This window comes from Segatella maculosa DSM 19339 = JCM 15638, from assembly GCF_000382385.1.
GTDB classification, from domain to species: domain Bacteria; phylum Bacteroidota; class Bacteroidia; order Bacteroidales; family Bacteroidaceae; genus Prevotella; species Prevotella maculosa.
In genome coordinates this window covers 1-57,671 of record NZ_KB908319.1, presented here as the reverse complement: position 1 = coordinate 57,671, position 57,671 = coordinate 1, and the positions used below count along the sequence as shown (strand labels likewise).

The window sequence follows — 57,671 nt, the reverse complement described above, 5'->3', positions numbered from 1 at the left end:
TTCATGACAAGTACATCAAAAGGATAGATGACTTGCTTACCGAGAAGCAAAAGGAAATCATGACCGTGTAAATAGTGATTTGAAAGGCTTAGTCATCAAGAACACCGGCAGCTGGTATACCGTCAAAGGTGACGACGGTAAGGTTGTCGAATGCAAGATTAAGGGCAATTTCCGCCTGAAAGGTATCCGCAGCACCAACCCGGTTGCCGTGGGAGACCGGGTGGAAATTGCCCTTAATCAGGCTGAGACAGCATTCATAACCCATATAGAAGATCGTCGCAATTACATTGTCCGGAAGTCGCAAAACCTTAGCAAACAGAGTCATATCCTTGCTGCCAACGTGGACCAAGCACTCCTTATTGTCACTGTGAATTACCCACAAACCGGCACAACCTTCATCGATCGGTTCCTCGCTTCGGCTGAGGCTTACGGCGTACCTGTCGTACTTGTGTTCAATAAATGCGACATATTGTCGGCCGACGAACGGCATTATCAGCGGCAGATGGTACGTCTTTACGAGACCATTGGCTATGAATGCCACGAGGTTTCGGCTGCCACGGGCGAAGGAATTGATATACTTCGGCCTTTGTTGCAGGGCAGAATAACACTCTTAAGCGGTAACAGTGGGGTGGGGAAGAGCACGCTTATCAACCTAATCCTTCCCGAAGCCGATCTCAAAACAGCCGAAATCAGCGACGCACACAACACGGGTATGCACACAACGACGTTCAGTGAGATGCTCGAACTGCCCGAAGGCGGCTATCTGATTGATACACCCGGCATCAAAGGTTTCGGCACTTTCGACATCGAACCCGAAGAGTTGACGAGCTATTTCCGCGAGATTTTCCACTTTTCCAAAGGCTGTCGGTTCAACAATTGTACGCATACGCACGAGCCGGGTTGCGCAGTTTTGAAAGCACTCTCCGAGCATTACATTGCTCAAAGCCGCTATCAAAGTTACTTGGGCATGCTCGAAGACAAAGATGAACGAAAGTATCGGGAGGCCTATTGAAAGCCAAGGCTCGGGTTATTCTATAGCAACTTATCTTAGAAATTGTAATATATTCTGTTTAATCCAATAAAATATCACTAAATCATGCGGTTGTTCTTACGTAAAATAATTGTTTATGTCCTACTTGTTGCTTTCATTGCCATCGGTATCTGGCTGATTTTTGATGTTCAAGTGCATGAGAAATACGGTGTGATACAGCCCATTTGCATCGGTATTCTTACACTTTTATTCTTCGGCTTGGGTAGTTTGGTGATGCTTTACAGGGACATTCGCTCGCTTTTTACCCACGAACAACATCTTCAATTCACGGATGAGGCCTTGGTGATAGCAGGAGATAAGGTAGCATGGAACGACATACAAGGCTTTCAATTGTTGAAGATCAAAGGTTCGGATATTATCGCTGTAGTCTTGAAATCCCCCGAAACGGTTATCAATCGCTGTCAAAAACCATGGAAACGGTGGCTGATGAAGGTGAACTATAAGCATTTCGGTATGGTTTATTCGATAGCAGTGATCAACACAAACTTTACGAAAGACGAACTGTTTGCCTATTGTTGTCGTGAGTTAGACAGGCGACAGACCAATTGATTTGACTTTTCTTTCTTCCCTTTTTCATAGTACAATAAAACCGAAATGCCCGAAAGCATCTTGCCTTTCGGTTTTATTTTTTCATCAATCATCTTTACTTTTGGGTCGTTTCAGCGTCAATAAAGTGAACAGACCCTAAAAAATGGACGAAAAAGCATTTGAAGAGACAGTCCGACATGTGCGGCCCGGCATTGAAAGTATAGCGCGGCGGTTCTTCGTTTCCTTGCAGATGGAGGACGAGATTGACGACGTTGTGCAGGAAGTTCTTATCGTGTTGTGGCGTCATTGCGGCCAAATTGGAGAGCTTAAAAACGTGGAAGCGTGGGTCAATCGCGTTGCACGTAACCAATGTGTTACACGCTTTCGACAACTCAAAAGGCATGAAAGGGTGGCGCTGAACGACCATTTCATGGCAACCGACACTGCTTCGGCCGGCATAGAAGACAAAGAACGGCTACGAACGGTAAGGCTTCTGTTCAACCGTCTGCCTAAGGCTACCCGGCGAATTCTCTATCTCAGGAATGTTGAAGGCATGACGTTAGACGAGATTGCCACGGTGTGCAATCGTCCGAAAACAAGCATCAAATCGTCAATAACAGCGGCGAAACGACAACTTATAACACAATTAAAGAAACAAGATAATGCAGATTGATATTCATAACAAACAACAACGTATGGCATTGCTGCAGCGGTTCCGCGACACGGAGACCACGGTTGCGGAGGAAAGCATGCTTGCCGACTATTTTAAACGGCACGAACCGGACGATGACGAGCGTGACGTGGCCTTGCTGTTGCATACGTTTAGCAACGTTCATGGTTTTGAAACGAGTGCGGAAGAAGACCTTGAAAGCGCGTATGAAGCCGTGGTTAGCAGCCGGCGGAAGGACCATCGGCGGACAATGTGGCTGTGGTTGACGGGCGTTGCAGCCGCTGTTTTGTTGGTGTTTGTGCTTGAACGGCATGCCATGGACATGGAAAATAGGGATGAAATCAAGCCGTTGGCCATGCAGATACGGTCGGTTTCGAACGCGACAACACCGTCATCGCGGGATTCCGTGATGCAACCTATCGCTGAAAAAGACTCGGTTGCGATGCCAATAAGGTCCCGAAAGGCGCGGAAGACCCTACAGGAAAAGGAACAAGAGAAGTGTGAAAAGGCCATCGAACGACACTTGACAACGCCTGAAATGATTGGGCAGATACGCTATTTGGCCGAGATTGCGTTGCAAGATGATGAAAGCATTGAGATAAGACCCATTGGAAAGGCGGCTTTGGTGTCGTCGACGGCCGAACCGGCAGGCCGGATTTACCTCGCGTTTCCGCTTGACGACGAGGGCAATATGGAACTGTTGGCATTTGAAAACGAATAACCCTTAAACACAAAAAATATGAAACGATTGATTTTAACAGCCATTTTTGCTGTCTTATTGGTTTCGGTGGGCAGTGCACAGACGACAAAAACCGCCGATAAATATATTGTTGACGGTAAGGAAGTGACCCATTTCGACGGTTCGCAACTCAAAGGTAAGATAATCTTAAACTACAATTTGGATTCCACACTCACTGGTGTTGTGCATCAAATCAAAACGAGTGACGGGTTGAAAAACGACATTGACAAGGCCCGACATTGGAATTTTTACGTTCAAAAGAAGCCGGGCAAGCAATTCAATGGTAAGTTTCAAATCAAGAATCCCTATGTCGGTACGCCGATATACGTGGTAGATGGTGTCGTGAAAAAAGACGGATTGGTGGGCATCAGCCCTGATCATATCGTATCGGTAACGGTGCATAAGCCCGGTTCAAAGGTGGCATTGGACTACGGAAACGATGGAAAGAACACTGTGGTTGTTGTCACTACGGGAGAGAAAGCAGTCCCCGTTTATGTTGTGGCCGGCAAGATGATGTCGGAAGAAGAGGCAAAAAAACTTTCATCCGACCGCATTAAAAATATCGTAGTCGCTAAGAAAGGCTCAAAAGAAGCCGTAAAACTGGGCGGTGAAAAGCAAGGAAATCAGCATGATTATATTTCCATAGAATTAAAATAAAGTGCATGGTAGTGACCATGACGTGCGCCTTGCGGGTTTTTAGTCTTCCCGCAAGGCGTTTTGTTTGGCTGAGATTGAAAAGCACAATAGTTTGATTTGAAAGCGAAGCGAATAGGAGCAAAAACGGAAAACAATGCCTTCAGATTGCATTTTATAAGCAATAAATTCGTCATCAAGCGGTATTTTTTATAAATTTGCACCATATATATTGGAGAGTTATGGCCAGAAGGCTGTCGGTGAGCACGTTATCAAGGAATAATCATCGGCAGATACGGCGGAAAGAGATGCCGGTTTGGCAGTCGGTCTTGCCCGAACCTCCTTCAAACTTTCGCAAGGTTGAACCTATTGAGACAAGATAAATTTATGAAAAGAACGCTCTTTTGTTTGCTTTTCTCCATGATTTCGCTCGGCAGTTTTGCCCAAATGACAGACAGCCAAGTGATGCAATTCTATCAGAGAGAACACAAAGCAGGGACCTCCAACGGTCAGATTGTGACCAAACTCATGCAGCGTGGCGTGCAGATAGACCAGATACGGCGCATCAGAAACCAATACCAAAGCCAAAATCAAACAATAGCTGGTAATACAACTCAGACTTCTTCGACCGGTGTTTTGCGCAATAATAACAGCACAAACAAGCAGGATTTGACGTCGGGGAACATGGCATTGGACAAGACTTCGCAGGAAACGACACAGCAACAATACGTGGAAGTGCAGCCCAACATTGATGGACGTGCTGAGGAGGTGCTCTCTCCCGGAGGCAAGAAAGTGTTCGGTCGCGATATATTCAACAACAAACTGCTGAGCTTTGAGCCCAATATGAACATCGCAACTCCCACGAATTACACCATAGGGGCAGGCGATCAGGTGGTCATCGAGATTTATGGTGCCTCGCAAAAGACCGAGACATTGACCGTTTCGCCAGAAGGAACGGTGACCGTTCCGGGCTATGGTCCGATTGCTATCAGCGGCATGTCGGTGGCAGCGGCCAATGAAAAGATACGGCGAACGCTTGGTTCTCGCTACAATAGTAGCCGCATCAAGGCCTCGGTAGGACAGACACGGACCATCATTGTCAATGTGATGGGGGAGGTGAAAGTGCCGGGTACCTACACGGTTAGTGCGTTTGCGAGTGTCTTCCACGCCCTTTATATGGCTGGAGGCATCAATGGTTTGGGCACGTTGCGCAACATCAAGGTGTTCCGTAGTGGCCGTTTGGCGACGGTGGTTGATGTGTATGACTACATTCTCAACGGCAGATTGACGGGTAATATCCGCCTGCAAGACAACGATGTTATCGTGGTTGGGCCTTACGATTGCCTTGTAGATGTGAGCGGTTCTGTGAAGCGTCCGATGACATATGAGATGAGAAAGAACGAGAGTGTGGCTTCTGTTATCCGCTATGCTGGTGGATTTGCGGGTAATGCTTACAAGAAATCGGTACGCTTGTTGCGCTCAACGGGTCGCGAAAAGTCGGTATATAACATCGGAGAATTCGACATGAACAACTTCCATGTGGCCGATGGTGATGTGCTTTCTGTGGACTCTATACTCGACCGTTACGCCAATATGGTGGAGGTGAAAGGGGCCGTTTTCCGTCCGGGATTATATCAATTGGGTAGAGAGATCAACAGTGTTCGGTCGCTGATTCAGCACGCCGAGGGGGTCACGGAAGATGCTTTTACTGCTCATGCTGTGCTGCATCGCTTGAAAAAAGACCGCACATTGGAGGTCATTGCCGTTGACATTGCGGGCATCATGAACGGCACCGTGGCCGATATTCCATTGCAAAATGAGGATGTACTCTTTGTTCCTACGCAGAGCGATCGCACCATTTCGCGTACCATTACCATTCATGGAGAGGTGCAATATCCTGGGATTTATCAGTTTGCAGACAACGAAACGATTGAGGATTTCATTATGCAAGCGGGCGGATTGACCGATGCCGCGTCTACGGTAAAGGTGGATGTGGCTCGTCGTATCATTGATCCTGCGGCCACAACTTCGCCGAAAGAGATTGCAAAAACGTTCAGTTTCACGTTGAAAGAAGGCTTCGTTATTGACGGAAGTGCAGGGTTTAAGCTCCAGCCTTATGATGAAGTTTATGTCAGAAGAAGCCCTGGCTATAAGCCACAACGCAATGTTTCGGTTGTCGGAGAGGTCGTTTTCGGAGGCTCTTATACCTTAAATAATAAGAACATGCGGCTGAGTGCACTTGTCAAGATGGCCGGAGGCCTATCACCTGAAGCCTATGTTCGCGGGGCAAGAATAGAACGCCGGATCAACGACGAGGAGCGTATTCGCATGAAATCCGTCATGCGCGTGGTCAACAATCAAGGTGAAAAAGATTCTATAAATACGGCGCTTCTCGACTCGGCAGAGACCTATTACGTGGGCATAGAACTGGATAAAGCGTTACAAAATCCCGGTTCCAATTATGATATTGTGCTGCGTGAAGGTGACAAACTAATAGTTCCTGAATATAATGGAACCGTGAAAATCAGTGGCGATGTCATGTATCCTAACACGGTAGCTTACGAAGATGGCAGGTCATATAAGTATTATATCAATCAAGCGGGAGGCTTCGGAACACGCGCAAAGAAGTCAAAAGCTTTCGTTGTTTACCAGAACGGAACCGTCAGTATGGCCGGGAAGCGTAAGATAGAGCCCGGCTGTGAGATTATCGTCCCAAGTAAACCGAAGTCTACGGGTAATGGTCTTGCCGGCGTTCTCGGCATCGGGACGAGCCTTGCTTCATTGGCAACGATGATTGCTACGATAGGAAATCTTATAAAATAAGCTGCGATTACACTTTTATATTATAAAAACACAAAGCATGAACGAAGAAAATCGTCTACAAGATAATCCACTGACCGACGCGGAAGAGGCTTCCATCGACTTCAAAGCTATGTTTGGAGCCCTGAAAAAGCATTGGAAAAGTTATGCGATAGGGCTACCTGTGGCTCTCATTATCGGCGTGGTCTATGCGAAGTCGTTGCCTGCATACTACGAATGTCAGGTGACATTGGCCCCCGAACTGTCCTCGGCCGGGAGTTCAAGTGGCTCGTTAAACTCGCTTGCTTCCTCGTTCGGAGTGAAGATTGGCAGCAGCTCGGGGAAGGACATGGACGCAATTACGCCCAACTTATATCCCGATTTGATGAACTCAGTCGACTTCAAAGGCAGTCTGTTCGACATCAAAGTGCACCGCAAAAACAGCAATAAAGTGATGACTTATTACGACTATCTGCGCTATTATCAGCAGACACCGTGGTGGAATAGACTGTTTGCAGGCACGGATACTATCAGGGCAGAGAAGCTTAATACGTTCATGTTGACCAAGCAACAGGCGGCCGTCATGAGGGCTATCCAGCAGAATGTGACTTGCGATGTGGACAGTAAGACGGGAGTAATCAGCATCAGTGTGACCGACCAAGACCCGTTGATAGCAGCCACTATGGCTGATTCCGTGCAGTCACGCTTGCAGGAATTCATCACGAAATACCGCACGAACAAGGCACGACATGACTTGGAAAGCACCAAAAGACTCTGTATGGAGGCCAAGCAACGCTATGAGAAAGCGCGCCAACTTTACGGGGCTTTCAGCGACAGTAATCAGGATTTGATACTTGAAAGCGTGCGCAGCAAGCAGCAAGATTTGGAGAACGACATGCAATTACAGTTCAATGCTTACAACTCTTTGGCTGCCAATTTGCAGTCGGCCTACGCGAAAGTGCAGGAGGTAACGCCTGCCTTCACGACGCTTCAGAGCGCGACCGTGCCTCTGAAGAAGTCTGGTCCGCATGGCAGTCGCATCGTTCTGGCATTTCTCTTTGTTGCTTTCCTCGGCGTAACCATACATGCGTTGTGGAAAGAAAAGCAGCTGAAAGCACTGTTTGGTTTATAATATCATCGCAACAAGACATTAATCACTCAATAGGAAATGCATTCTACGGAAATATTCTTTTTGGTCGGCTTCATCATCTTCATTGCCGCCATTCTCATTCTCGACATGTTGGTCATCGACCGCAAGGCCCATGCCGTGTCTATCAAGGAAGCCGGTACGTGGACGGCAGTCTGGATAACCCTCGCTTTGGCCTTTTCTGCTTTCCTTTGGTACTATGGCGATATGGTACACGGCATTCACAATTTCGCCGATTTGCAGGAAGTCGCCTCGCGATATGCCGCCCATCTCAAGCTCGACCCCAATGATTTCGAGGGCAGTTTAGAGCGTTATCGCCACTATATGACCATTGCCTATATCTCCGGTTACCTGATAGAAAAGACGCTTTCCGTAGACAATCTCTTCGTGATGATGATGATATTCACTTCCTTCGGCGTCAAGAATACAGAGTATCAGCACGTGTTGAACTGGGGCATTTTGGGCGCCATCGTGCTGCGATTTGTCTTTATCTTTGCCGGAGCTGCCATCATCAACCGCTTCGATTGGGTGCTGATTGTCTTCGGAGTCGTGTTGATTTACAGTGCGTATAAGATGTTCCGCGACCGCAATAAGCAAGAGGAAATCGACGTGCAGCAGCACCCGATGGTGCGCTTCCTCTCGAAACATTTCCGCGTTTACCCCCATTTTGCGGGCGACAACTTCTTTGTTCGCGCCATCAAGAGAGGCAACGACTATACCTTGGTGGGCAAAGGAACAAAGGGATTGCTTTGCATGACGCCGCTGTTTGTCACGGTGCTCGTAATAGAATTCAGCGATTTGATATTCGCATTTGACAGTATCCCCGCCGTATTCTCAGTGACGCTCGACCCCTACGTAGTCTTCTTCTCCAACATTTTCGCCATTCTCGGCTTGCGGGCCATGTTCTTTCTGCTGGCTGCCATAGCCGACAAGTTCCGCTATCTGAAGCCCGGCGTCAGCGTGTTACTGCTCTTCATCGGCGTGAAATTGCTCATTCACGACTACATAGAGATTGATGCCGTGTGGTCGCTCGGCGTCATCGTGGCCGTACTCGCTGTCAGCATTGCCGCCTCACTGCTCATCAAGGAGAAGAAAGCTTAGCAAATCCCCATTCCAATACACCTTTTTTCGTTACAGAACAAGTGTGCAGCGAACTCCGCCGCACACGATAATGTCTTTATTCTGTACAGATAAACAGTTTTTCTATACGTGAGAAACACTCATTCTATACACAGTAATCAGAGTTCCAACGCTTGGAACGCACAGTTCCACCGCTTGGAATTCACAGTTTCAACGTTTGGAACGCACAGTTCCAAAGCCTGGAATTCACAGTTTCATCGTTTGGAACACACAGTTCCAACGCTTGGAACGCACAGTTCCAAAGCATGGAATTCACAGTTCCAAAGCTTGGAACGCACAGTTCCAACGCTTGAAACGCTAATTAGAAACGCTTGGGAGTAATTAGAATTCAAGGACTTTTGTCTCTCGAGCCTTGAGTTTTAATGTCTTATCGAGCCTTACTTTGCAATCCGTGATAACGTCTTTGGCCTCTTGGTGGCTTCCAATTACCTCGGTATAACGGTCGAGAGGAAGTTCTACGGGTGTGCGCTTGCCGTTCAAGATGGTGAGGACGGTCTTGTTATCCAATTGACGAGCGATGACGTAAACACCTTTATAAGGTATGAACTGCACCTGACGCCCACGGCTGATAACGGTATTATTGCGACGCCAATGCAGTAGTTTGCTCAGCCAATCGAACATGGATTGCTCGGCTTTCGTACGGCCTTCGGCTGTGAAAGCATCGTGGGTATCGCCGGCAAAACCGCCGGGAAAGTCACGTCGAACGTCTCCATCGGTCTTTGTTTTCGTACCATTCATCAGCACTTCCGTACCGTAATAGAGTTGCGGAATGCGGTTGATAGTGAGCAAAAGTGCCAAGGCTTGTTTCAATGCAAGGGTGTCTTTACCCTCGCCCAAGAAGCGGTCGGTGTCGTGATTTTCAATGAAAGCCATCACGCTTGACGGGTCTTCGTAGAGGTAATCATAGCAAAGACTGTTGTAAATGCGGTTCAATCCCTTCCACCAATCATCGGTTTCCTCGTTCTTGGCAAGGTTGATCTTGTCGTAAAAGCTAAAGTCCATGACAGTCTTAAGATAGCTGTTGACAGTTGAAAGTCGCGAGTCTTTCTGCCATGCTGCGGTGTAGGCAGGCTCCGTAACCCATATTTCTCCGACGGTATTGAAGTTGGGATATTCCTCATCAAGGGCTTTCATCCACTGCGACATGGCCTTTCTGTCGGCATAAGGATATGTGTCCATGCGGATGCCGTCAATGCCAACGGTCTCTATCCACCATATACTGTTCTGGACAAGATAGGTCATCACGTGAGGATTTCGCTGGTTCAAATCGGGTTTGGTCTTTACAAACCAACCGTCAACGGTCTCTCTTTTATCCACTTCCGAGGCATAGGGGTCGAGCACAGGCGTGAGTTTGTAACTCGTTTGCAGATAGGTTCCGCCCGTTTTCAGCCACTCCGGCGCATTAAACCAATCCTTCGATGGCATGTTTTTCACCCAAGGATGGTCGAAACCACAATGATTAAAAATCATATCCATGACCACTTTCAGTCCCTTGGCGTGCGCTTCTTCGATGAGACGACGATACTCTTCGTTCGTTCCGAAGCGCGGATCAACGCGATAATAGTCTGTGGTATCATAGCCATGATAGTTGTTGTAATCATTAATATCGGGCGCATCGTTCTCCAAAATGGGCGTAAACCACAGGGCTGTGACGCCGAGTTGCGTAAAATAATCAAGGTGTTGACGAATGCCTTCAAGGTCTCCACCATGACGAAGGCTCGGCTTTGAACGGTCTACGACATAGGGGTTCATGCCCTTCAAAGGTTTCGTGATGCCACGCCCCGAGGCAAAACGGTCGGGCATGAGCATGTAGAGCACATCAGCATTGGTGAACCCCATACGCTTATCGCCGCTCATTTCGCGTGCTTTCAAGGGATATTTTATCTTCTTTCCATCAAAGTTAAGCATCATTTCTCCGGGCTTTGCTCCGCCAATATTCAGATAAACGAGCAGATAGTCGGGCGAATCGAGGCGCACAAGAGAGTCGATTTTCACTCCGGGATAGTCTACACTGACACGCGAATTGCGGATATTCTTGCCATAAACCATCAGCTGAAGCGAGCTGTTTTTCATGCCCACAAACCAGTTGGCAGGCTCTATGCGGTCAATTTTTGTTGCAGCCTGTATCATCATCGCCACCAAAAGTAAACCTAAGACAAAAGCTGTTTTCTTCATGTTACATGACATTTTAATCGTGAAGGATAAGTGCACTCTGCGCATCAACGGTCACCATGCCGCCCTGCATCTGTCCCAATCCCTGCTCATCAATCCTCTCGTCACAGACCACTACGGTATAGTTGCCTGCCGGAATGGCTACTTCACGCGGTTCACGGTTGGCATTCAAAATGACGATAATATTGTTCCATGTATCGCCACCCGCATGATTTTTAAGCACGAAACCCACGAGACAGGGCTTCACGGGCAGGAAATGAAGATGCTTTCTGGCGAGCGCGGCATCGCCAAGTCGGAATGCAGGGTGGTTCTTGCGTAGCCGAATCAGTTTCTGATAATAAGCAAACACCTGCGGATATTCCTTGAGTTGTGCCCAATTCAGGGCGTTGATGTCTATCGGGGAGTTAAAACTGTTGTGCACACCTTGCTTATTACGCAGCATTTCTTCACCGCTCAAGATGAACGGGACACCTTGCGAAGTGAACACTGCAGTCTCTGCAAGCAAGTCGAGACGAATGAGTTCATTGTCTTGAATGCTGGGGATAGAGGTGCGAAGACGGTCAACCAAGCACATATCATCATGACAGCTGACATAGCTAATCTGTTGGGTAGGCTGTACGGCCCACGGCTCCTTGCTATAGTTTACCTTTGACATATCGACATCAGGGTGGGCAATTGCGCCTACAATGCCAAACTTCAAACTCTCTTCTTCACCGGGAACACCTGCAAGAAAAGCCCCTTTCCTATCATCGCTGAAAGGGCCGCGGAGGGCATCCCGCATGTCATCACTGAAAGCAGCAATACCATGTAATTGAGCCGTATGCGCCTTGACAGCCAATTTCTCCAAAGGATAAGCACAGCTACCTGCACTCCATCCCTCACCATAGATATAGATGGTGGGATCTATTTTGTTGACTTCGGCACGGATTTCATTCATGGTTTCGATATCATGAATGCCCATTAAGTCGAAGCGAAAGCCGTCGATGTGATACTCGTTTATCCAATATTTCACACTTTCGAGCATGAACTTGCGCATCAATGGCTTTTCAGAAGCCGTTTCATTGCCACAGCCCGAACCGTTGGAAAAAGTTCCATCGGCATTCTTGCGATAGTAGTAATCGGGATAAGTCAACTGGAAATTGCTGTGTTCGATATCAAAAGTGTGATTATAAACCACATCGAGAACCACGCGTATTCCTGCCTTATGAAGCGCTTGGACCATTTGTTTGAACTCACGAATGCGCACGTCCGGGCGATAAGGATCAGTGGAATAGCTGCCTTCAGGCACGTTATAGTTTTTCGGGTCATAGCCCCAATTGTAAGGTGGATTATGCTGTATCGTTTCGTCAACAGAGGCATAATCGAACGAAGGGAGCAAGTGGACAGCGGTCACACCAAGCCGTTTCAAATAGTCTGTTGACCCTGGTTCGCCCACGCCCAAGAACTTATCGGGATGGGATATACCGGGAGCTGAATGCGTGAAATCACGCACGTGCATCTCGTAAATCACTTGATCGGCAGCCGAATGCAAAGCGGGCCGACGGTCGTTCTGCCAGCCTTCGGGGTCTGTGGAGCGTAGATTGATGACAGCACCTCTATTTCCATTCACCCCAACGGCCTTGGCAAAGACGCCCGGCGTCTCGCCCTTTCCGAGGTCGAAAGTATAGAACTTGCCACGCAAATCACCTTTTACATATAATGTCCAAAGGTCTTTTCCCACGCGTTTCATTTTCTGTGTCTTCACAGCCTTACCTTTCATGCCGTCGTTATACAGCCGAACGACAGGGCATGTTGGGGCATTCAGTTTGAAAACGGTTTGCTTGGGACTGTAAGACATCTCGTTGAAGACATCCTGTGCCCGAACAGTTTGTATCATAGCGGCTGCTAATGCAGTCATACAGAACATTCTGATTTTCATTGTTTAGGTGTGCAGTTAAATCAAAATTACTTATTTCTTGATGAGTGACATGGCAAAACCACCACCACGTGCCTCGTCAATCTTCAACACATCGCCTTTCTTCACAGTGCGCTTAGTGATGATGTAAGCCTTGGGGTTCGTCTTATAATCGGCCCCTTTTGCATCGGCATAAAGCGTACACTCGTATTTAGCGCCCTTGTCGAGAAAGTCAAGACGCACTACACTTTGATGCCCGTTCTCATCGCACTTGCCTCCAACAAACCAATTATCTGTACCTTTTGCCTTGCGCGCCACGGTGATATAATCGCCCGGTTCAGCATCTATATAGCGTGAGTCGTCCCAGTCTACGGCCACATCCTTGATGAATTGGAAAGCATCGGCATACTTCTGATAGTTCTCCGGCAGGTCGGCTGCCATCTGGATTGGGCCCCACATGACGAGATAAAGCGCCAACTGGCCAGCCAAAGTGGTGTGAACATAGCTCGTGTTATCGCTCCAATTCTTCAATTGAGTCTCTAAAATTCCAGGCGTATAGTCCATAGGTCCGCCCTGAAGACGGGTGAAAGGAAGCACTACAGTGTGGTCGGGATTGCTGCCACCGAAAGCTTCATATTCCGTACCTCGGGCGCTTTCATTGCCGATAAGGTTAGGATAAGTGCGGCAAAGTCCCGTCGGACGCGTTGCTTCATGTGCATTCACCATGATATGACGTTTGGCTGCTTCCTTAATAACATAAAGGTAATGATTGTTCATTGCCTGTGAGAAATGGTGGTCACCACGTGGGATAATATCGCCTACGTAACCGCCTTTCACAGCGTCATATCCATATTTTTTCATCAAATCAAAAGCCTTGTCAAGGTGGCGTTCGTAGTTGATGACGCTTGAAGAAGTTTCATGGTGCATCATCAGTTTCACGCCCTTGCTGTGCGCATAGGCATTCAAAGCCTTGATATCAAAGTCGGGATAGGGCGTAACGAAATCGAAAACATCCCATTTCCACATATTCGCCCAGTCTTCCCAACCTACGTTCCAGCCCTCAATGAGTACCTGCTGGAGTCCGTTGGCAGCTGCGAAATCAATGTATTTCTTCACGTGTTCGGTGTTGGCAGCATGGCGACCGTTGGGTTTTGCCTTGCTCCAATCCATCTCATCCAACTTCACCGAGGGATATTCATCGGTGTAGTTCCAACTGCTCTTGCCTACGATCATCTCCCACCAAACGCCACAATACTTCACCGGATGTATCCAACTGGTGTCTTCAAGCTTGCAAGGTTCGTTGAGATTGAGTATCAAACTTGATGCTAACATGTCGCGGGCATCATCGCTTACCATGACTGTTCGCCACGGTGTTGAACATGGAGTCTGCATGCATCCCTTTAATCCTGTGGCATCAGGAGTGAGCCATGACTCGAAAACAAAGTTCTTGTCGTCGAGGTTCAAGTGCATGGTGGCATAGTCGATACAGGCTGCTTCATGGATATTCAGATAGAGACCGTCTTGCGTCTTCAACTGTAAAGCCGTCTGAACACCCGTCGGTGAGAACACAGATACGGAAGAGTTATTCCAATTGACCGCTTTCTTGAAACGCTCACGGATTTCAGACAGTTTCGTTTCCTGTGTTTCCTGTTCCTGTGTGTCATAGTCACCCGGCAGCCACCAAGCCGTATGATCGCCTGTCATGGCAAACTGAGTGTGCTCTTCCTTGATGAGGAAATAGTTGAGAGACTGTTGTTGTGGGAACTCATAACGCAAGCCCATGCCGTCATCATAGACACGGAACCGAATGATGATATTGCGATCTGACGATGCTTGATGCAGCGAAACAGCCAACTCATTGTAATGGTTTCTAATCTTTTTGAACTGTCCCCATACCGGCGTCCACGTTTCATCAAACGTTGAAGTCTTGGTATCGGTAATCTTGAAACCATCCATCAAGTCGGTTTCTTTCAATCCTTTGGAGGCATGTTTGTCTTTTGCCAACTCCAGACCGAGGTGTGATGGTTTCACCACTTGCTTATTCTTGAATGTCATCTCATAGGTAGGTTGCCCAGTTGCTGACAGTGAAAACGTCACAGCAACCTTGCCATTAGGCGACTTTACCGTCTGTGCCACGGCCACAAAAGGCAACATCAACAACGCAAAAAATAGCTTGAAATGTCTCATTATAAATTGTTTATTTTGGTTTTCAGAATGTAGTTCTCTTTTCAAAATAAAAAGGTCATCATGTAAACCTCAAGGCAGTGAGAGCCAACTCGTGTCAGACTCTCACCGTCGATATCGTAGGATTACCATTCAAAAGGCCTATTCCCTGCCCGACTGACACACAAGTTCGGTCACATTCTCGCGGAAATCAGTATTCTGCATGAGGTCTTCAATGCTCACATGCATGCGATAACGCCAGTAATGTTTAGGGTTTGCAGGGATGTTAATGCGCTCCGCATTCTGGTCGGCAAGGCGCAGTTTCTCGTCAATTGCCAACCAATCCTGCACGGAAAGGATGCAAAGCATGCTCGGAGACATCAGGTGACGGCCGACAATATCACGTGCCAACCAGCCCGGAAGTGGGTGAGGAGCTGCCCCACCCCGATAGAGCATGCTGTTGTAATAAGCCTGTGTACGCTCGAAATCCTCGTCCCACCACTGACGCAGTGTAGGCATGTCATGGCTTGAAATGGTGCATACCGAACGATAAGGATTGCTGCCCAAGTAACCAAATCTCACATGAGGATCCTTCGGCATACTCTGCAGCTCGAGGCTCAATATCTTGAGATTGTTCATCACCCATGGCACACAATCGGGCACCATACCAAGGTCTTCAGCACACACAAGCATGCGCGTTGCCTGCACAAGCTTAGGCAATTTCTTCATGGCCTCACGATACCAGAACTGGTTATTGCGACGATAATAGTAGTCATTATATATGCGGTTGAAGACTGCCTTATCGCTGTCATAGAGTGCTTCATACGTGAAGTCGAACTGCGCACTGATGCGTGGGTGGAACTTATTCGGGTCTTTACGGTCGCGCACGAAGAGCACATTGCTGATCAAGGCATAAAGACCGTCGCGCAACCAGATATCGGCATCCGAGGTCTTTCCCTCAAAGGCAGCTTCCACTTTGCGTTGGGTGCTGAACTCGGGCTTCAGCTCATAGATGTCGTCATGTGTGTGGTTGAGGAACCGCTGCTTCACTTCTGCAGCGCGTTCATGGAATACACGGTCAATAATCCAATCGCTGATAAACGGCTTGGTGAACTGATCTTCAAGGAAATGCAGGCCATAACCTTCGATTTCTTCACGCGACATGCCAAGCGATGGGGCAAACTGTCCGAGCAAACCATGCACGGCATCAGACGGAATTTCCCATATACGGAAGAAGCCAAGCACATGGTCTATGCGGTAAGCATCAAAGTACTTATTCATGTTCTGGAAGCGACGTACCCACCACTTACAGCCGTCTTTCACCATTTCATCCCAGTTATACGTGGGAAATCCCCAGTTTTGTCCGTTCACAGAGAAGTCATCAGGCGGTGCACCGGCCTGTCCGTTGAGGTTGAAATACTTCGGTTCCATCCACACATCGCAGCCATTTCGATTGACGCCAATAGGGATATCGCCCTTCAGAATGACGCCTTTCTCACGCGCATAGGCATGAACAGCCTCCATTTGCTGGTTCAAAACAAACTGCACGAAATAGAAGAATTCCACTTCTTTATATTCTTTTGACGACGGCGTGGAGAGCTGTTTGCGTTCTTTTTCGTTCCACACTTGGTGGTCAGGCCACGTTGAAAAGTCGGCCTTACCGTATTTATCTCGCAAATAACAATACTGCGCATAGGGCACAAGCCACTGCTCGCTGTCGGCAAAGAACTGTTTGAAAGCCCTGCTCTTGAGCATCTCTTTACCCTCCTGCTGATAGATTTCATGCAGATATTTCTGCTTGGCATCGTTCACACGCTCATAATCTATCTGCTTCAAAGCATTGAGTTCCTGGCGTAAAGCCTCAAAATCATTGCTTTTCTTTCCGTCTTTCAATGGTGGCAGCTGCCTCAGATCTGCATACTGCGGATGCAGAGCAAAGATGCTGATACAGCTGTATGGATAGGAATCTGTCCATGTATGTGTGGTCGTTGTGTCGTTGATAGGCAACACCTGGAGCACGCGTTGATGGGTCACAGCCACCCAATCTATCATCTGTTTCAGGTCGCCAAAGTCGCCGATACCATAGCTTGTCTTTGAACGAAGTGAGAAGACAGGCACTAACGTTCCGGCCAATTTGCGATTGCAGATATCGAAGAAAGCCTGCGAAAGTTCGTAGACAACCACCTCACCATTCTTGATTTCGGGCAGATGTATCTCTCGGTTCATGCCTGTTTCCCACAGTGGATGTTGTTTGTCTGCCGTGTTGAGCGCAGCAAACTTGAATTCAAGAACCTCGCCATCCAAGGTTTCAACGTTGAGATCTACAATCCACTCATTGTAATTATGCTCATACATGGGCAGTGCCTTGAACACATCCCATGCACCCATTGACTTGGGTTTACCGACCACAGCAAGCTGTTCGAATGTGCGAAGCTGCGGTGCACGCACGATGAGGCGCACCGTCTTGTCGTAAGCCGAAGGGCGAATGGAAGGCAAAGGACGGCGATTTACACACTCCGTAAAAGCCGAACTGTAGAGATAGGAATCCTCGGGAACGTCGGCCCAATGGTCGTAAACAGTATATTCCCTGCCCTTAACGGCACTGAGTTCCAAGCGATGTGTCTCGGTAAGCCACTCGTGACGGCTGTCTGCCCAATCGCAGTCGACGCTGTAATAATAGTCGAGCGAGGTGTTGAGGGGCGCCTCTTTGCGGTTCAACTCATACCACCAGTGCTTGCCATCGCGGTTATTCATTCTGAACTGGGAGGTCTTCTTTGTTCCTTTACTGTCAGTCTCTACGATATTCAGCAATACTTCTTCGCCGAATACAGTGTCGTAGTTTATATTAAAAGTCAGTTTCATACGGTGTTTAGTTATTCCCGGTAAAGATAGCAATTTAGTAGTAAGTTGGTTCCCACGAATATGATAAAAACACGAAATAATGATGCAAACGTTTGCGCAAAGAGCAGTCTTTAGCTTACAGCTGATGAAAGCGTTAGTTCCTTCTGCAGTCTCCTTGAGGAAGAAGACCTGGGAGAAGCAGTTACTTCCATTCTTTTGTAGGGGCGGAGAGCGCGTTAGGGGATGAGGGGGAGCAACTTTTTTTTCACCAATACCGACGCACCTTCTTTCTCTATGCTATAGCCATGGCAAATCATGATAGGTTTGCCTTTGACCGTGTAGACGGCACAATGCCCCACGGCCTCATACGTTTTTTTGTCGCCTTCGAGCACAATGTCGCCACCACCTTTGAGCATATCACGCCCACTACGGTCGAGATAAGGCCCTATGGTTTGCCGACTTCGGCCCACGGCAATGCGATAGGTGCTCTTCATACCTTGACAACAATAATCCCAACTCACGAAAAGATAATACCAACCCCGATGATAATAGATGAAAGGGGCCTCGATAGCGTTCGGTCCGGCATCGCGTGAAGTAGGATTATCTGCGACATTTTGGTCGGTTGGAGCATAGCGGCGAGCAATCGTGAATGGACGTGCTCCATGAGCAACATGGAGTGAACTATCAAGGCGAACGAGCTGAATGCCATCCCAAAAGGAACCGAACGCGAGCCAAGGCCTGCTCTGCTCGTCTATAACGATATTGGGATCGATGGCGTTCCAATTGTCGCGGCCCACGCGAGATGCGATGACGCAGCCTTCATCGCGCCACGGTTCATCGGCGGCGAGCAATGACTTAGAGAGCAACCCGATAGCCGACGTGTTCTTTCCGAATGTGGAGCACGAATAAGTCATGTACCAACGGCCGTTGAACTGGATGATATCGGGAGCCCAAACGTGCTGCGTAAAGCCGGGAACGGAGTCGCGTGTCCACTGCGGAATAACTGTCATCACACCGCTACGGTAGCCCGTCCAGTGCTTAAAATCACGAGAAGTGTACCGGCTGATGCCGTTCCCTGTGCCGTAAAGGTAGTAGATTCCGTCCTCGACGGCCATCACGGGGTCGTGCACAAACGGTGTATCAACGGTAAAAACATCAGGAGACTGCTGCCCGAAGGCCACTGTAGAATAAAGCAATATGCAGGCCCGAAACAGCGTTCCGAGCCTTGCGGTTGCGATAGCAAACATGTGTTTCGTCCGGATTTCCATTCCGTCAGACTTTCTTTCCCCAATAGGTGGCCTTTCCATTCGAACTCAGTCCCACATACACGATGGTCGCCTTGCGCGGATTAGCCTCCCAGTCGAGTTCGCGCCGCAGGTAGAATTGTTCATTGTCTATTGTCAGCACATTCTTTGAAGCATCAAAACGCCATGCCTTGCCGGTCTTCCAACCCGATTTCACCGTATGATTGGCAGCCAAAGTCATACTGACGGAAGCGTCTTGCCGCTTGTAATTGTAAACCAGATTGATGTGCTGCCAATCGCCAAGGAGCTCACTCTCGGTGATTGTCTTCTGTGCGATACCGGCATAACGCTCCGGAAGTACAAGCGGCCAACCGTCGGGCGTCCACACGATGGCACGCACGCCGCCTACCATTAAGGCGTTGCTACCCGCATTGCCCTTATAGTTTTCGGGGAACCGCTGCTGTGAAGCATAATACCAGTTGCCCTTGCCATCGTTGAACACGGTGCAGTGACTGATGCCTACCCAGCCGTGGTCGCTGCCGAACCGATACGGATGTGTCAGAATGGGATAGGCGTCTCCGCCCCTATTAGTGACGTCTCGCCCCGTGATATCATAGTAAGGACCATCGATATTCCGTGAACGCACCACCCGAGTATTATAGGCCACGGATAACTCATCGTAGGCCATGAAGAGATAATAGTAGCCCTCGTGCCAGACCACCTCGGGTGCTTCGCTTGCCTGCCAGCGGTCTCCAAACTTACGCGTATAAATCAATTTGCCATAAGCCGTCTCATTCTCCGTGCCCCAAGGGTTGCCCAAAGCATGCAAGGGCTTGCCCGTTGCGGGATTGAGCTGCAGGGCTGCGAAGCCGCTGTGCCACGAACCGTAGATCAGCCAATGCTCGCCTTTCTCGTTGATGAGCAGCGACGGATCGATGGCATTATACTTGAAATAACACCGAGCATAGTCGGTTGCATTGACTTTAAAGTCGAGCCCGCGGTCGGAATAGTTCGTGATGACGTAGCCTTTGTCTGTCCACGTGTCGATGTCGGCAGGATTTGACGTCTCCATCAGGCCAATAAAGCAACGCTCGCTCCATGTTCCTGCGCCATTGATTGTCCCGGGAAGCGTCACGACATAGTACATGCGATAGAGGTCTCGGCGGATGCGGCGCACGCAAGGTGCCCAGAAGCCGAACTGCGTTTGGTTGTGGAAATCTATCGAAGAAGGCGCAAGTCCCATGTCTTTCCGTATCTTATTGAGTTTCGACTTCACCCAGGTCGGAACGCCATGCAGCGTCGGTCCCATGAACTCCCAATTGATAAGATCCTTCGAGCGGCGGCAGTAGAAGTGACCGCGCGACTGCCCTTCGCCTGCATGAGCATTGCCATAGCTGGCATCAGTCTGATACATGTAATAATAACCATCGTCGGCCCGCACCACGCTCGGGTCGTGCACGTTGGCCAAGTTCCACCTGAAGCGGTTGCCCCAGTCGGCAATCGGCGTGTAGTCGTCGGCCATATTCTGCCCGTCGGTCACGGTGACGTCGGTCTGGACCTTGCTGCCGGGGTTTTCATACTCGATGTTGTCGTCTTCCTTGCAGCCTGCGAAAGCCATGGCCGCGAGGAAGGAAATCCATACCATGCTGTTTGTTTTCATATTTTTTCCTGTTATGTGATGATTGTGCGGAGCACCTGCGCCACGTCCGTCACGTATTGCTTTTCGTTCCGTGCCGCTTCTCGCAAAATTCCGTGCCGTGTCGGAAATCGTTCCGTGCCGCCTCGAAAATCGTTCCGTGCCGCCTCGGAATTTGTTCCGAGCTATGTCGAAATTTATTGAGTGCCGCCTCGGAATTCTGTGAGACCCGGGTCTTACGTCGCTGAGACCCGGGTCTCGCACTCGTGACATCCCCCTCTCATTTTAACGAGACCCGCCTCTGATTAAAAAGAGAGCTATGTCTCTTTTTAAAAACATCCTGATCTTTTTTCAGAAAGATGGGGATGTTTCTGAAATCAGTGGGGGACGCGAGGGGTAGCACAACTGCTCCGGCTTAAGTTTCGATTTAATTGAACACCAAGTGACAACTGTCAATCGTGAAACCGAAGTTGAGGTCGGAAGGGTTCACGGTGTTCACGCCGAAGTAGTATTGCGTGTAGGTTTTCCCATCGGTTCCTCGCATCACGGCCTGCACGTCGGCCGTGCCGTTGTTGACATTGGTCACATAGACCGTGACGCGCGCTCCGTCCATCGCAGTCCGCCATGTAGTCCAATCACCCTGCGTTCCCTCGTGAGCACAAGCGGCATAGCCATTTCCCCAGCCGTAGTTGTCGGAACGGAGCACGGCATATTCGGAATTGTCACTTGCGCGAAGCACAATGACGAAGTTATTCCAATTATTGGCCTTGCTGCTGTGATTGGTGAAGGTGGCCATGCGCGTTTGGCCCACGCCGACGTTCACCTTGTCGGTGTGCACCGACCACCATGCGCCGGAGTTGTCTGTGGCGCCGAGTACGGCGGGCGTAATGGCGGTAGCAGTGGGCATGGCGGCCGAGACACGAATGACCACGGTGGCCGTCTTACCATTGTCTGTCTTGATGGTCACGGTGTGGCTACCTACCTTTGCGGGAATGGCCGAGAATGTCAGTTTGTCGTTGGCCATAACGGCCGTCCGCCCGTTACCATAAGTGGCCGTAACCTCGAGGCCGGTTTTGTCGAAAGCCAGCGTGCGGGTGGCAAGACCGCTGATGTCGGGTACATTGTAGAAGTAGTAGTGCGTGCGCGTCGGCTGCCGGGTCACAGTGATGGCGTTGACCTTTTCAACTACATTGAACTTTGCGTTGGCGACGATGGGCCGTGCGGCATTCTCGCCTTTGAGAGTCTTGTTGTAAATCGCGACGAGTTGCTTCTCGCCGAGTGTCGTCATGTCGGGAATAGCTGAGAAATAGAGTTCGGAAGCCGGCACAACCTTGGTCACGCCTTCCTCATACGTCACCGTGGCCGAAACGTTGGCCATGGCGGCATTGAGTGTCGTTCCCTCGTCAACCTCGTCGGGCACGTTCTGCAATGTCATCGAAAGGGGTGCCTTATCCTTGGCAGAAGTCAAGCCACCGATAGGAACGACATTCGTTTGTAGGAAGTCGATATAAGAGCCTTCAGGACACAAGAAGCACCGTATGTTATGATTAGAGGCATCAGCATTGCGATTAGCCAATTTGTAAGGCTGGGTGAATGTCTTCGTGACGGTGCCGTTGGTGAGCTTCACCAAGAACGTGTCGGGGCGTGAACGGTCTACTGTCAGCGTAATCTTTCCACCTAATTGCTGTACTTTCTCGTCTTTGTTGTCAACGGGCGAAAGCAGTAGCGTGCTCTTGGTGTACTTGAAATAGAGTCCGCCCCACTGCGAGTTGAACTTAGCCGAGTCGCCCGTGGCATCGAAGCGAATGGCACCATACTCCGAATAGCCTGTTCCTCCGCGGTCAACATCATTTGTGATGATCAAAGCGAAGTTCTTGTAATAGGTATTGTCATTAGGGTTTATGTTCAAATTAAACACAGCGTTCCACTTCGTATTTTCGGGTATAACATAATACTTTGAGAACTGTTGCCAAAAGCCCGAAGTGAAGTCTTTTGCCCCAATAGAATACACATCTTCCTGCATTCCAACGAGTACTTCCTCTCCCGTGTTCTGCTTAGACTTATTGATAGAATCTATTTTCTGGGAAATCCAATCGGGTGCATTAACATTATAAAGGTCGCCACCCTCGCAACCTGTCAATGTCAGCAAGCCCATAACAGCCAGAAATATGACTGACTTTATTTGATGAATATATTTCATACGTTTGGTTTTTTGAAATGAATGAATAGCTAACAACTTAATGGCCAAGACTTACAACAGGACGAACTGTCCAGCCCTTTCCCTGGAAATAAGTGGCGTTATTACTGCCATAATTGGCCGAATTACCATCCAAATTTGGATTCTTATTTGTCAATGACTGAACTATTGGCAAGAACTCATGCCCTTGAGCATAGGTATCGTAAGAGCTTTTCAGTTCTGGATCAATGCCCACTTGCGTATAACTGACGGCATCTTTAGCATGATGAACGGAGCGACGGAACGTGCCGTGTTCTTTCAATTGCAGTAATCTGTCTGCGCTATAGAAGAAGCCCCAGCGTATCAAATCAAAGCCACGACCGAACTCACAGCCGAATTCTTTCGGGCGTTCTACGTTGGCAATCTGCTCAAACAACTTATCCGCTGTGGGGAAATCGGCTAATTTCAGACCTACTAATCCTACACGTTGACGTACTTGGTTAATCCAATCAATCGCCTGTTGCGTAGGTCCATTCACCTCGTTCTCACATTCGGCAGCACGCAAGAGCACATCAGAATAGCGCATCAAGCGTAAGTTAATACCATCGTGCAAGCCAGTCACAACCTTATCATAAAGCCCTGTACGCATATTGGTATTCTTTGCGATTGGCAGTCCACCATTATTATTATTGGTCACCACTGTATCTGTTGCAGTCATTGGTTTGGTATAGCCTACATTGCCATTCTCAAATCCTTCCCAATCAGTTTCATACGTTCCGATAGTCCAATAAAGGCGAGGATCAAGCTTACCCTTGATTGTTCGCTCCTGCTTAAACAGTTGATAGAGCCAAGGTGAGGCCGAAACATCTGCCCAACCACCATAAACACCAGGAGCAAAGTTGCTTTCTATCGCTGAGCCTTGTGTGGCATTGACACTCGTATTAACAGGCGTCCACTCATCATCCGTTCCCTGTGAGTCTTTATCCAAGAACTGAACTTCAAACAAACTCTCGGCATTGTTCTCATATTGCGAGCCTTCCCGGAAATTATCTCCATAGTTGGGCATCAGCTTGTAAGTGCCATATTTCCTACCAATGATATCTTTCAGCACCGCAAGAGCCTCGCTATACTTATGGCGTTGCATCAAAGTGCGGGCGTAATATCCGGCTGCTGCACCACTCGTAGCACGTCCACCGGCCCACTCTCCACCGGCATCACGTGACGGAAGTAAAGTCATAGCCTCTTGGAAATCCTTTTCCACTTGGTCCAAGACCTCGTCATACGAACTGTTCTTTCCATAAAGACCATCCAACGTAGAATAGCCGGCATAGTCGGTAATCAACGGTGGATTCTGATAATATCCGACAAGGTTGTAATAAGACAATGCACGAAGGAAAAGTATCTGCCCCTTGATACGGCGCATTCTCTCACTTAAAACCGCATCATTATCCCCACAACGCGAGATGCCGAAATTACACACATTAATGGTGTAATACCATTCACGCCAAGGCCAAAACGAAATGTCATGCGTCACTGGTGCATTCAAATCGTCGAATGGAAGATACCAAACCTGTGATGAGTTCCATGCCTCATCACCTCGGCATACATCAATCATATATCCCACACGAGCATAAGAGCCTTCCATACGAATATGGTTATAAGCCGCTATGACGCTCTCTTCCAAGTCGTCTGCATTAAAGCCAAAGGTTCCCGTTGTCTGCTGATTGGGGTTCACCAACTCTAATTTATCGCCACAAGAAGCAAGCATGCCAAGCCCCAACACAAGGGCAAGAGATAGTTTATATAGTTTCATTTTGTATAATCTATTAATGTTTTACATGATGAATTGGATATATCTGCAAGCCATTAGAATGTAAAGTGAAGGCCAAACATCACACTGCGTGCACTTGGGAAAGAACAGAAATTATAGCCTGGAGTAAAGGTTCCACCTGCATAGTCAACGTTATAACCATGGTATTTGGTGAAAGTATAGAGGTTTTGTGCCGAGATATAGGCACGCACACCACTGACAAGACCACCAAACCACTTATTAGGGAAATTGTAACCCAACTCTACATTAGCAATCTTCCAATAGGCTGCATTCTGTATTTTGCGCGAACTGAAGAGGTCGTTCCACCCCAAAGTTGCATTATTAGTCACATAGGTGCGGGGCACATCCGACAGATAGGTTGCCCCATCTTCCGAATAACGGTTGGCATCAAGCATGTCCACCGATTTGTTTCCCCAGCCATAGCATGAGTTCAGACTATTGTAGATATCATCAGACACATGATAGTTGAGCGCACCATAGGTAGAAATATTCAAGTCAAAGTTCTTGTATTCCAACCTAACATTCACACCAAAGTTCACCTTGGGAAGTCCGCTTCCCAAAACCACTTGGTCGTTTTCATCAATCTTACCGTCAGGAACTCCGTTCGGCCCACTTACATCTTTATACAGGCAATCACCAATATTGGCTCCTTGCTGCGTAGCATGATTGTCTAAATCTGCCTGCGTACGGGCAATACCTTCATATACCCAACCATAGAATTTGCCAATTTCGCGTCCCACATATGTAGCATATGCGCCCGTGATATACTTATTTCCAAATCCCAAAGAAGTGACCTTATTCTTCAATGTGCTCAAGTTGGCACCGATTTCATACTTCAACGCGTGGTCGCGATTTCGGTAAGTAGCCGAGAATTCAAAGCCACTGTTATCCATAGAAGCCGCATTCATCGTCACCGACGTATTGGAAACGCCAGCTTGTTCGGGTACAGGAACACCATAGAGCAAGTCTTCCGAGCGGTTCTTATACCATTCGGCAGTGAACTCCAAGCGGTTGTTGAACATGGCAACATCAATTCCAACGTTCGTCGTTTTCTTCTTTTCCCAAGCTATGTTCTGATTGACAAAGGTTGAAACTGCCGAACCCGACACCGGTTTATTATTGAAACTGTAGGTCATATTGTTGCGTGCCATGGTTGCCATGTATTGATATTCGCCGATATTCTCATTGCCAAGCACACCATAACTGGCACGAACCTTGAACATATTGACCACATCTCGACTGATAGGAAAGAACTTTTCCTTGTCGAAACGCCAACCTAATGACACTGAAGGGAACGTCCCCCAACGGATAGCATGCGTCAGACGAGAGCTGCCGTCACGTCGAACGACCAATGAAAGCAGATATTTCTCATCGTAGTTGTAGTTCAAGCGACCAATGAAAGAACTCAACGCATGGGTAAATTCAAAGGACTCGGCATATTGTTTCTTACTGTTTTGCAGCTGTAGGAAATAGGGCTCGTTCATATTAATGCCCTGCCCTGTCAACAAATCGGTATGCTCTTCCTCGTAGGTCTGACCCAACACGAGGTTGATGTTGTGCTTACCGACATGCCCATCATAAGTCAGTGTGTTCTCAATCAAGGCATCTGTATAGTCACGACTGCCTTTCGTAAGTCGCTCATTGCTCTTATCCAAGTACACACGGTTGCTTTGTGCCCATGCCGAAATCCACGTAAAATCCTTCGCATGCGTCTTACTGTAAGAGAGGTTCAGATTGTAATGCAAGCTGTGGTTCTTGTTGTTAAGGCCCAACATCTTGAACAAATCAACGTCAGCAGAGCCATTCCCCACGAACCGGTCTACCAAAGTGTTGCGCTGCAAGAGGTGATTTACGAGCAAAGGATTGGAAGCCGAGATGTCACCATGAATGTTATCATAATATACTCCATAACCGTATGCATCGTATTTATAACCATTTGCCAAGCCCACTTTGTCGTCAAGCACCCACGTTGAAGGGTCGTATGCCTTGATTGTAGGCTGCATCAACAGCGTTCCACGCAACACATTGCTCACATCTCCATAAAGTCCCTGCACATATTCAGAGGCATTAGAGAGCCCCATGTTGTCTTGATCAGAATGCGAATAGACGAAACTCGTGCGGAACTTGATGAACTTCGTTTCCATAGTGTTGTTCACACGAGCCGTATAACGCTTGTAGTTGGGACCTGCACCCTCAAGAGTTCCTTTCTGTTGGAAATAGTCAAGCGCAATATTATAGGTGTTGTGTGCACCACCACCGCTGAGGTTTACATTGTGGTTCTGCCTTATACCTGTCTTAAACACCTCGTTAAACCAATCTGTATTGGTGTTATCCATAAACTGGTAACGTCCAGTTTCGGGGTTCAACTTATAGCCCCTGGGGATAGGAGTGCCCGAGTTTACACATGCCTGTCCCACATATTGACTATATTGGTCAGCATTCATCACATCGTAAACACCACTCGAGATTTTATCAATACCCATGTAACCAGAATAATCAACCTTCAAAGGTTGGTCTTTCTGACCGTTCTTTGTCGTGATGATAATCACGCCGTTAGCAGCTCTCGAACCATAGATTGCACCAGCTGCAGCGTCTTTCAACACTTGAATGGAGGCTATATCATTAGGTGAGAAATCGCGAATCGTCGTGCCAACGGGCACACCATCAACCACATATAGAGGTGCAGTGCTGCCAAAAGAACCGATGCCTCGAATTCTAACCATAGGGTCGGCACCCGGTTGTCCGTCTGTAGTGATTTGCACTCCAGGCACTTTTCCCTCAAGCATTGTTGATATATTCGAATTAGAAACCTTTTTCAAATCCTCGGCATTCACAATAGACACCGAGCCCGTAAGGTCGGCTTTCTTCTGCGTTCCATAGCCCACTACGACCACTTGGTCGAGCATTCTGTTGTCGGGCTCCAGCTGAATGGCTTCTATCACAGCGCGTCCGCGAACAGCAACCTCACGCGTTTTGTAGCCCACATAGCTCACGACAAGCGTAGCATTGGCGGGTGCTTCTACATGAAAGTTACCGTCAAGGTCTGTCACCGAACCACCTTTCAATCCCTTCAATGCCACATTCACACCGATAAGAGGTTCACCTTGCTCGTCAACCACCTTACCTTGGACTTTGATTGTCTGTGACTGCGTAACCGAAGCAAGCAATGTTGTCGGGTAGACAGCAAGCCCACCCACTGCGCTCAGGCATAGCATCACAGAGAATAATTGTTTTCTCATCTTTAGTTATATTTAGGTTATGAATAAAGTTCTATGCTGTTCTCGTGTTCTCACGGGAAGATGACTGTCGTTGGTTTTTAGTTAAACTGCTGTGCGCAAATTTAAGGATTGTCAGCTGACGTAAGGTGGACAAAAGAAATTATTAGGTGGACAAAAGAGGAATATGGAGAAGATAAGCATATATATAAACGAGTGAGGGGAGTTTTTTTATGATAAGTTTGGCAGTTCCAAAAGAAAGCCTTACCTTTGCACGCGATGATAAAAAGTAATCATATATATAAAGGTGTGAAGCCGATGCAAAGAAACTTTGATTTCTCTGCATCTTTTAACGCTTATTATTTGGTTAATCCAAATAATTTGCTAACACACACACACACACACACACACACACACACTTAGCGCACCTGGCGTTTAAACGTCTTCACGTACGCGCGCGCGAAGCGCGTGTAACACTAATAAACAAAGGGCTTCTCGGAGTTCCCTTTGTTCGAATATTCGTGTCCCTTTATGAGCAAAAAATGAACGAAATAACGTCGCAAAATATGCGGACGCACGAACCGTGCGTCCCTACATACATTCGCAAACAAAAAGACGCAAAAGGAAGCAAACGAAAAGACGCAAGAGCATGTAGGGACGCACGGCTCGTGCGTCCATTCGCCACGGTTGACGAGTTGGCAGTTAGCGGGCCATTGGAACGGACGCACGAGCCGTGCGTCCCTACATGCACCATGCGTGCAACGAGACAAGGAGAGCAAAACAATATTCACCCTATAAATTAGAGATTATGAACAGAGAACAGAAAGAAAGACTACTTTACGTTACCCCTCGGTGCACCGTCGTACCCGTGGAGGAGGAAGGTTTCATCTGTGTGTCGCCACGGTTCGACCCTGCGGGCTCGACCACAGAGACCAACTACGACGACAAGGGCGAACACGACATGGGAAGCGTGTACTTCGGAGACGAGAGCACCGTCGCGCCGGCGAAGAAGAACAATAGCTTGTGGGAGGAAGAAGAAGAGTAGAGCCTCCCCCGGCCCCTCCAAAGGAGGGGAGAAAGCCCACCCCCAACCCCTCCCGAAGGGAGGGTGCCCACGCTTGAGAAAGACTCCCAGAAAGCCCACACGTTAGGGCTCCCTCCCTTTGGGAGGGCCGGGGTGGGTGTTAGGTTTATTATTAACTATAAAGATTTAGAAGAAATGAAAAGAAAGACATTGATAAGAACGGGACTGCTGTTCATGGCGGCAGTGCTCTTGACCGCTTGCAGCAGCAACGATGACAACAAAGAGAACAACGGAACGGACGACGGCAAGAAAGTGAACATCGCAAAGGCCGTGACGTTCAAGGTGGACTTTGCCGACTATAACGCCGAGCAGGAAGTAGGCGTGACGCGTGCCGGCAACCAAGAAGAGAAGATAGGTCGGCAGGTCATAGGCCTTGGCAACGGCATCTTGGCGCAGTGCACACTGCAGCGCGACACGACGAAGCAGCTGAAGACCATCGCCACGCGTGCCCTGCCCGACGACACCTACACCATGCTGGCCTACGACGTCGCCACCCACACGCTCCGAGGCGAGCTCATCGGCAACGTCGTGGGCGGCGTGTTCCGCTATTCGAGCTTCGGTGCGATAGAAATCCCCGCGGGCACCTACGACTTCGTGCTCTTCAACAGCAAGGTCAGCCGCAGCGGCAACCTGCTCACCGTGACGCGGGCCAACGCCGGCGACGCACTCATCGGGCGCACCACGGGGAAAGTGATCCCTTCCTCGCCCTACAACCAATTGGTGACTTTCACCATGAAGCACGTCGCCGCCAAGGTGAAAGTGCAGCTCACGGGCTACATGCGCTTCTCTGCCGGAATCGCTGCTACACTCGCTTCGGTGAACGCTACCGACGTACCTTCTACCTCGATTTATGATGCTTCAACGGGCACATGGTCACTCGGCACAGGCGCAGCCACGACAGACAATCTTACCTACGGTTCAAGTCAGCCCGGCGCCATAACACCCGGCCTCGGACGCACTTCATTCATAGCTGCAAGTAGTGAAGACGCTTTCTTCATGCCCTCCACAGATGTGTCGAAGCTGAAGCTTACTTTTACTGCCGGCACCATCTACAATCAGAACATGACAGGGGCAAACCTGACCTTCGCGCCAAAAACACCGCTACAGTTAGACCAGAACGGCTCCTACGTGCTCAACGTCGACCTGATGTATCGCTTCCTCTACCTCATGAGCGACGGAACCAGAGGGTTCATCGACAAGACCACCTTCGGTGGCGGAACGAAGACCCCCATCGCTGTGGTGGTGAGCCAAAGCAGGCACATGGCCGTGGCCTTGGAGAATGCAGGAGGGGCCAATGCAACATACGTATGGACATCCATACCTCATCAAACGTCATATGGCACTTGGCCGAGCATTACGCAGCTTTGGGATCTTCACAATAAGACGGTAATCAATCATGACTACGATATATCGTTTTATGTTTTAGAAAATGGGAATTCTGTTACTTGGGATGCCGCGGAGAGTACGAACAATACCACCATCAAAGGTAATGATACCCGTTTCCCCGCCTTTTATGCGGCCGGGCACTATACGCCGACACTCCCTACGGGTGTCAACCTAACGGGGAAGATGGTGGGTAAGAAATGGTATCTCGCAGCCCTTGGCGAATGGAAATATGTGTGTTCGGCCTTAGGATTCGGGGAAACAGCCGACCTGCTAACGAAAAAAAATATGTGCAGATGGCAAGGTACCTTGGCTCACGCAGCCTTTACTCAAGTGGGCGGCACATCTATAATAGCTAAAAAGATTTACTGGTCAAGTACGGAACTGAGATACCTCCCAAAACCGACTTGTTGTTGGGGAGCCACCGTTTTAGATCTTTCAAAACCCACTGCATTGTTGGGCTATTTTGGCAGAGGCCGTTACGAAGCGGTGAAAGAACTTAATCAAGGTTATACCGTCCGCCCGTTCATCATCTATGACGAATGAGAAAGGGTACGGCGTACCGACAGAGAAAGGTGTACCGTACCGACCAAGATGGGTACGGTACACCTACGACAAGAGGTACGGTACACCTACGGAGGTCGGTACGGCGTACCGATGGTGGTCGGTACGGTACACCGATGGTAAAGGGTACGATACACCCATGAAAACGACTATTTTTTTTATTCACTAAACATATTTATTAACTTAAAAGAAAGGAAACGATTATGATCGAGTTTGAAATCAAATCGAAGAAACAGACCGTGGGTCCGTTGAAAGGAAAAACAGTGTATTACGCCATGGCGAAGAACAAGAACTACATGACGCTCGACATGGTGTGCCAACAAATCGTAGACGAGACGTCGCTCTCCTACGGCGACGTGATGAACGCGCTCATCACGCTGGGGCGCCTCGTGTGCCGCGGGCTGAAGATGGGCTTCAACGTCGACTTGGGCGACCTCGGCTCCTTCCGCGTCTACTTCCCCTCGAAGATGAGCGAGAAGGAAACCGACGTGACGGCCGCCTCGCTCAAGACTCCGAAGGTTGTGTTCACGCCGAAAGCCAAGATGCGCGAGGCTGCCAAGACGGCCGAGGTGAGCGTGAATAACCCGAAGCGGAAGGAAGAAAAGAAGAAGAAGAAAAAAGAGGAAGGGGGAATAGGGCAGCACGGGAATTAGAGCCCACAAACCCACCCCTGACACCCACCCCCGGCCCCTCCCGAAGGGAGGGGAGGAGAGCCTCCCCCCAACCCCCTCCGAAGGAGGGGGAGCTGCGAGCTTGCGAGGAATTAGTTTGCACGCTGTTTGTGCTCCCCTCCTTCGGAGGGGTCGGGGGAGGTTTCCGGGGGTTGGGGGAGGTTATTGGGGAGGGCGCACGACTTACCTGTATTTAATCAAAATCAAAATTCACCTTATGATTAACTCGCTTGTCTGTGTGCCCTCCCCGTTTTAATACACACCCAAAAAGCCTCTCCCAAAAGCCTCCCCCGGCCCCTCCAAAGGAGGGGAGACCGAGCTTGCAGGCAATGATGAATAATACATGATAAACAAAATAGACCTTGTGAACTAAAGTGTTCGCAAGGTTTATTTGCATATTTTCCCCTCCCTCGGGAGGGGGTAGGGGTGGGCTTCTCCCCTCTCCTTGGGAGAGGGGCTGGGGGAGAGGCTTTTGGGGGAGGCTTCTACAATAGCGCTTTGAACTTTTCTTCGATAGTCGCCTTGCTTGCCGCACCGACGAACTTATCGACCAGTTCACCATTCTTAAAGAACAGAATGGTGGGAATGTTGCGCACGCCGTAGTCGGCTGCCACGTCGTCGTTCTCTTCTACATCGCACTTGCCGACGACGATTTTGCCGTCGTACTCCTCGGCAAGCTCCGAAATGATGGGGCCCACCATGCGGCACGGACCGCACCATGTTGCCCAAAGGTCTACTACCAATGGCAATTCGCCATTCTTGTAACGCTCGATGTTCTCAGTTGTGATTTCTACTTCCATTTTTATTTTCTTTTGTTAATAATCTTGTTTGCGTCTGCAAAGGTAATGAATTGGTTTCATAACGGCAAATGCCGAGCCTACAAAACGCGTTTAATTGATGTGATAGGACATGGCGGGGTGGGCATCGACATAGTTCAGGAGCTCGTTGGTGACGTCGACGGTGTGGCTGCGCGAGCGCAACATCAGGCTGACATTATGGACGCTGTCGACCACCTGCACGTAGAGCTGCACCTTGCCCGGGGCCTTTTCGACCAGCGTACTGAGGTCCGTGACCACGGCTTCCGTCAGCTCCGTGCTGTCAATCGATAGGGTTATCTTCTCTAAACGCGTGTCTTTGATGGTCTGCATGTACTGAATGTCTTGCACGCGGAGTTCGTAGTAGTCACTGTCGCGATGGCGTTTCTGGCATTTGGCCATGATATACACGATGCAACCCTCGGTCAGCATGCCGCGCCAACGCCCCCATTCCTCGCCGAAGAATGCCATTTCTCCGCTGCCTTCGAAGTCTTCGATGGTGACGAAGCCGCAGGGCTTGCCGGTCTTGGTGAACTTGGACTTCACGCTCGTGACGATGCCTCCGATGATGATTTCCTCTTTCTTTGCAAGTTCTTCTTTCTTTTCTATCTCCACACAGTGCGTGTTGCACATCGACTTCAAGATGACGCCGTACTCGTCGAGCGGGTGGGCACTGAGATAGATGCCCACCAAGTCGCGCTCGTGGTTGAGCCTTTCTATCGTGCTCCATTCCTCGGCTTTCGCCGGAACGGGGCGTGCAATCTCCACCGCACTGTCGCCTCCGAAGAGTGAGTTACGGGCTTCCTGTTGCTCTTGCTGGTAGAGCTGACCGTAGCGGACCAGCGTGTCGAGGAACATGTCGCCCTTCGGACCGACAGCAAAATACTGTTCGCGACGGAACTCAAAGCCGTCGAACCCGCCGCTTAATGCCAGCGACTCGAAAGCCTTTCGGTTGACGCTACCGAAGTCGATGCGCTCTGCAAAGTCGTAGATGCTTTGATAGGGTCCGTTTGCTTCGCGCTCTTTCACGATGGCCAAGGCCGCGGCTTCGCCCATGCCTTTGATGGCCGAGAGTCCGAAACGTATCTCTCCTTTCTTGTTGACACCGAATTCCGAGTAGCTTTCATTGACGTCGGGGCCGAGCGTGGCAATCTTCATGCTTTGGCATTCTTCCATCAGCTTGGTGATTTCGGTTATCTGGCTGAAGCGTCGGGTCATCAAGGCAGCCATGTATTCGGCAGGGTAGTGCGCCTTCATATAGGCTGTCTGGTAAGCCACCCATGAGTAGCAGGTGGCGTGTGACTTATTGAACGCATAAGAGGCAAACTTCTCCCAGTCGCCCCAAATCTTCTCCAACACCTTTGGGTCGTGGCCGTTTTCTTGTCCCTGCTTGATGAACTTCGGCTTCATGGCATCTACGATGGCTTTCTTCTTTTTACCCATTGCCTTGCGAAGGGCATCGCTTTCGCCGCGCGTAAAACCGGCCAATTGGCGCGAAAGTAACATCACCTGCTCTTGATAAACCGTGATGCCATAGGTGTCTTTGAGATATTTCTCCATGCAAGGTATGTCGTATGACACCTGCGAGGGGTCGTTCTTGCGCTTGATGAAGTCGGGAATATAGTCCATAGGTCCGGGCCTATAGAGCGCATTCATGGCGATAAGGTCTTCGAAAACCGTAGGGTGAAGCTCGCGAAGATGCTTCTGCATGCCGGGCGATTCAAACTGGAACGTACCGATGGTGCGGCCTTGTTGAAAGAGTTGATAGGTCAGTTCGTCATCGAGCGGGATATGGTCAAGGTCGACGACATCGCCGGTTGTCTGCTTCACAACCTTGCAGGCTTCCTTCAACTCCGATAGGGTCTTCAGACCGAGGAAGTCCATCTTGATGAGTCCGGTTGACTCAATGACGTGCCCATCGTATTGGGTCACGGCAGTTTTCAGACCGGGAAAGTCGGGGTCATCGGCCGTTGAGACCGGCACCCAATCGCTGATCGGGTTGCGGCAGATAATGAAACCGCAGGCATGGATACCCGTTCCACGCACCGTACCCTCAAGCATCTTGGCATATTTGATGGTGTTTCGCTCGCGCGGGTCTTGCGACACTTCGGCCTCACGGAGCTCAGGTGTGCACTTGATGGCATTCGTGAGGTTCATCTTCAAGCCTTCGGGGAGCCGGTCGGGAATGGCCTTACAGAGTGCGTTCGACTTATCCAAAGGAAGCCTTTCCACGCGGGCAACGTCCTTGAGCGAGTTCTTTGTAGCCATACTGGCATAGGTAATGATGTGTGCACAGTTCTCATGTCCGTACTTATCCATCACCCATCGTAACACTTTTCCGCGTCCGTCGTCGTCGAAATCAGTATCGATATCGGGGAGATTCACGCGGTCTGGGTTCAGAAAACGCTCAAACAGGAGGTCGTATTTCAAGGGGTCTATCTGTGTAATTCCCAAGCAGTAGGCTACCACAGAGCCTGCTGCCGAACCACGACCAGGCCCCACCATGACGCCCAACTCGGTGCGGGCGGCATTGATAAAGTCCTGAACGATGAGGAAATATCCCGGAAAACCCATCGTCTTCATCACGTGAAGCTCGAAGTTGATCCGCTCTTTCACCTCCTCCGACAGTTCACCATAGACTTTCTTTGCGCCGTCATAAGCCAATTTCGCCAAGTAATCGGCCTCGAATTTGATGCGGTAAATCTTGTTATATCCGCCCAATCGGTCGATAACTTTCTGCCCTTCTTCCTGCGAGAGTTGGTTTTCTCCGTTCTCGTCTGACGTGAATTCTTTGTAAAGGTCGGCCTCACTGAACTTCTTCCGCCATTTTTCTTCCGTGCCGAACTCCTCGGGTATGGGGAAGAAAGGCATGATCGGGCCATGCTCGATGCTGTAGGTTTCGACCTTATCCAATATCTCGAGCGTATTCGCCAAGGCTTCGGGAATGTCCGAAAACACCTCATTCATCTCCTCTCGTGTCTTGAACCATTCCTGCTTACTGTATCGCATTCGGTTTGGATCGTCAAGGTCCTTACCCGTAGAAAGGCAGAGCAAGTGGTCGTGAGCCTCGGCCGTTTCCTTGTCTTCAAAGTGCACGTCGTTGGTACAGATGACCTTGATGCCATATTCTTTGGCAAATTCCAACAGCACTTTATTGGCTTTCTGCTGCAAAGGATAGGCTTCACGGTTGGCCAAAATCGTCGGGTCTTTCACCTCATGACGCTGCAATTCCAAGTAATAATCATCGCCGAAGACACGATGATACCACTCGCATGCCTCGCGTGCTCCGGCCAAATCACCATGTAGAATCTTTGAAGGCACTTCGCCGGCAATACAAGCCGAGCACACAATCAGGTCTTCATGATATTTCTCAAGCTCCACCCTGTCTGTGCGAGGACGGTAATAATAGCCGTCCACCCACGACTTACTGACCAGCTTTATCAGGTTTTTATAACCGTTATAGTTCTTGGCCAACACGATAAGGTGGTAGCCCGAGTTGTCACCGTTCTCCTTTATCTTGTCCTGCAAGCGGTGATGTGCCACATACATCTCGCAGCCGAGGATAGGTTTGAAAGGCTCTTTTCCCTCGGCTTTCCGCCTTTTGTTGATACCTGCACAATAGTCGGCAAACTCCTTGATGCCGAACATCACGCCGTGATCTGTTATCGCCATGCCACGCATTCCATTGGCAATGGCTTTGTCCACCAAGTTAGATATCTTGGATTGCCCATCAAGAATGGAATAAAAAGTGTGAACATGAAGGTGAATAAAGTCTTGCATACTCAATGATTTTGGACCGCTAAGTTACGGCAAAAAAAGAGAAAAGCAAAATAAAACATGGTTTTTTATTTTATATATTTGCTCATGCAACAAAAAATAATTACCTTTGTCTGCGATTAGCACCTATCCTATTGACTATGATTAAAAATATTCAAAAGTTCAAAGATATACGTATACACCGCGAAGGAACCCGCACATTGGTTTACGGTTTCATGATTTATGCAGTAATAGCCTTACTCTTGTTCCGATTTGAAAACAAGCTTTATTTTTGGTTATTTACGCTCTTTTGCGGCACGATATACGGCATCGTAGTCAATTTTTACCGCTGTCCTGCCCGCCGATTCTCCGGTACCGATGATACCGAAAAGGTGGTCGTAGCACCAGCCGACGGCAAGATTGTCGTCATTGAAGAGGTCGAAGAGAACGAATATTTCCACGATCGTCGCCTGATGATCAGCATCTTCATGAGCCTTTTCAATGTCCATGCCAACTGGTTCCCTGTTGAAGGCAAGGTGAAATTCGTGCGCCATCAAAACGGAAACTTCCATAAAGCATGGCTGCCCAAGGCAAGTGAGGAGAACGAACGGGCCGATACGATGATTACAACGCCCGATGGCAGGGACATACTTTGCCGACAAATCGCCGGAGCCATGGCACGTCGCATCGTCACTTACGCCAAGGAAGGAGAAGACTGCTATATCGATGAGCATCTTGGGTTCATCAAATTGGGAAGCCGTGTAGACGTTTTCCTGCCCGTTGACAGCGAGGTTTGCGTGAAAATGGGGCAGGCAACGACCGGTGACCAGACGATTATTGCAAAGCTGAAATAATGATAAAGAAACATATTCCCAATAGCATCACCTGCTGTAACCTTGTTTCCGGCTGCATAGCTACAGCTTTTGCATTCGCTGGAGACGCTGAATTGGCACTCATTTGGATTATCATTGGGGCCGTATTCGACTTCTTTGACGGCATGAGTGCACGTTTGCTTGGGGTGTCATCTCCCATAGGTAAGGAACTCGATTCCTTGGCCGATGTCGTCACATTCGGCGTAGCTCCGGCCACAATCTTGTTCTCCGAGCTGTCCGTTTTGGAGTATCCTGCCTTCTTAGAGCCCTTGCGTAACTATCTTCCTTACGCTGCTTTCCTCGTCTCAGCCTTTTCAGCTTTGCGCTTAGCAAAGTTCAATCTCGACGAAAGACAGGCCACTTCGTTCATCGGTTTGCCCACTCCAGCCAACGCTTTGTTCTGGGCTTCGCTCATCGTTTGCAATCCTTCGTGGCTCGAAAGTTCAGCATATTCCGTCTTCATCGTGCTTCTATTGCTTGGCTTGAGCTGTGCGCTATTGGTGTCGGAACTGCCGATGTTCGCTCTGAAATTCAAGCATTGGGGGTGGAAAGGCAATGAAGTGAAATACGGTTTTGCCGCACTTTCCGTTGCATGTCTCGCCTTTTTAGGACCATTGAATGCTTGGTGGGTCATCATTACGCTCTATCTGTTGGGCTCTGTTTTGCTTTGGTTGAGGGCCAAAGCGTGACATGTGGCCACGCATTCTAAGTCACCTATATAAATAAGGAGAACCAAAAATGGTTTTATTGAAGTTCATTTTCCTGCTATTCATCGCACTCTTCATATTCATTCTGCTGATGGCGTTCCGCTTCATCAGCACGTTCCGCGACAACATCAATAAATTCAACCGCCGTTCTGGAGATTTCGGCCGGCAACAATGGGGGCAACACCGTCGCACTTACGGTGACGATGAGCGCGTAATCGACACGCGTGACCCTGAAGAAGCGGGCAAAAAGATTTTTAAAAAGGACGAGGGCGAATACGTAGACTACGAAGAAGAGCCATAAACGAACGTCGTTGCGGCCCGCTTCTTACGCCAAGATGACGGCCAAAATGGCCAAAAGATTAATCAACGTAAACAAGGACGGCGGCACAAGTGCCCAACGCTTATGCCCTTTCCGATAGAGTCTGCAAGCCAAAAATGCCCCTACATAAATCAATAAAGGATAGGTATTGACCGATATAAACAAGGCCAAAGGTTGCCAAGAATAGCCGGGTGCATCAAAGAAAAAGATGCTCATGAACATCAGCCACGGTGCCATCAGCAGCGGACTCAACGCAAACAACTTCAGCCAAGCAGGCGTATCTCCATTACGTTTCAGGAAGATACAAATGAAAATCATATGCAATAAAAGGATAATTGTCATTCTTTTTTCTTTAATCAGACCAATAATAATGTTGCAAAGTTAGCAAAAAAGTGCGAAAACAACCACGCTTGCACTGCATATAACAAGGAGAAATGTAAACCATACGCTATACTTTCCTTGAAAATCCAGCCGAGAAAAATCCTTGAAAAAAGTCGATAGATTTTACAAAAAGAGTTGGTCTGACAAGCAAGATAGATTGTTCTAAAAGTCGGTTAGCCTCATTTTGCAATCTGAAATCAGTCTTTTAAACGGGTGAACTCAGTCACTTTACATCGCAAAATGACTGTGATTAAAGTGTGATTTCAGTCTTTTTACACGCTGATTTCATCTATATTGCCTGCCTGTTCAAATCAAACAACAAAAAAGGGAAAGCCGCTTCATGCTTTCCCCGACACAAAAATACAACATTTTCCGGCCGATTGCAAATCAAATTTGAAATAAATTGACAAAAGAAATAGCGCTTCCTGAAAATCAATTTCACGCCGATTCTTTTTCATCTTCGTCATATCAAGCAGCAAAACGCCCCATCCACGGGCTTAACTTCGCCCTATGGGTGGAATTTCTTCAGCCCTGTGATGCCCCCAAACGACGTATATCCGTTTTCATCTTGCTCATTTCGGAGTTCATACGCCAGCGAATCAATCTGTTGTTCGTAGTCTTTTGTGCAAAAATATACCGTTCCGCGCTGTTCAAGATAGTCTTCCGAATTGTGCGTTAGCTCTGCCATGACGTCCACATCAAACCGATATTTCCCCACAACCTTTGCGGGCAAGAGGCTCAACGGGGCTTCGCGGAGCAATTGTTTGGCAAAGCTCGGCGTGCAATATCGGTTGGCCACCATTTGAAGTGAAGCCTTATCGATGGGTTTCTGCCTGCATTCGTTCAGCCAAGCCCTATAAAATGATGCCACATTGTCAGCCTCCGACATTTCTATTATAAACGGTCTGACGCTCAACCGACCGTTTTTGTCGAACAAAAGCGAGAAAAGCCAGCCGTCATCTGTTTCAGGATAGAAGGTTGCCACATCGATATAGACCGTTGTTCGCGTGATGAGTTCAATGTAACCCGGCGTGAGTTGCAGTTCGGGACGGGGCTTTCCATGCAGCTTTTCGGTTGAAATTTCCTTCTTGTCGAACAGCAATCGGCCGTCTTTATAGAGTGTAATCAAGAAGAGTTTGTCGTAGTACTTCTCGCCTTTTACCTTGGTTGGGCCGTCTGCCGAGGCAAGAATGACGCGCCAACCGGCACAGGTGGTGTCGCCAATAAGCCGCAGGTTCTTGTAGGTTTTAGTAGGTTTCTGCGGTTGGGGCAGCGGTTTCGAGGGCTTGGTCGAGGCAGTTTGCGTGGCATGTTGGGTCTTTGTGCAGGCTGTCGGCATCAAACCAAGAGCCGAAATCGCGAGCATTGCCATGCAGCATGATTGAAACAGGCGTCTGTTCATAGCGGTTTTTTGCTGATTTTTGGCAAAGATAGCAAAATAAACAGACTGCGCCAATCATTTATATGACTTTTTTAACAACCCGACTTGTATGATTCTCGGGCTTTTTCCTTATCTTTGCCGACAGGGAAAGCCTTGAGGCCGAGCCCGAAACAAACGCTGTGACAATCTATTTAAATACCTATCAAACGCTAATCTGACTAAAACATGAACAAAATCCTTTGCGCCTTGCTCTTGATGTGCACCGTTCCGGCGGCCGGACAATACCGTTCTAAGGTGTGGTGTGCCGACAATGGCGACGGAACTTACGTCAATCCGGTGCTCAATGCGGATTATAGCGACCCCGATGTCGTGGCTGTTGGCGATGATTACTACCTCACTTCAAGTTCGTTTAACTGCGTTCCCGGCCTGCCAATCCTGCATTCTCGCGACTTGGTTAACTGGGAACTCATCGGTCATGCGCTTGATCGCGTGTGGCCCGATAGCTTGTTTTCGGGAGCTCCTGCGCATGGAAAAGGAGTCTGGGCACCCAGTATCAGGTATCATAAAGGCGAATATCGCATCTATTGGGGCGACCCCGACCAAGGTGTTTTCATGGTAAGAGCAAAAGACCCACGCGGACCTTGGGAGCCACCTGTGCTTGTTATTCGCGGGAAAGGCATTATAGATACCACCCCGTTATGGGACGATGACGGCCGTTGTTACATGGTAAACGGATGGGCAAACAGCCGAAGTCGCTTCGCAAGTGTCATCACTGTGCGCGAAATGAATGCCGATGGAACGCGTGCTATCAGCGATCCTGTCATCGTGTTCGACGGAAACGGCACGGAAAACCGAACCTGCGAAGGTCCTAAATTCTACAAACGAGACGGCTGGTATTGGATATGGTGTCCCGCAGGAGGCGTGGCTACAGGGTTTCAACTGGCGCTTCGAGCACGCTCACCTTACGGTCCTTACGAGGCAAAAAAGGTGTTGGCGCAGGGCAATACGACTGTAAACGGCCCGCATCAAGGCGCATGGGTGCACACAAAATACGGCGAAGATTGGTTCTTGCACTTTCAGGATAAGGGCGCGTATGGGCGAGTTGTTCATCTGCAACCGGTCACTTGGAAGGATAATTGGCCCGTGATTGGACGTGTGCCTCGGCAGGGTTATTGCGGCGAACCTTATCTTTCGTATCGCAAACCGAAGTCTGTAAGCAGTCAAATCGTGACACCTGAAGAGAGTGATGCGTTCGATTTACCGCGTTTAGGACTGCAGTGGCAGTGGCAATCCAACTATGAACCATGGTTCGGAATGCCCACTTCACTGGGCTTCTTCCGCCTTTTTACCTTCAAAGGTAACGACAACTTTTGGTTTACCCCCAACCTTTTATTGCAGAAAACGCCATCAGATAGTTTCACAGCTACGGCCAAATTAAAGCTTATAAGTAAGAAAAATAACCAGTTAGGTGGCCTCATTATGATGGGAAAAGACTATACGGCTTTGGTCGTAAAAAGGGTAGGTGAAGGGTTTGTTTTGCAGCAAATGACCTGCAAAGATGCCGATAAAGGCCACGCAGCTACCGTCACTTTGTTGGCTGATTTGCCCAAAACAGGTCAGGATGATAACGATTATCAGTTTGCTATTCACGAAGAAATATATCTCAGAATGAGGGTAGATAAGGGCATTGTTCGGTTCGCTTTCAGTCGTAACGGCAAGCAATTCACCGAGACAGGAACGCCTTTTACCATGCGCGAAGGCAAGTGGATAGGAGCCAAGATAGGCTTTGTTGCACAGGAACCTCAAGGAAATTCCAATCGCGGGTGGCTGGATATCGACCGCTTTGACATAACGAATAATCCATAAACAAATCACTTTAAAACCTATGAACAAATTATCTGTATTGCTTTTAGCGCTGTTCTTCCCGTTGCTTTCGCTGGCCGACGGTTGGAACGAGGCTGAATATCGGGCGATAGAACGCTCGATTGAGTCGCCGAAGATAGCCAATCGCTCGGTTGTCATTACGAAATTCGGTGCCAAGACTTCTGCTTCTGCGGCCCAAAATCAAAAGGCCATTCTTCGTGCCATAGCCGTTTTGGCCAAACAAGGCGGTGGAAAAGTCATCGTGCCTGCAGGGAAATGGAACACCGGAGCACTGAGATTGCAGTCCGGGATCGAGCTTGTTGTGAGCAAAGATGCCCATCTTCAATTCGTATTCGACCGTGACCTTTACCCCTTGGTAAAGACATCTTGGGAGGGAATGATGTGCTGGAATTACAGTCCATGCATCTATTCTTATGAGGCAAATGACGTTGTTGTGTCGGGAGAAGGCACGATTGACGGAGGCGGTTCCAATGAAACTTGGTGGCCGATGAACGGAAAAGCCAACTTCGGATACGTGAAAGGCGTCACCAAAGAGGCACAAGTTCTGGGCTCACGCGCACGACTTCAGAAGATGGCCGAAGCCGATGTGCCATGGGATGAGCGCCGTTTTGGCAAGGGATATGGCTTGCGTCCGCAGCTCATCAACTTCGTTAAAGGAAACAGAATACGCATTTCGGGCGTCACATTACTGCTTTCTCCCTTCTGGGTTATCCATCCTTTGCTGTGTAAAAACGTCACGGTTGATGGGGTAAAGATATGGAATGAGGGGCCAAACGGAGACGGTTGCGACCCTGAAGGCTGTGAAAAAGTATTGATACAAAACACGCTTTTCCATACCGGAGACGATTGTATTGCCATCAAAAGCGGCCGAAACAACGACGGACGTTTCTGGAATCAACCCTCAAAAAATATCATTATTCGCAACTGTGTGATGGAAGATGGACACGGAGGTGTGGTCATCGGGAGTGAGATTTCGGGGGGATGTCAGAACGTATATGCCGAAGATTGTGAGATGGATTCACCCGAATTGGATCGCGTTTTACGCATAAAAACCAACAATTGTCGCGGCGGTTTGATCGAAAATATCAACATGCGACGCGTCAAAGTGGGTCAATGTAAGGAGTCCGTAGTGAAGATTAACCTCGATTACGAGCCCAAAGAGCCTTGCTATCGCGGCTTTGAACCGGTGGTGAGAAACGTGAATGTGGAGGACGTTACGTGCCAGAAGAGTGCTTACGGCGTGCTTATTGTGGGACGAGACAGCGTGGAGAACGTGACAGACATACGTTTGAAGAACTGCAGTTTCAATGGTATCAGCAAGGAAAACGTCAAGATTACGGGCAAGACACGTCATATCACTTTCGACAACGTGAAGATGGACGGCCAACTCGTGCTTGCTCCCGAAGAACTTCCCTTCAAAAGCATGGCACAATGGATGACTTTTTCAGAAATGAAACGCACCCCGCAGCCCTATCTGCTCGACTTTGCACCGAAACCCCGCTGGAGTTATGTCATGGGCATAGAACTTGAGGGTATGCTCGACACTTATCAAGCCTACGGAGGCGATGGTATTCTGAATTATCTGAAGGCTTATCCGCGCAAGATGATTGATGACAGCGGCGAAGTAACAGGATATGACTACAAAGCATTCAATCTTGACAACGTCCGCACGGCCAAATTCATTCTCAGAATGCAGCAAATCGACCCGCGAACAGGCAATGATAAGGCCTTGGCCACAATGATGAAGCAGCTACATCACCAACCTCGCACGCATGAAGGCGTGTTTTGGCATAAGGCAATCTATGCAAATCAGGTGTGGCTTGATGGTATTTTCATGGGACTTCCATTCTATTGTGCCTATGCGATGGGCCATTATCCGGCAAAAAAAGCACGCCGTGTGCTCGATGATGCAGTGGATCAAATCGTCAAAACCGATAAACGAACCTATGACGAAGCCTCAGGTTTATGGAAACATGCATGGGATGAAACCCGTTCACAGTTCTGGGCTGACCCGCAAACCGGCCGAAGTAAGCACACATGGGCACGCGCATTGGGCTGGTATGTCATGGCGATGGCAGAGTGTCTCGACGTAATGCCCGATGACTATGCCCGGAAATCGGAGCTAAAAGCACTGTTGCAAAAAGCCATGAAAGCCGTTGTGCGCTATCAAGACAAGCAGTCGGGCGTGTGGTATGATGTGATGGACGTGAAAAATCCCAAGAATTATCTTGAGAGCACGGCCTCCTGCATGTTTGCCTACGTGTTGTTGAAAGGTGCACGCATGGGATGGCTCGATGAATCTTATGCCATTGCCGGCCGAAAAGCCTATGATGGTATCTTGAAACGCTTCATTCGCGTGAATGATGACCGTACCATCTCGTTAACCGACTGTTGTGTGGTGAGCGGACTTGGTCCCGGAAAAAGTAAATACGTTAAACCGGGCAAGGAAAATTACCGTCGTGACGGCAGTTTTGAATACTATATGAGCGAGCCGATACGTGATAATGACCCCAAAGGTATAGGTCCTTTCCTTTGGGCTTCGCTCGAAATGGAGCGTAATTGACACGAAATTAAAACGAAATAAAAGATGGTTGATTTCTCACATTTCAATGCTTCGGGTACCTATCGGCGTGATGAACTCATCAGAACGATTGAACATGCCGTGGAACAACTGACACAAGGCGAACTCGAAGCCTTATATTACGATATGCTGACCAAGGGACTCATCAGCGAATAGGCCGATAGTCTCTTTCGATAGCAAGGAGGCTGGCTGACGACTTGGGCATAACCGAGTATTTGGTAGGCTGGAATGCCTGAATAAATTCTACGTTTAATTTGAAAAGACAAGTTGTTCCGGCAGGTGATGTGAATTGTCTTGAAAGTCAGTTAGCCTCATTTTACGGTCTGAAATCACTCTTTTAGGCCTGTAAAATCAGTCACTTTGCCAACTAAAAACAATAGGATTCCATCAATCTATCTTTTCCAAAATCTTCTTTATCTCGTTATCTGCCTTGGTGAGCTTGTCTTTACAGAGTTTGATGAGCTTTTGTGCCTGCTTCAACTGTTCACCCATGACATCAATATCCAGCTCATCATTCTCCATCTGCTTTACAATACGTTCCAACCGATCGAGGGCTTCTTCGTACTTTATTTCTTCTTTTGCCATAATCCTTATTTTATGATTGATGAAACACTACCTTTTTCGAGTCTCGTCACAATCTCGTCGCCCGCCTTCAACGCTGCGGCATCTCTCACGATCTTGCCACCGAGCGTTGTCATACTGTAACCCCGCCTCAGCAACAAGGCCGGGTCTGCTGCCTTAGCACGCTGTGCAAGCAGGTCTACCCGATGGTTTTCGCAAAGCAAACGACGCGCCATGGCAGGTTGCATGCGCCGTGACAGGTCGGCAAGACGACGGTTCTCCCGTTCCAAACGGACCCCGATGGCCGTCGAAACATGATTGAGCATGCGGTCGAGGCGGGCTTCCTGACGGTCTTTAAACAGCGAAAAGAGCATCGGAACCTTCTCGCCCAACCGCTGAAGGCGTGCTTTTTCCATCTCAATCCGATGTCGGACACCCGTCAAAATCTCGTTTTCTGCGTCCAAAACGCGCTCATACACCCGTTCCAAATGGTCCACGAGGAAGGCCGCAGCGGCCGTGGGAGTCTTCACACGCATGTGGGAAACCATGTCAAGGATAGACTCGTCGCGGTCGTGTCCGATGCCCGTTATGATGGGAAGTGGGAAGTTTGCCACGTTCTCGGCAAGCAAAAGTGTATCGAAACCGGTCATGTCGCTCGTTGCACCTCCGCCACGTATGATGACAACCACATCGAAATCGTCGGCTTGGATATTGATTTTATCCAACGCAGCAACAATGCTTTTCTCAACTTCTTCACCTTGCATGACGGCCGAAAAGAGCCGAGGATAGAACTTCAACCCGCTGGGATTGTCGCCCAACTGTCGACAGAAGTCACCGTAGCCTGCCGCATTTTCACTCGAAATCACAGCGATGCGCTGGGCGAAAAGCGGCAGCGTGAGTTCCTTTTGCAAGTCGAAAACGCCCTCCATCTTCAGACGGTTGATAATTTCCATGCGCTTTCGGGCCATGTCGCCCATGGTGAATTCGGGGTTGATATCGGTCACAATCCACGAGAACCCGTAGGCTTCATGGAAGTCGGGATAGACCTTCAGCAACACCTTCAAACCCGCTTTGAAGCTTTGTCCCGTTACGCTTTCAAACTTGGGGCATAGCCGTTGCCACTTGGTTTTCCAGCATTTGGCCGATGCTTTGGCCACGGGCGTGTTACCGAACAGTTCTTTTTGTATCAGTTCCATGTAGCAATGGCCGCGCACTTCGCGCACTTCCGACAGCTCGGCCTCCACCCAATACTCGTCGGTAAGCGTGACCGAGATGGCCTCTCTGACCAGATTGTTCAGTTCGAAGAGCGAGAGTGTATTCATTTCCGGCCTGCATTATAGGCTTTCCAAAAGTCGGGGACGCCGTAACCATATATATTATTAGGTGTAGCCACATTATTTCCGCTCGCTATGACAAGGTCGATTAGCTCGCTTGCCGACTTGTTTGGCAATGCCTGCCACAGGCAGGCAACAAGCCCGGCCACTAAAGGTGCCGAGAAGGAAGTGCCCATTTCGTCGACGATAGTGCCCCGTCCTGAGATGACAGATGTGGGACTTCCGTAGGCCATCACATCGGGTTTGATGCGTCCGTCCTGCGTAGGTCCGACGCCACAAAAGGCTGCATTGACACCCATAGGGGTGACCGAGCCCACCGTGATGATACGTTTTGCATCGGCAGGAAAGTTGATTTTCTTCCAAGTTCCCATGCCGTCGTTGCCCGCACTGTTCACCAATACGATGCCTTTTCCTGCTAACATGGAGGCCGTATGGGAGATAAGCGTCGATTCTCCGTCCATGTCGGCATAGCGATGGTTGGTGGATTTGTCGTCGAAATCATGGTAACCGAGCGACGAATTGATGACATCGACGCCCATGGAGTCGGCATATTCCACCGCTTCGGCCCAATAATCCTCCTCTGCAACGCTCTCCGTTTGCCGGTCTTCACAGCGTATCAACAGGTAAGAAGCATCGGGGGCAGTTCCTATAAACACTCCGGGAAGGTCGGTAGCCATGGAAGAAAGCACCATTGTTCCATGCTCCATCTCGGAGAAAATGCTCTTGGCTTTGGGTACAACGAAGTCGTTCTGACCCGCAATCCTGATGCTCTGAAGACACGGAATGCGGTCTACATTCATAAAACCAGCGTCGAGCACGGCAATCATCTTGCCCTTTCCGCGATACCCCGCAGCATGCATTCGGATGCCATTCAACTGGGCTATCTGGTCTTTGGCAACGCCATAACGGTTATCTTCCGACAAGGTGTCCCAACGATTAAACTCTTTTTTAAAGTTCACTCTGGCCGACCCGCTGATGGAATCCGGTGAAGAAAAGACTTTGAAGACGCTCTTCACAAAAGGTAGTTTCAGCAGATTAAAGACCTTACCTACATTACTACATCTCACTAAAAGCGTGTTGTTCCACTTGCTTTTACCCACAATCCGAACGTCTTTCAAGGCTTGAATGGCTTCTATATAGGTCTCGTTGATGGGCAAATCGGTAGAATCGATGGCGATATGTTGCCGCTTTCGACGTTCAATGGCACGTTGGGAAAGATATTCAGATGGGGCATTCAGGGAATAGCGAGAGTGTTTCTTATCCTTCAATGTCACGCGGAACATATAGCATTTTCCGCCGGGATAGGAAATCATCTCGGTGCTGTTTACACCCGCGACGGCCAAAGCCGGACAAGAGAGCAGTGTTATGATGAACAGTATCAGTTGCTTGTTCATTGCTATCCATTTGGTTTCAGACTTACAAAAGTAATATTTTATCTTGGAAAATCGAAAAAATTAAACTTAAATCAAACTTTCCTTCATTTTCCGGGTAGATGAAAGAACAACGAAAGAAAATTTTACTTATCTTTGTGAAGCTATTGTCTTTATATCGTAGGCGGACCACTTTCGCACGAAAAACGGCCCACTTGTACATGACAAACCACACGTTTATACACAACAAACGACATGAATAACTACAAAAAACCGATTTGTCAACTGGCCGGAATATTATTTCTTGCCTTGTTTTCCACGGCAACCCATGCCCAGAAATGGGACGACAAAATCCTCATTCAGCAATGCAACGACCGCTATTCGCTGATGTTCGACCACGAAAAGCCCGTTGTCAAGAACACGAAGAAAATCACTTATGAGTCGAATTCAAGCGTTACGGTCTATCCCGAAACGGATGTTCTCTACGGTGAATACATCTCCTTGGACGATGTTTCGGGCCGGGGTGCCAAGCAATATAAGAACATCACGCCCGAAAACGTGTTCTATGATGACACCAAAGCCTGCATTCTTAGGGGTTATATCGACAAGAAAGGTAAGACTTGCACGGCTGCTTTCGAACGTACATTCAAAGACCCGAAGTACTTCACCCGTATTTATTTGCTCGAAGACTATTTTATCCGCAACAAGACTTTGACCATTACAATCCCCAAGGAAATGTCAGGTTATCGCATCAAAGAAATGAACTTCAAGGGCTATCCTATTCAATCCAAGCACGAAACGACGGCCGGCGGCGAAACATATACCTACCAAATTACCCAAGCAGACCGCATGACGGAAGACAAACATATGCCTCCTGCGTCGAATGTCTACCCCTATTTGCTCATCACGGGAGCGTTCCAAGATGTCAATGCGCTTTATACTTGGTCGAAGGAAATGGCAAACGTGGACTGCACGATACCCGATTTGAAAGCCTTGTTGCAGGAAATCAATGCACAAAGCAAAACAGATGAAGACCGCATCAGCAACACCTTCCGCTGGGTTCAAGACCATATTCGCTACGTAGCCTTTGAGGCCGGCATCGCAGGGCACAGGCCCGATACACCCAAAGAGGTGCTCCGCAAACGCTATGGTGACTGTAAAGGCATGGCTTTGTTGCTGAAAACGCTGCTCAAGGCACAAGGTTTTGACGCACGATTGGCCGATATCGGCACCGACGAAATACCCTTTAAGATGAGTGAAGTCCCGTCACTTGCGAGTGCGAACCACGTCGTCTGCGCCCTCTTTCTCAATGGGAAAATACGCTATTTAGACGCAACTTGCAACCATATTCCATATACTTATGCACCACAACATATACAAGGTTCGGAGGCAATGATAGAAAACGGAGACCGTCCGCTCCTGAAGATTGTGCCCCGATTGAAGGCAGATGCGTCGATAGACAGCCTTGCCTATCAATACAAACTGCAGGATAATGCGCTCGTGGGGCAGGCAACTTACCACATCAGGGGCGACATGAAAGAATGGTTCATGGGCATGGCCGACGATGCAGGCAATAAGAAACAGGACGACATTCTGGGCAACAATCTCAACTCGGATGCCCACAGTATGACTGTCACCAACGTGAAATGGACAGACAAGGACGCCCGACATGAATGGGCACGCTTTGGAGGTAACGTCGTCAACAAGGCCGCCGTGCAGCAAGCTGACCGCGAGATTTACATAGAACTGAACCCACACAACAACCTTTTCGACGGCAGAATCGATACCACACAGCGCACTCACGACTTCTATTTCCCCGTGCGTTGTAACGTTGTCCGCCAGGCCTCGCTCACCATTCCGGCTGGTTACAGGGTGGATTATCTGCCACCTTCGGCCACATTCTCTACGCCCGAAGGCACGCTGACCTGCCGTTTCAGTAGGCAAGGCAACACGGTTCTCTTTCATCAGAAGATGCAAATCAACCGCCGCCGCATTCCTCTTGCCAACATTCCGAAATGGAATGAGGCGGTCAGCAAGTGGAAAGACGCCTGCAACGAGCAGGTGGTGCTGAAGAAATAGCATAGAGAATGCAAAATAAGAAACACTAACAAATAAACAAACCTACATTTATGAAGAAACTATTTACAATGCTGCTGTTGGCCGTTATAGCACTCCCGACATTGGCTTTTGACGACAACGATTATCAAAAGTTCGTCAAAGAAGTGAAGCAAGACGTATGGGGAAGGAATCTTCCGCAGTTCAACAACCGTAAGGTCTCGGCTCAATACAAGGACGAATCGGCCGTCATTCTGGCACGCTACGAGGAACTAACCGTCGATTTAAGCAAGAAGTTCAATATCTTCGCCTTTGGAAACCTCAAGCAAAACACGGCTACTCATCTCAAACGCAATCTCATCAAAATCAACGACAAGGCTGCCCTTGATAAGTTTTCCACCTTTGATTTCCGCACATATGACCGCTCGTTCAACGAACTTATGCTGCGCGAAGACCACCGGACCGTGCTTGGTGTGAAGGTCATTAAGCCCGACGGGACGGTCAAAGAAGTGAGCACCGACGACTATCAAGACGCAAACGAGGGGAAGAAAGGACAGGAGAAGCGTACTAAATTGGCTGTGCCCGACCTGCAAGTCGGCGATTTGATAGACTACTTTATCTATGACTTTGACGTGATTAAAGAGGACAATCTCGATCCTACGCTGTTCATTTTCTGTGCTGACTACCCGATACTTGACTATCAAATTCATTGTGCCATTGACAAGAATCTCTGTACGCAATACCGCACAATGAACGGTGCACCCGACTTCAAGTCGGGGAAGAGTGGCGATAACATCACCTTGGATGCCCACGTGAAAAGCATTAACAAGACGTTGCCTGATTACGCTTTCAATGCCATCGCACAGGCCCCTTTCACGCTGTTATATGTGACGAACACCAACGTCGGACTGTACTATACGCCCGAGAGTGCAAAGCAGAAAGGACTGCAGGCCAACCCTGATGCCAAGGTCATTCAAAAAGATGCATGGCAGCCTTGGTCTGACTATAAGCTGAAATGGACACTCTACAAGAAGATGACCAAAATGGTAAAAGATGCCAAGAAGCTTAAAACTGATGAGGAGAAAGCTGACTATGTATATAACTATATGGTGATGCAGACGTTGCTTTTCAAGCAGCCTTACGAAAACGCCTATAACTTCTCAACGCTCTTCCCGAGCATTCTTGACCGTCTGAAAGTGGAATATGGACGCGGCATCACAACCAGTTTGTACAATGAACCGCTTGATCAGCTCATCAATTACAGCGATGCAACGCGTTTCATCATACTCAAGAACGGCAAGTGTTACTTCCCCTTGAAGCGGGCTGTAGGCGCGAATATCATTCCGTCGATCTATCAGAACCGAGATGCCATACGCACCGATAAGCCTAAAAAGTTTGCAAAAGGACCGTTCACATCATTCAAAATTGCCGGCAGCGATGCTTCAGACAACATAGAAACGGTAGACATAGACGCGGTAATCGACGGTGGAATGATGAATATCCGACGCCAGAACACAATGTCGGGCTGCAGGAAAGAAGGTGTCATTCCTGTATATACTACGGCCGAAGAACTCATCAAGGCGTGGGGCAAGCCCTATGAATATACAACCTTTGCCGACGCTTACAACTATAAGGAAAGCGAGGCAAAAGCGCGGGCTGCAGAGCGGGCAGAGCGAGACAAGAAAGATATTCCGGAGAACTTCGCCAAGGAAGTCAAGGCCTATCATGACAAGGCTCCCGTGAAAATCAACAGTACGAAAGTGCTTAACTTCGGTGAGAACAACTTGCCTTTCTCCTACACTGTGAACTATCAAATGGACGGCCTTGTGAAGAAAGCCGGGCGAAACCTCGTCGTCTCCGTTGGTCAGCTGTTTGGCCAGCAGACCCATATCGAGGGCAAAGAGCGCAAGCGCAGCGACGCCATCTTCTTTGACTATCCGCGCACCTACGCCGTAACGCTCGCTCTAACCATTCCCTCGGGCTATTCCGTCTCGCCCGAAAGCCTGCAGAAGCTCAATGAAAGCGTCGACAACGATGCCGTTTCTTTCATGACAAGAGCCGAGGTCAGCAACGGGAAACTGGTCATCGACTTCAAAAAGATATACAAGCATCAGCAGGAACCTCTGGTCAATTGGAACAAAGTCCTCGATATGCTCGACCGCGCTTATGCGTTCACGAGCCGCCAAGTGATACTGAAAAAGAATTAAACGTGCGTCAGATGCAGGAAAAAGGGGAGCAAAACGTTGGGAACGACGTGCCTTTCGTGCCTTAACCTCTATTCTATTGCACACGACAAAGGGCAGCCCCGCTTCGGGCTGCCCTTTTTGTCTGGCTGAACCTGCAGACTTGCCACAGGCCGACAAGGCTGGTGTTATTTCCTTGTATAAACGATCTCTTTTAGGGTGAGCTTCTTTCCATCGACTCTTCCCGTAAGTTTTTCCGTTTTCTTTGTCTTTTCATCCGTAAGGGTAAAGTGTACGAAAGGAGGCTCGAAAGTGTAAGTGCCCTTTTCGACAGTTTGTCCTTTCTCGGTTCCGCGCGTGGTGTAATAAAAGTCCTTTTCGGTGGTGAAGTTCAGCATCTTCGTGATATCTTTCTCGTCGTTATTCACCCATTCGGTGCCTTTCAACGAAGTCAGCGGTGCGTCGTCATCGTCAGACGAACAACTCAGGAAGGAGAACGTGATGCCCGCAACGACGAGCATGAGTAGCAGATGTTTTTTCATAACTCTTGTATTTTATGGTTTTACGTTGCAAAAGTAAGCAATAAATCCCACGCCTGCAACTATTCGGCTTGTTTTTTCATCTGCCTTCGTCTGGTTATAGGTGTGCAATCGCCTTGACGAAAGGTGTGCAATCGCCTTGACGAAAGGTGTGCAACCGGACTCACGGAAGGATAACGACCGTCTCTATACCGTAAGTCTGCCCGTAGACATATAAGGAGTATCGAATTATCACCATGGTGATAAATATTTCTCTACCCGGTGAGAAATTCGTCTCACCACGGTGATAAATATTTCTCTACCCGGTGAGAAATATTTCTCATCGGGTAGATAATTCGATATGTCTTATATATGTCCGATGACAGATGCGGTATCAGTCGGGTCGTATTCCTTTAATAACGACGGTCGCATGCCTATAATAACGACGGTTGCATGCCTACCGTAGGTGCCGCGGCACCCGTTCTTGACCCGGAGAGCGACGGATTTGGGGCAAGAAGCGGCTTTTTATTTGCATATCTCAACCTTTTGTAGTAATTTTGTGGCTATCGCAGAAATTAAATAAGCATCACATGGACGAAGAATTCAAAGACAGCGAGAATATCAACGAAGAGGAAATGCTGGGCGAAGACACCCATTCGGACTACCGTCCGGCCGACCGGTTCGACGCTTCGGCCGTGCATCACTTGAGCGGCATGTACAAGAACTGGTTCTTGGACTATGCCAGCTATGTGATTCTGGAACGGGCCGTGCCGCATATCGAAGACGGACTGAAGCCCGTGCAGCGGCGCATCTTGCATTCGATGAAGCGCATGGACGACGGACGTTATAATAAGGTGGCCAATATCGTGGGCCACACGATGCAGTTCCACCCGCATGGCGACGCTTCTATCGGCGATGCCTTGGTGCAGATGGGGCAGAAGGACCTGCTCATTGACTGTCAGGGCAACTGGGGAAACATCTTGACGGGCGACCGTGCGGCTGCTCCGCGTTACATTGAGGCACGACTGTCAAAGTTTGCCCTCGACGTGGTTTTCAATCCGAAGACCACCGACTGGCAGTTGAGTTATGACGGACGGAACAAGGAACCGATTACGCTGCCGGTGAAGTTCCCGCTGCTCTTGGCACAAGGGGCCGAGGGTATTGCCGTTGGGCTGAGCAGCAAACTGTTGCCGCATAACCTCAATGAGATATGCGATGCGGCCATCAAGTATCTGCGCGGAGAGGCGTTCGCGCTTTATCCCGACTTTCCCACGGGTGGCGCCATTGATGTCAGCAAGTATAATGACGGGCAACGGGGCGGCGGACTGAAGGTGAGGGCGAAGATAGAGAAGCTCGACAACCGGACGCTCGTTATCCGCGAGATACCGTTCAGCAAGACCACGACGACGCTTATCGACAGTATTCTCAAAGCGATAGACAAAGGAAAAATCAAAGCTAAGCGTGTAGACGATAATACGGCTGCCGAGGTGGAGATACAGGTGCATTTGTCGCCCGGCGTGTCGCCTGACAAGACGATAGATGCGCTCTATGCCTTCAGCGATTGTGAGATTAATATTTCGCCGAATTGCTGTGTCATCGAGGATAATAAGCCTTGCTTCCTCACGGTTAGCGACGTGTTGCGCCACGGTGTTGACCGCACGATGGGGTTGCTGCGCAAGGAACTTGAGATTCGTCGTGGCGAATTGCTTGAGCAACTCTTCTTCGCCAGTCTTGAGCGCATCTTTATCGAGCAACGCATCTATAAAGAAAAGAAGTTTGAGCAGGCTGCTTCGATGGACGAGGCCATTGCTTTCGTCGATGAGAAGCTGGAACCGTTCAAGCCCGACTTCATTCGCGAAGTGACGCGTGATGATATCCTCAGGCTCATGGAAATCAAGATGCAACGCATCCTGAAGTTCAATAAAGACAAGGCCGATGAACTCATTGCGCGCATCAAGGCTGAGGTGGCAGAGATAGAACGTGACTTGGCTCACATGACCGATGTCACCATCAACTGGTTCACGTTCATCAAGAACAAATACGGCGCCGACCATCCGCGTCATACTGAAATACGTAGCTTTGATACGATTGACAGTGCGAAGGTGGTGGAAGCTAACCAAAAACTCTACATCAACCGGCAGGAAGGTTTCATCGGGACGGGGCTGAAGAAAGACGAGTTCGTTTGCAATTGCTCCGATATCGACGATATCATCATCTTCTATAGGGACGGGAAGTACAAGATTATCAAGGTGGCCGACAAAATCTTCGTGGGCAAAGGCATCATTTGGGTGCAGGTGTTTAAGAAGAACGATAAGCGTACGATTTACAATACGGTCTATCGCGACGGTCGTCAGGGCTTCTATTACATGAAGCGTTTTAATGTGACCAGTATGACGCGTGACCGCGAATACGATCTGACGCAGGGCACACCGGGCTCGAAGGTGATTTACTTCACGGCCAATCCTAACGGTGAGGCCGAGACCATCAAGATAACGCTCGACCTTGACCCGAAGAAGAAACGCCAGAACATATTCTTGGAGCGCGACTTCAGTAAGATATTGATAAAGAACCGTGCAGCCAAGGGTGTCTTGTTGTCCAAGCAAGGTGTGCATCGCATTGGTTTGAAGAGTCATGGCCATTCAACGTTGGGTGGCCGGAAAGTGTGGTTTGATGCCGATGTGAAGCGTATCAACTATGAGGAGCACGGACGCTTCTTGGGCGAATTCTCTGATGAAGACCGTATTCTCGTTATACTCGACAATAGTGACTTCTATATAACGAACTTTGATGTCAACAACCACTATCCAGACAATATCATGCGCTTAGAGAAATGGGAGCCTGACAAGGTGTGGACGGCAGTTCTCTTCGATGCTGACAATCAGGGTTATCCTTATATGAAACGGTTTACGATGGATGCAACGGCAAGACCGCAGAACTTCCTCGGCGATAATGCTGACAGTAGGCTCGTTATCCTGACGGATGTTGCATTCCCACGCATCAAAGTGACTTATGGTGGGCATGACGCTTCGCGTGCTCCGGAAGAGATTGATGCTGAACAGTTCATCGGACAAAAGAGTTTCAAGGCTAAAGGTAAGCGTATATCAACGTGGCAGATTGGGAAGATAGAAGAATTGGAGCCCGTGCGTTTCCCAGAACCGGATACGTCCGAAGCAGAAGAAGATGCTACGGAAGCGGAAGAGAACCTTGCCCCCGATGCAGGTAAAAGCCGGCAGCAGGTGATTGATGAAATGACCGGACAACTCAATTTATTCTCCGATACAAATGAAACCACATCTGAATAGTATCCTTGTAGCTGGGCTGATGGTCTTGTCACCGTTGTATTGTGCCGGGCAAACAGGCACGATGGGAGATGGCGACCGCATAATCACCAACAGCAGAATGATTGGGTGGGGTGCAACGAAAGTGCTTGACACCTATCTTAGTCCGGAAGAATATACGGGGCCCGACCTCCGTTACATCAGTCACACGCTGCGCTGGCGCGAGGGTAGTCGACTCATCAACGCGCTTATCCATCAGGGAAACATTGCCTACATAGACAATCGGTCGGGCGACGGCCGCGAGATAGCCGGCAATTACAACTTCCAATACGGCTTGCATGTCGTGTGTGGGACATGGACTTTCGGTGGTAACGAGCTGCAATTGGAGGCCGGAGGCAATGCAGAGCTCAATCTGGGCTTCATCTATAACACACGCAACAGCAACAATCCCGCTCAAGCCCGTGCCTATCTGAACGTGTTGCCTACGGCAGCCCTGACCTATACTTTCCGTAATCCTTTCTGCGAGAGCCATTACCGTGACTTCCGGCTGCGTTATGAAGTGGGGGTGCCCGTGGCAGGACTGATGTTCTCGCCTAACTACGGTCAGTCTTATTACGAAATATTCTCTAAAGATAATTACGACCATAATATTGTGCCTACCTATGTGGGGAATGCACCCTCGTTGAGGCATTTCCTGACCTTGGACTTCCCGCTTTTCCGTGCCACTTTCCGTGTCGGCTATCAAGGAGAGTATTTGCAGGCCCGGGTCAACAACCTCAAACAACATGCCTACACGCATGCCCTGCTGCTGGGTGTGACCAAGACCTTTAAGTTAATCCGAGTCAGAAAATGAGACACTTCCGACGTATTCTCCCATTATTGTTGCTGCTTCTCGCTCCGCTGTTGTTTACAAGCTGTGTGAAAGAAGACGAATATGCCGACAATCCCCGTGGCAACTTTGAGGCTTTGTGGCGCATTCTCGACGAGCATTATTGCTTCTTTGACTATAAGGCCCGGCAATACAAGCTCGATTGGAACGAGGTCCATGTACGGTATAGCAAGCAGATAAGCGACCAGATGAGCGACGAACAGCTCTTTGAGGTGTTGGGAAACATGCTGGGAGAACTGCGTGACGGTCATGTCAACATGTATTCGGGCTTTGATGTGGCACGCTATTGGTCGTGGCGTGAGAACTATCCAAGCAACGTGAACGACTCTCTTCTCAATAAATATCTGGGTACCAACTATCGTATTGCCAACGGTATGAAATATCGTATTCTCGATGATAATGTCGGGTATATCCGTTGCGCTACTTTCGAGAACAGCTTTGGAAGCGGTAATCTGACGAACATCTTGTCCTATCTGCTCCCTACACGTGGATTAATCATCGATATCCGCAACAACAGCGGTGGACTGATTTCGAGTGCTGAAGAGCTGGCCGCCCGCTTTACCAATGAGGAGCTTCTCGTGGGCTATATTCAACATAAGACGGGAAAGGCTCACGATGCTTTTTCTGCCATGCGGGAACAATGGCTCAAGCCGAGCCGTGGCCTGCGTTGGCAGAAACCGGTGGTCGTGCTTACGAACCGTGGTGTCTATAGTGCGGCCAATGAGTTCGTGAAGTACATGAAATGTTGTCCCAACGTCCGCATTGTCGGCGACAAGACAGGCGGTGGTGCAGGAATGCCTTTTGGCAGTGAGCTTCCCAACGGGTGGGGTGTACGCTTCTCGGCCTGCCCTATCTATGACAAGAACAAGGAAAGTACCGAGTTCGGCATAGCGCCCGACGTAAATGTGAGTCTTGGTGTAGTGGATTTCTATAACGGAATTGATACCATCATCGAGCATGCACGTAAGCTACTGGAGTAAGGTTTTTTCCTCAATTCCGCAGCATTATTCCTTGTGAGGTACTTTTATATATTGAAGTGACATTTTTGGAATTTATCCATTGATATGGGGATTTTCTAGGATTCTTGGTTCTTGCATAGTCATGAAATCCCCCACCCAAACCAATGGGGAAGTATGAAAAGCCACAAAGAAATGATGTAAATTCCACCGAAAGAAGTGATATTCTCGTTTTTAATTGCTACCTTTG

General features: G+C 48.9%; 40 protein-coding genes (1 of these 40 running past the window's edge). 23 read left to right on the top strand and 17 right to left on the bottom strand.

The features are described 5' to 3' along the window. The 9 genes from frr to H164_RS0100170 form a co-directional block, all read left to right on the top strand. Positions 1–71, top strand: partial view of a ribosome recycling factor gene (gene frr / locus H164_RS0100210; protein WP_008565214.1) — the 3' end only. The gene continues 490 nt to the left of window position 1, outside the view; only the last 71 of its 561 coding nucleotides appear in the window; its start codon lies off the left edge, out of view; the stop codon is at positions 69–71. Positions 72–79: 8 nt separating this feature from the next. Next, positions 80–1,012 carry a ribosome small subunit-dependent GTPase A gene (gene rsgA / locus H164_RS0100205; RefSeq protein WP_019966763.1) on the top strand — a complete coding sequence of 311 codons (933 nt, stop codon included), beginning with the start codon at positions 80–82 and terminating at the stop codon, positions 1,010–1,012. An 84-nt stretch (positions 1,013–1,096) separates the two neighbouring features. Continuing rightward, complete coding sequence (locus H164_RS0100200; protein ID WP_019966762.1) at positions 1,097–1,600, top strand: STM3941 family protein; 504 nt, start codon at positions 1,097–1,099, stop codon at positions 1,598–1,600. A 142-nt stretch (positions 1,601–1,742) separates the two neighbouring features. Further along, positions 1,743–2,252 (top strand): RNA polymerase sigma factor, encoded by a 510-nt coding sequence (locus H164_RS0100195; RefSeq protein WP_019966761.1) that lies wholly within the window; start codon positions 1,743–1,745, stop codon positions 2,250–2,252. Next, positions 2,242–2,970, top strand: coding sequence for a hypothetical protein (locus H164_RS0100190; RefSeq protein WP_019966760.1), 729 nt, complete (start codon positions 2,242–2,244; stop codon positions 2,968–2,970). The genes H164_RS0100195 and H164_RS0100190 overlap by 11 nt, the downstream gene beginning before the upstream one ends. A gap of 18 nt (positions 2,971–2,988) precedes the next feature. Next, positions 2,989–3,645: a hypothetical protein gene (locus tag H164_RS0100185; protein ID WP_019966759.1), complete on the top strand. Its 657-nt coding sequence runs from the start codon at positions 2,989–2,991 to the stop codon at positions 3,643–3,645. Positions 3,646–4,008: 363 nt separating this feature from the next. Continuing rightward, a complete protein-coding gene (locus H164_RS0100180) occupies positions 4,009–6,444 on the top strand; it encodes an SLBB domain-containing protein (protein WP_026356181.1) in 2,436 nt (811 codons plus the stop codon). 37 nt (positions 6,445–6,481) lie between these two features. After that, positions 6,482–7,552 (top strand): GumC domain-containing protein, encoded by a 1,071-nt coding sequence (locus tag H164_RS0100175; RefSeq protein WP_019966757.1) that lies wholly within the window; start codon positions 6,482–6,484, stop codon positions 7,550–7,552. Positions 7,553–7,588: 36 nt separating this feature from the next. Then, positions 7,589–8,668, top strand: a complete 1,080-nt coding sequence (locus tag H164_RS0100170) for a TerC/Alx family metal homeostasis membrane protein (protein WP_019966756.1) — start codon at positions 7,589–7,591, stop codon at positions 8,666–8,668. 360 nt (positions 8,669–9,028) lie between these two features. On the opposite strand, the gene H164_RS0100165 is transcribed toward H164_RS0100170, so the two are convergent. The 9 genes from H164_RS0100165 to H164_RS0100125 all read right to left on the bottom strand — a co-directional run bounded on the left by H164_RS0100165 (position 9,029) and on the right by H164_RS0100125 (position 27,903). Next, positions 9,029–10,882: a glycoside hydrolase family 13 protein gene (locus tag H164_RS0100165; RefSeq protein WP_025830173.1), complete on the bottom strand. Its 1,854-nt coding sequence runs from the start codon at positions 10,880–10,882 to the stop codon at positions 9,029–9,031. A 13-nt stretch (positions 10,883–10,895) separates the two neighbouring features. Continuing rightward, the gene (gene pulA, locus H164_RS0100160) at positions 10,896–12,797 is read right to left on the bottom strand and encodes a type I pullulanase (RefSeq protein ID WP_019966754.1); all 1,902 of its coding nucleotides are present in this window, start codon (positions 12,795–12,797) and stop codon (positions 10,896–10,898) included. Positions 12,798–12,827: 30 nt separating this feature from the next. Further along, the gene (locus H164_RS0100155; protein ID WP_025830172.1) at positions 12,828–14,960 is read right to left on the bottom strand and encodes a glycoside hydrolase family 97 protein; all 2,133 of its coding nucleotides are present in this window, start codon (positions 14,958–14,960) and stop codon (positions 12,828–12,830) included. A 138-nt stretch (positions 14,961–15,098) separates the two neighbouring features. Next, positions 15,099–17,798 carry a 4-alpha-glucanotransferase gene (locus H164_RS0100150; protein WP_019966752.1) on the bottom strand — a complete coding sequence of 900 codons (2,700 nt, stop codon included), beginning with the start codon at positions 17,796–17,798 and terminating at the stop codon, positions 15,099–15,101. A 215-nt stretch (positions 17,799–18,013) separates the two neighbouring features. Beyond that, a complete protein-coding gene (locus H164_RS0100145; protein WP_019966751.1) occupies positions 18,014–19,045 on the bottom strand; it encodes a family 43 glycosylhydrolase in 1,032 nt (343 codons plus the stop codon). A gap of 4 nt (positions 19,046–19,049) precedes the next feature. Next, positions 19,050–20,681, bottom strand: a complete 1,632-nt coding sequence (locus H164_RS0100140) for an arabinan endo-1,5-alpha-L-arabinosidase (protein WP_026356180.1) — start codon at positions 20,679–20,681, stop codon at positions 19,050–19,052. Positions 20,682–21,084: 403 nt separating this feature from the next. After that, positions 21,085–22,857 carry a hypothetical protein gene (locus H164_RS0100135; protein ID WP_019966749.1) on the bottom strand — a complete coding sequence of 591 codons (1,773 nt, stop codon included), beginning with the start codon at positions 22,855–22,857 and terminating at the stop codon, positions 21,085–21,087. A gap of 37 nt (positions 22,858–22,894) precedes the next feature. After that, the gene (locus tag H164_RS0100130; protein WP_025830168.1) at positions 22,895–24,646 is read right to left on the bottom strand and encodes a RagB/SusD family nutrient uptake outer membrane protein; all 1,752 of its coding nucleotides are present in this window, start codon (positions 24,644–24,646) and stop codon (positions 22,895–22,897) included. Positions 24,647–24,699: 53 nt separating this feature from the next. Continuing rightward, a complete protein-coding gene (locus H164_RS0100125; RefSeq protein WP_025830166.1) occupies positions 24,700–27,903 on the bottom strand; it encodes a SusC/RagA family TonB-linked outer membrane protein in 3,204 nt (1,067 codons plus the stop codon). A 784-nt stretch (positions 27,904–28,687) separates the two neighbouring features. On the opposite strand from H164_RS0100125, the gene H164_RS0100120 reads away from it, so the two are divergent. From H164_RS0100120 to H164_RS0100110, 3 genes are all read left to right on the top strand, one after another. Next, positions 28,688–28,924: a hypothetical protein gene (locus tag H164_RS0100120; RefSeq protein WP_026356179.1), complete on the top strand. Its 237-nt coding sequence runs from the start codon at positions 28,688–28,690 to the stop codon at positions 28,922–28,924. A gap of 174 nt (positions 28,925–29,098) precedes the next feature. Next, positions 29,099–30,892, top strand: coding sequence for a fimbrillin family protein (locus tag H164_RS14305; RefSeq protein ID WP_019966745.1), 1,794 nt, complete (start codon positions 29,099–29,101; stop codon positions 30,890–30,892). A 221-nt stretch (positions 30,893–31,113) separates the two neighbouring features. Next, positions 31,114–31,563: an HU family DNA-binding protein gene (locus tag H164_RS0100110; protein ID WP_019966744.1), complete on the top strand. Its 450-nt coding sequence runs from the start codon at positions 31,114–31,116 to the stop codon at positions 31,561–31,563. A gap of 503 nt (positions 31,564–32,066) precedes the next feature. Here H164_RS0100110 and trxA read toward each other — a convergent pair. Together trxA and dnaE are read right to left on the bottom strand one after the other, a co-directional pair. Further along, complete coding sequence (gene trxA / locus H164_RS0100105; protein WP_008566672.1) at positions 32,067–32,381, bottom strand: thioredoxin; 315 nt, start codon at positions 32,379–32,381, stop codon at positions 32,067–32,069. A gap of 90 nt (positions 32,382–32,471) precedes the next feature. Beyond that, the gene (dnaE, locus tag H164_RS0100100) at positions 32,472–36,176 is read right to left on the bottom strand and encodes a DNA polymerase III subunit alpha (RefSeq protein ID WP_019966743.1); all 3,705 of its coding nucleotides are present in this window, start codon (positions 36,174–36,176) and stop codon (positions 32,472–32,474) included. 137 nt (positions 36,177–36,313) lie between these two features. Between dnaE and H164_RS0100095 the strand changes: the two genes are divergently transcribed. Genes H164_RS0100095 through H164_RS0100085 form a run of 3 tightly spaced genes read left to right on the top strand, consistent with a single transcriptional unit; the run spans position 36,314 to position 38,032 of the window. Continuing rightward, entirely contained in the window at positions 36,314–37,006 is a 693-nt protein-coding gene (locus tag H164_RS0100095; protein WP_019966742.1) for a phosphatidylserine decarboxylase family protein, read from the top strand. After that, entirely contained in the window at positions 37,006–37,713 is a 708-nt protein-coding gene (gene pssA, locus H164_RS0100090) for a CDP-diacylglycerol--serine O-phosphatidyltransferase (protein WP_019966741.1), read from the top strand. The genes H164_RS0100095 and pssA overlap by 1 nt, the downstream gene beginning before the upstream one ends. 49 nt (positions 37,714–37,762) lie before the next feature. After that, on the top strand, positions 37,763–38,032 hold the full coding sequence (locus H164_RS0100085) for a DUF4834 family protein (RefSeq protein WP_008566677.1): 270 nt from the start codon (positions 37,763–37,765) through the stop codon (positions 38,030–38,032). Between the two features lie 24 nt (positions 38,033–38,056). On the opposite strand, the gene H164_RS0100080 is transcribed toward H164_RS0100085, so the two are convergent. Next, positions 38,057–38,368 carry a hypothetical protein gene (locus tag H164_RS0100080; protein ID WP_238315312.1) on the bottom strand — a complete coding sequence of 104 codons (312 nt, stop codon included), beginning with the start codon at positions 38,366–38,368 and terminating at the stop codon, positions 38,057–38,059. A gap of 571 nt (positions 38,369–38,939) precedes the next feature. Next, positions 38,940–39,833, bottom strand: a complete 894-nt coding sequence (locus H164_RS0100070) for a hypothetical protein (RefSeq protein ID WP_019966738.1) — start codon at positions 39,831–39,833, stop codon at positions 38,940–38,942. Positions 39,834–40,037: 204 nt separating this feature from the next. On the opposite strand from H164_RS0100070, the gene H164_RS0100065 reads away from it, so the two are divergent. Genes H164_RS0100065 through H164_RS15640 form a run of 3 tightly spaced genes read left to right on the top strand, consistent with a single transcriptional unit; the run spans position 40,038 to position 44,433 of the window. Continuing rightward, complete coding sequence (locus tag H164_RS0100065) at positions 40,038–41,678, top strand: glycoside hydrolase family 43 protein (RefSeq protein WP_051082175.1); 1,641 nt, start codon at positions 40,038–40,040, stop codon at positions 41,676–41,678. Between the two features lie 19 nt (positions 41,679–41,697). After that, a complete protein-coding gene (locus H164_RS0100060; RefSeq protein WP_025830318.1) occupies positions 41,698–44,259 on the top strand; it encodes a glycoside hydrolase family 88 protein in 2,562 nt (853 codons plus the stop codon). Between the two features lie 24 nt (positions 44,260–44,283). Next, entirely contained in the window at positions 44,284–44,433 is a 150-nt protein-coding gene (locus tag H164_RS15640) for a hypothetical protein (protein WP_019966735.1), read from the top strand. A gap of 231 nt (positions 44,434–44,664) precedes the next feature. Here H164_RS15640 and xseB read toward each other — a convergent pair whose 3' ends face one another. From xseB to H164_RS0100040, 3 genes are read right to left on the bottom strand one after another with little or no spacing between them, the layout of a single operon-like run. Next, positions 44,665–44,862: an exodeoxyribonuclease VII small subunit gene (xseB, locus tag H164_RS0100050; RefSeq protein WP_019966734.1), complete on the bottom strand. Its 198-nt coding sequence runs from the start codon at positions 44,860–44,862 to the stop codon at positions 44,665–44,667. 5 nt (positions 44,863–44,867) lie between these two features. Beyond that, positions 44,868–46,160 (bottom strand): exodeoxyribonuclease VII large subunit, encoded by a 1,293-nt coding sequence (gene xseA / locus H164_RS0100045; protein ID WP_019966733.1) that lies wholly within the window; start codon positions 46,158–46,160, stop codon positions 44,868–44,870. Next, entirely contained in the window at positions 46,157–47,566 is a 1,410-nt protein-coding gene (locus H164_RS0100040) for a S8 family serine peptidase (RefSeq protein ID WP_019966732.1), read from the bottom strand. The genes xseA and H164_RS0100040 overlap by 4 nt, the downstream gene beginning before the upstream one ends. 231 nt (positions 47,567–47,797) lie before the next feature. Between H164_RS0100040 and H164_RS0100035 the strand changes: the two genes are divergently transcribed. Continuing rightward, complete coding sequence (locus H164_RS0100035) at positions 47,798–49,621, top strand: transglutaminase domain-containing protein (protein ID WP_019966731.1); 1,824 nt, start codon at positions 47,798–47,800, stop codon at positions 49,619–49,621. Positions 49,622–49,671: 50 nt separating this feature from the next. Beyond that, the gene (locus tag H164_RS0100030; RefSeq protein ID WP_025830316.1) at positions 49,672–51,804 is read left to right on the top strand and encodes a DUF3857 domain-containing protein; all 2,133 of its coding nucleotides are present in this window, start codon (positions 49,672–49,674) and stop codon (positions 51,802–51,804) included. A gap of 164 nt (positions 51,805–51,968) precedes the next feature. On the opposite strand, the gene H164_RS0100025 is transcribed toward H164_RS0100030, so the two are convergent. After that, positions 51,969–52,322 carry a hypothetical protein gene (locus H164_RS0100025; RefSeq protein WP_019966729.1) on the bottom strand — a complete coding sequence of 118 codons (354 nt, stop codon included), beginning with the start codon at positions 52,320–52,322 and terminating at the stop codon, positions 51,969–51,971. A gap of 566 nt (positions 52,323–52,888) precedes the next feature. Between H164_RS0100025 and H164_RS0100020 the strand changes: the two genes are divergently transcribed. Genes H164_RS0100020 through H164_RS0100010 form a run of 3 tightly spaced genes read left to right on the top strand, consistent with a single transcriptional unit; the run spans position 52,889 to position 57,445 of the window. Beyond that, positions 52,889–55,600 carry a DNA gyrase/topoisomerase IV subunit A gene (locus tag H164_RS0100020; RefSeq protein WP_019966728.1) on the top strand — a complete coding sequence of 904 codons (2,712 nt, stop codon included), beginning with the start codon at positions 52,889–52,891 and terminating at the stop codon, positions 55,598–55,600. Further along, on the top strand, positions 55,581–56,429 hold the full coding sequence (locus H164_RS0100015) for a DUF3316 domain-containing protein (protein ID WP_025830315.1): 849 nt from the start codon (positions 55,581–55,583) through the stop codon (positions 56,427–56,429). The genes H164_RS0100020 and H164_RS0100015 overlap by 20 nt, the downstream gene beginning before the upstream one ends. Then, a complete protein-coding gene (locus tag H164_RS0100010; protein WP_025830314.1) occupies positions 56,426–57,445 on the top strand; it encodes a S41 family peptidase in 1,020 nt (339 codons plus the stop codon). Before H164_RS0100015 ends, H164_RS0100010 begins: the two co-directional genes overlap by 4 nt. Positions 57,446–57,671: the final 226 nt, after the last annotated feature.

Excerpts from the sequence above, each read along its gene's own strand:
- H164_RS0100200 (WP_019966762.1), top strand. The coding sequence starts at position 1,097 with ATGCGGTTGTTCTTACGTAAAATAATTGTTTATGTCCTACTTGTTGCT.
- H164_RS0100195 (WP_019966761.1), top strand. The coding sequence starts at position 1,743 with ATGGACGAAAAAGCATTTGAAGAGACAGTCCGACATGTGCGGCCCGGC.
- H164_RS0100190 (WP_019966760.1), top strand. The coding sequence starts at position 2,242 with ATGCAGATTGATATTCATAACAAACAACAACGTATGGCATTGCTGCAG.
- H164_RS0100185 (WP_019966759.1), top strand. The coding sequence starts at position 2,989 with ATGAAACGATTGATTTTAACAGCCATTTTTGCTGTCTTATTGGTTTCG.
- H164_RS0100180 (WP_026356181.1), top strand. The coding sequence starts at position 4,009 with ATGAAAAGAACGCTCTTTTGTTTGCTTTTCTCCATGATTTCGCTCGGC.
- H164_RS0100175 (WP_019966757.1), top strand. The coding sequence starts at position 6,482 with ATGAACGAAGAAAATCGTCTACAAGATAATCCACTGACCGACGCGGAA.
- H164_RS0100170 (WP_019966756.1), top strand. The coding sequence starts at position 7,589 with ATGCATTCTACGGAAATATTCTTTTTGGTCGGCTTCATCATCTTCATT.
- H164_RS0100165 (WP_025830173.1), bottom strand. The coding sequence starts at position 10,882 with ATGAAGAAAACAGCTTTTGTCTTAGGTTTACTTTTGGTGGCGATGATG.
- pulA (WP_019966754.1), bottom strand. The coding sequence starts at position 12,797 with ATGAAAATCAGAATGTTCTGTATGACTGCATTAGCAGCCGCTATGATA.
- H164_RS0100155 (WP_025830172.1), bottom strand. The coding sequence starts at position 14,960 with ATGAGACATTTCAAGCTATTTTTTGCGTTGTTGATGTTGCCTTTTGTG.
- H164_RS0100150 (WP_019966752.1), bottom strand. The coding sequence starts at position 17,798 with ATGAAACTGACTTTTAATATAAACTACGACACTGTATTCGGCGAAGAA.
- H164_RS0100145 (WP_019966751.1), bottom strand. The coding sequence starts at position 19,045 with ATGGAAATCCGGACGAAACACATGTTTGCTATCGCAACCGCAAGGCTC.
- H164_RS0100140 (WP_026356180.1), bottom strand. The coding sequence starts at position 20,681 with ATGAAAACAAACAGCATGGTATGGATTTCCTTCCTCGCGGCCATGGCT.
- H164_RS0100135 (WP_019966749.1), bottom strand. The coding sequence starts at position 22,857 with ATGAAATATATTCATCAAATAAAGTCAGTCATATTTCTGGCTGTTATG.
- H164_RS0100130 (WP_025830168.1), bottom strand. The coding sequence starts at position 24,646 with ATGAAACTATATAAACTATCTCTTGCCCTTGTGTTGGGGCTTGGCATG.
- H164_RS0100125 (WP_025830166.1), bottom strand. The coding sequence starts at position 27,903 with ATGAGAAAACAATTATTCTCTGTGATGCTATGCCTGAGCGCAGTGGGT.
- H164_RS0100120 (WP_026356179.1), top strand. The coding sequence starts at position 28,688 with ATGAACAGAGAACAGAAAGAAAGACTACTTTACGTTACCCCTCGGTGC.
- H164_RS14305 (WP_019966745.1), top strand. The coding sequence starts at position 29,099 with ATGAAAAGAAAGACATTGATAAGAACGGGACTGCTGTTCATGGCGGCA.
- H164_RS0100110 (WP_019966744.1), top strand. The coding sequence starts at position 31,114 with ATGATCGAGTTTGAAATCAAATCGAAGAAACAGACCGTGGGTCCGTTG.
- trxA (WP_008566672.1), bottom strand. The coding sequence starts at position 32,381 with ATGGAAGTAGAAATCACAACTGAGAACATCGAGCGTTACAAGAATGGC.
- dnaE (WP_019966743.1), bottom strand. The coding sequence starts at position 36,176 with ATGCAAGACTTTATTCACCTTCATGTTCACACTTTTTATTCCATTCTT.
- H164_RS0100095 (WP_019966742.1), top strand. The coding sequence starts at position 36,314 with ATGATTAAAAATATTCAAAAGTTCAAAGATATACGTATACACCGCGAA.
- pssA (WP_019966741.1), top strand. The coding sequence starts at position 37,006 with ATGATAAAGAAACATATTCCCAATAGCATCACCTGCTGTAACCTTGTT.
- H164_RS0100085 (WP_008566677.1), top strand. The coding sequence starts at position 37,763 with ATGGTTTTATTGAAGTTCATTTTCCTGCTATTCATCGCACTCTTCATA.
- H164_RS0100080 (WP_238315312.1), bottom strand. The coding sequence starts at position 38,368 with ATGATTTTCATTTGTATCTTCCTGAAACGTAATGGAGATACGCCTGCT.
- H164_RS0100070 (WP_019966738.1), bottom strand. The coding sequence starts at position 39,833 with ATGAACAGACGCCTGTTTCAATCATGCTGCATGGCAATGCTCGCGATT.
- H164_RS0100065 (WP_051082175.1), top strand. The coding sequence starts at position 40,038 with ATGAACAAAATCCTTTGCGCCTTGCTCTTGATGTGCACCGTTCCGGCG.
- H164_RS0100060 (WP_025830318.1), top strand. The coding sequence starts at position 41,698 with ATGAACAAATTATCTGTATTGCTTTTAGCGCTGTTCTTCCCGTTGCTT.
- H164_RS15640 (WP_019966735.1), top strand. The coding sequence starts at position 44,284 with ATGGTTGATTTCTCACATTTCAATGCTTCGGGTACCTATCGGCGTGAT.
- xseB (WP_019966734.1), bottom strand. The coding sequence starts at position 44,862 with ATGGCAAAAGAAGAAATAAAGTACGAAGAAGCCCTCGATCGGTTGGAA.
- xseA (WP_019966733.1), bottom strand. The coding sequence starts at position 46,160 with ATGAATACACTCTCGCTCTTCGAACTGAACAATCTGGTCAGAGAGGCC.
- H164_RS0100040 (WP_019966732.1), bottom strand. The coding sequence starts at position 47,566 with ATGAACAAGCAACTGATACTGTTCATCATAACACTGCTCTCTTGTCCG.
- H164_RS0100035 (WP_019966731.1), top strand. The coding sequence starts at position 47,798 with ATGAATAACTACAAAAAACCGATTTGTCAACTGGCCGGAATATTATTT.
- H164_RS0100030 (WP_025830316.1), top strand. The coding sequence starts at position 49,672 with ATGAAGAAACTATTTACAATGCTGCTGTTGGCCGTTATAGCACTCCCG.
- H164_RS0100025 (WP_019966729.1), bottom strand. The coding sequence starts at position 52,322 with ATGAAAAAACATCTGCTACTCATGCTCGTCGTTGCGGGCATCACGTTC.
- H164_RS0100020 (WP_019966728.1), top strand. The coding sequence starts at position 52,889 with ATGGACGAAGAATTCAAAGACAGCGAGAATATCAACGAAGAGGAAATG.
- H164_RS0100015 (WP_025830315.1), top strand. The coding sequence starts at position 55,581 with ATGAAACCACATCTGAATAGTATCCTTGTAGCTGGGCTGATGGTCTTG.
- H164_RS0100010 (WP_025830314.1), top strand. The coding sequence starts at position 56,426 with ATGAGACACTTCCGACGTATTCTCCCATTATTGTTGCTGCTTCTCGCT.